The organism is Flavobacterium alkalisoli, from assembly GCF_008000935.1.
Taxonomy (GTDB): Bacteria; Bacteroidota; Bacteroidia; order Flavobacteriales; family Flavobacteriaceae; genus Flavobacterium; species Flavobacterium alkalisoli.
Genome location: NZ_CP042831.1, coordinates 1 through 57671, shown reverse-complemented (window position 1 = coordinate 57671; position 57671 = coordinate 1). Strand labels below are relative to the sequence as shown.

Here is a 57671-nt window from a genome sequence, read left to right as displayed (position 1 = left end):
CCTAAATGCTCAAGGTTTTCAATGTCCTCTTTGTTGTATGTTTCTTTTACTTCAACACCTTCGGCAGTAACAAAGTTATCTTCTTTACTGTTCGCTAATGGCTTGGTGCTGTTAGTGTTTAACTGTATATGTTGTATGTTTTTTCTCATGTTACCGTTATTCTGCACCTGCATTAGTCTTTTCTTCTTCCAGTCGCTGCTGCTCTGTTTTTTCGGCAAGGCGCTTTTCAATAATAGGGATGATAAGCGTTTTTCTCGGGTTAGATTTTACAAACGGATAAAGCTCCAGATCATGGTTCATTTTATCAAGTTTGTTAGGGTACTTATTAGTACCTAATAAAATCTCTTTACCATCATCAAAAAGCTCCTGCTCTTTGGTTGCACTCTCCTGTATTTTTCGTTGTATGGTCCCTTCCTTAAGTTGCGTAAGAAAACCACCATTAGCTTCTATATCCTTGAATAGCGCAAGCCCTTTTTCGGCCAGTTGCTGTGTAAGTTCTTCTATATAATAAGCACCGTCTGCAGGATTATTTACCTTATCAAAATAGCTTTCATGTTTTAGGACTAAAAGCTGGTTTCGCGATATCCTGTCGCCAAACTCGTTGTCTTTGTGGTAAATTGCATCATATGCCAGGTTAGATACGGCATCGGCACCTCCCAATATTGCACTCATACATTCGGTAGTTGTACGCAGCATGTTTACATTATAATCATACAGCGTTTTGTTACGTTTAGTAGGAGAAGCGATAATGTGGCATTCAAAATTATGATCGTACTCTTTTGCTAAAAGACCGAAAAGCAGTCTTAAAGCACGAAGTTTTGCAATTTCAAAAAAGTAGTTTGTACCTACCGATACGTGTAATACAACAGGTTTATTTATGGTAGCTATTCGATTGAAATATTCATTGGCATGAGCCAGAGTATAGGCAATTTGCTGAACAATATTAGCTCCTGCATTTTGGTAAAGGCTGCTGTCTATACTCAGGAAATGAATATTAGAGCAGGCAATAGCTATAGTATTTAAAGATTCAAAATCTTTGTCAAGGTTAGTGTGCCAGTTGCCGTCTTTTGTTAATTGGCCTATAGGGTCTAACTGAACAAAAAATACAGCATTTTTAGCCTTAGCTATGGCATCCAGTTTTTTTACGAAATCGATTGAAAGAAAATTCAAATTGAAATAAACCGGAGTGCTTTCCAAAGGAAGTGCATTCAGTAGTTTTTCAACATCTGTATCTTCGTTAGGAATGGTAAAACGAATCGCTTCGGCACCACGCTTTAATGTCTCGTTTGCACGAAATACAGATTTATCTATATCGTGTACAAAAATATTCTGGCAAATTTTAAATTGAGAAGTGTGGGTAGTTACCTGTAAAGGCTCTTTAAACTCATCAATATGGTAAAAAGGTTTTACCTTAATTCCTTCAGGACTTTCCCAAATAAGAGTTTCGTTATAATCGGCTCCCTTCAGTTCATACTGTATCTGTTGTTTCCATTGTTTGGAAGATACAGGTTCAAATTCATTAAATAAATTTTCGCTCATGCGTACCATTTTAAAGAGATTTTGTGTCCTCATCTGGAGGCACGCCATCTTCAAATTCTATGATATATATATCCTCGTTTTCACGCTTCATGTAATACTTTTCGCGTGCATATTTTTCGGTCTGATCCGGATTGTTAAGGTGCCTTATGCTAATGCTGTCCTTTTTTATTTCCTCTTTGTAATATTGCTTGTTTTCCTCCAGCTCTTTTATTTCCTTATCCAGTATCCTGTGCTCAAAAAATGAATAATTGTCAAGAAAGAACCACCATACAGTAGCTAAAATAGCAACAAGTACATACCTGTTTCCCAGTATTTTGAGAAAAGGATAGCGCTCTGTTAATTTGCTGAATGGTTTTTTCATTACAGGGGTATAATTTACTTTACAAAGTAATGGTTTTTTTCGGACTTATGCAGGCTTAAAATGTTTAAAGTATCCTTTGGTTAATAACAGCCCTTACCACATCTATCGCTACTGTATTATACCTGTCATGAGGTATAATAATATCGGCAAACGCTTTGGTAGGTTCAATAAACTGTTCATGCATGGGTTTTAGTGTGGTTTGATAGCGGTTAAGAACTTCGTCCATATCACGACCACGCTCTGCAATGTCACGTCTTAGCCTTCTTATAAGTCTCTCGTCAGAATCGGCATGAACAAATATTTTGATATCAAAAAGCTCCCTTAGCTCAGGGTTAGAAAGTATAAGTATACCTTCTACAATCATTACCTTTCTTGGGTGGGTTACTATAGTATCTCCGGTACGGTTATGGGTAACAAAAGAATAAACCGGCTGCTCTATGTTTTTTCCTTCCTTAAGCTCTTTTAAATGTTGGGTTAACAATTCAAAATCAATAGAGCGGGGATGGTCAAAGTTAATCTTTGTTCTTTCGTCATAACTCAGGTTTGAAGTTTCCTTATAATAAGAATCCTGAGATATAATGCCCACTTCGGTAAGCGGAAGTTCATTCATTAACTGATGTACCACGGTTGTTTTTCCGCTTCCGGTACCTCCTGCAATTCCAATTACTAGCATAAGAAATCCGTTATCCTGTGTTTTTGCAAAAATAACAAAATAAGGTCGTTGTTTTAGATTTGAAAATGTTTTTTAGATTAAAAGCAGGTTAAATAATGCTATATTTGAAACAAAACTTATGTTATGCTAAGAAAAGTATTTTTAATGTCCTGCCTGTTTTTTGCGGTAGGGGCCTCGGCACAAAAGGAAGTCATCTATCAGGTGTTTCAGCGCAGTTTTTTTGACAGTAATGGCGATGGAACAGGTGATTTTAAAGGAATCCAACAAAAAATGGATTACCTGCAAATGCTGGGTGTTAATGCTATAATGCTGTCTCCAGTCTATCAGTCGGATGTTAACAACAATCTTTATGCTACAGACTGGAGTAAAACCGATACTGCTTATGGGAGTTTAAACGAATACAGGTCCTTAGTGCAGGAAGCACACAGAAGAAAGATGAAAGTATATCAGGATTTAGACCTGAGGTATGTTAATGATAAACATGAATGGTATACCGATAAGACAAAGTATAAAGATTATCTTCTATTAAAGGATAATGCTAATAAAGAATATACTAATGCTAACAGAGAGCATTCTCAGGCTATTGCCGTTAACTTTAAGAAAGGAGAGGTTAGGGGAGAGATAGTGAAAATGCTTCAATACTGGATTAATCCCGATGGCAGTTCTTCTTATTACAGCGGTGTTGATGGTTTTAGATTCAGTAATGTGTCTGATGATTTTGGTGGTCAGAGCAACTTGCTGAGAGAATTTTGGGTGCCCGTTATTAAGGGATTAAGGGATACAAAGGTAGATTTGCTTATAATGGCTTCACCGGCTGATGATAAATATACTAATGACGATTTTTATAATGTAGGCTTTGATGCTGTGTTTGACAGAAAGCTTAGGGATGGAATAGTTTCTTTTGATAAGAAAAAGCTTGAGAATGCTATAGCGACAACGATACTTAATACTCCCGAAAATAAAGCTCAGATGGTTTTTGTAAGCGGTTACGATGTGGGTAGGTTTGCCAATGCAGAAAATTATAAATCGGATCAGCTTAAGGCCTTAGCGGCACTTAATGTGTTTTTAGGGGGTAAGCCTGTTATCTATTATGGCGAAGAGTTAGGTACTCCTCATATTGATGAGGTAAAAGGTATGGAACGAATTATTTGGCAGAGAGGGGATACTCTAATATCAAATACACAGTGGTATATGCCTTTTATGAAGGCTGACGGTGAATTATATGAAGCGAGGCCAGTTGCTGAACAAATAAATGATAAGCAGTCTTTATTTAGTTTTTACAAACAGTTATTGGGGTTAAAAAATCACCCTGCGCTTACCGAAGGGCAGTATGTTGCCATGAGAAACGAAAATGAGTATGCTGTTTCTTTTTTAAGGGTTTCTAAAGTAGAAAAATTATTATTTGTTATTAATCTTTCAGACGAAGAACAACGAATATATCTTAATCCCGATATTATTATAAAGTTTAATAACAGCAGAATGTTATTAGGCGATAAAGAATGGGATTTTGTGAGGGGAGGAAGAGCTATAACACTGCCTCCTTATGGTGTTGCGGTATGGCAACTTCTATAAAGTTTTTAAATAGCACTAAATAATAAAGCCTCCCTAGGGAGGCTTTTTAAGTAATTTTCTAGATGTTATGCAGTGTTATGGCTGTAATATATGAAACTCTTTTATTCCATTCTTCAGTTAAGCTATACTGGTTAGAAGGGATTCTCCATATTTTAGTTTCATAAATACATTTACCATAGTTTTCTAATTCTTTAGCTGTAGAATAATCTTTTAGTTTTTCCAGCCCCCGCATGGCAATAATGGCTAGATGAGGTTTAATGTTTAACCCCATTACAGAATCCAGGATGTGGGTTATTCTTTTTCGCTGCTCGGTAGGGCAGTTAGAAACCATCAGGATGTTTTTCTTTTTTACAGTAACTAAGTAGGTACCCTCATTAATGTTTGCAGAAGGAGGTAATGGCTCCATAAATGTTCTGCCGGTTTCGTGAAAGTACAATCTGCGGATAGATTCGGGCTTTAGTTTTTTGCAGATTGCATTAATTGTTTCAGCTTTTCCAGAGCTTCTGGACCCTTTGATAATAATGTACTTCATAGTGGAGATTGTTTTGGTGATTACATGATAAAGTACAGAGGCTGTTTTGGGTCAATACTGATGCAGCAGTATCTAAGAAAGGGAGTGTGATTTGGATAGCTCCGATTTCTTTAAAATGCGAAATGAAATTTTTAAAATACATTAGCATAGTAAAATGACTTTAATAAATGTTTATAAAAACACTTGCCTCCGGCTAATTCTCTTTTTGGGTCGTTTAATGAGAAAAAGTGTATTCGATTTTATTAATTGTTGTAATAATTCTACTTTTTTTTGTTAAAAAGTATGTTTTATGTTGTCTGATTCCCTCAAAGCTACTATATACGTAAATAATTGCCTTACGGTTTTCCATAACTATAGCAAATTGATTTTTTATATTTTAATTTATTATTAAATAATCCCCATATCCTTTGCTATAGAGATAAGATGTATGGTGTTTTTGGCCTTAAAAAATATTTTCAGCTTATTTATTCTTTTTTCTATACTACTTATACTCGAAGGGGTTTTTCCTTCTTTTTTTAATAAATAGCTTATTTCATCCTGTGTTAATCCTTTAGAGAGATTTTTTATTAAATCGATATCATACTGTTCTATTTCAAAGAACAGATCTTCTTTTAAAAGCTGATTTAATTTTGGCGAAATGTAAGTACTCTTTTTTTGGGACTTAGATATGGTATCTATGGCTTCTATAAGCTCTTGAGTACTTTCCCTTCCTTTAATTATATAGGCATCTATTTTATAGTCTTCAAACAGGGATTTTATTTTATAGGGCCTGTCTTCAATAGTGTATACAATTACACCAATGTCAGATTGTTCGGCTTTTATAGTTTTTATTAACTCTTCTCCCGATGCTATTTTAGATTCTCTATGGTCTTCAGTAAAAGATAAGTCAGTAATAATCAAATCATACGGCTCTTTTTCGTAGATGGCTTTTTTAATTTTTAAGAAAGCTTCATCACAGTATTTTGTACTGCTAACGGCCGCATTGTATTTTTCCTTCAGGGCAGTTGTAAGGCCCAGGTTAATACTGTCTATATCTTCTGTTATAAGGATTTTTTTAAACATATGAGGTTATGCGGGATAGGTTAGTGTGAGGTGGAGTCCTTTTCCCGGCTTAGGCTCAAAAATAACCTTACCATTTATAGAAACCATACGGTTTTCCACATTTAAGAGTCCGTTTTTTGAAGTAATCGGACTTATTTGCATCCCTATTCCGTTATCCGAATAACTAATGCATATTTTTCCTCTTTTTAGCTTAAAGTTGATGACCACTAAAGTTGCATTGCTGTGTTTTTTCATATTTACCATGATTTCCTGCAATGCCCTGTAAACAGCGATCTTTTTAGTCTCACTTATCTTATTCCAGTCTATCTTGTCTACATCTTTTATTATAATGTTTACATCGGCAGCCTGATACTCGCTAAGCATAAGTTTTAACTGACTTTTATATCCCCTTCCCGTATCTATGTTGTTTATTTCCCTGGAAATATTCCTACTCTTATTATAAACAGTTTCCAGGTTTATTAAAAGCCGTTCTTTATTATTAACCTCACCAAGATCGTTAGACGATGCATGGCACATTACGTTGTAAATCTCATTAGCAATTTCATCATGAACCCTTTTTGCTATGCGTATTTCGGTCTCGTAGTTAGTTAGTATTTTTTGTTTCTTCAGCTTCTTCTTTACAAGCATATGTGCTACAAATAATGTAGCTATAATTATAACGGTACAAATAATGAAAAGAGTAGCCTCAGGATGTTCGAAGACCGAGTCTTTAGCAGCAAACCCGGTTTGTTTTTCCGTTATAGAATTTTGAAAAAGGGCATAAGGGTACCATAGGGTAAAATTACCCTTTAAATGATTTGTGGTAAGGTGCAAGACAACCTCGCGGGTAGTCTCAAAAGAAAGCATAATCATCTATATGACTGAATTAAAAATTAACTAATGGCTTAAGGTCAGATGCCATTTTATTAATCTTTCCCGCTACGCGGGATTATTACAGTGATTTTAGCTAGTTGTAATAAATCAATCAAATTCAGATGTAAAGAACAGTTTAACTGTCGGATATTTTTGTTGTGTCATTTGAATAGAAAAATCAGAGTCGGCTAAAAATACCAGTTGCCCGTATTTGTCTTTTGCCAAAAACTTCTGCTTTATTCTTTTAAACTCAGCAAATTCTTCATTTTTAGAATCTTCCGGTTTAACCCAGCATGCTTTAAAAGCCGGGAAATTTTCGTAAGAACATTTAGCACCATATTCGTGTTCAAGCCTATACTGGATAACTTCGTACTGAAGTGCTCCTACAGTACCTATTACCTTACGGTTGTTCATTTCCAGGGTAAATAACTGGGCAACACCTTCGTCCATTAACTGGTCAATACCTTTTTCAAGCTGTTTGGCTTTCATTGGGTCGGCATTGTTAATGTACCTGAAGTGCTCGGGTGAAAAGCTTGGTATTCCTTTAAAGCTCATTGTTTCACCTTCTGTAAGTGTATCCCCAATTTTAAAATTACCTGTATCATGAAGGCCAACTATATCGCCTGGGTAAGAAATATCAACAATCTCTTTCTTTTCAGCGAAAAATGCATTTGGACTTGAGAACTTAAGGTTCTTATTTAATCTTACGTGAAGATACGGTTTATTTCTTTCAAATGTACCTGATACTATTTTTATAAAAGCAAGCCTGTCCCTATGCTTAGGGTCCATGTTGGCATGTATTTTAAATACAAATCCTGAGAATTTCTTTTCATCAGGGTTTACAGTTCTGGTATCAGAGTCTTTTGGTCTTGGAGATGGAGCTATTTGAATAAAACAGTCAAGAAGTTCCCTAACACCAAAATTATTTAATGCCGAACCGAAAAATACAGGCTGAAGTTTTCCTTCAAGATAAGCCTGTCTGTCAAATGTAGGGTAAACCTCATCAATAAGTTCAAGCTCTTCCCTTAGTCTTTCAGCAGGTTTTTCTCCTATTATTTTTTCAAGCTCAGGATTGTTTATGTCAGAAAAAGCAATGGTTTCTTCAATATTTTTTCTGCTGTCTCCGCTAAAAAGGTTTATGTTCTTTTCCCAGATATTGTAAATACCCTGAAAATCATACCCCATGCCAATAGGGAAACTAAGCGGAGTAACTGTTAATCCCAGTTTTTGCTCTACTTCATCCATTAGGTCAAAAGCATCTTTACCTTCACGGTCAAGCTTATTGATAAACACCAGCATCGGGATATTTCTCATTCGGCAAACCTCAACAAGTTTTTCGGTTTGTTCCTCAACACCTTTTGCTACATCTATAACAACAATAACGCTGTCTACAGCCGTAAGTGTTCTAAAGGTATCTTCGGCAAAATCCTTGTGACCCGGGGTATCAAGTATATTGATTTTTTTATCCTGATAATTAAAAGCAAGAACCGATGTAGCGACAGAGATACCTCTTTGTCTTTCAATCTCCATAAAGTCGCTGGTTGCACCTTTTTTAATCTTGTTACTTTTTACGGCACCGGCTTCCTGAATTGCCCCTCCAAAAAGAAGAAGTTTCTCTGTTAGTGTGGTTTTACCGGCATCCGGGTGTGATATAATACCGAATGTTCTTCTTCTCTCTATCTCTGTGTTAAAGCTCATTATCTTTTTACCTCTGTTACTTTATCTAAATTCTATCTGCAAAAATAACTTTTATAAGCAATAAAACACTGGAAATGGCCGTGCAGTTTGTCGATAAAATAACGTAGTTCGTCGATACTTTTGCGATATTGACAATACATCTTTACTGTTACTGAGAATGTGGGTAATTTAATGTCAGTTTTTAGAAAAATTGTTGAATTAATACTAATATTTTATGATATTGAAAATTACCCCAAACCGATTAAAAACCCTCATATTTTTTGCTGTTTTTGCGTTTTTACCGCTTTTACAAATGCAGGCGCAAACGAGGGTTTACGCTAATTCGGCTACAGTTTCCAATTCGGCCCATATAGATAATGCAACCAATGCTTATGATAGTAATCTTACAACGTTTGCCAATGTTAGGGCAAATTCAGGAGTTGCTCTAGGCTTAGGTGCGTATAACGGATATATTGAATTGCAGTTTCCTTCAACATTACCTGCAAATACCACTTCTTATGTAAAAATTGAAACGGAAGACGATTTATTAAACTCATTATTAGGAGGAAGTTTAGGAGAACTACTGGCAGATGTACTGGGTGTAGTTTTAACAGGGAGTCAGGAATTTACTGTACAGGCAAAAAATAATACCACAATTGTTTTGCAGGGTGACAGTCAGGATGCAGGAGAGTTTGCTACAGACAGGATGAGGATAGTAGTTGATAATGCCGGAGATTTTTATGTAATGATAACTCCGGATCAGGCTTATAACAGAATTAGAATAACTAACAGGACAGGTGGTTCATTATTAGGTCTGGGTACTGTAAAAGACTTGTCTGTTTATGACGCCTTTTATGTAACGACTCCTGCAAATTGTGGTCAGCCGGTGTTTACTTCATTCAGTGCATCAGGGTTAAACCTTGATCTTATAGATTTAGGGACAAATGGGGTACAAAATCCTGAGAATGCTATTGATACCGATCCGGATAATTTTTCAACACTTAGCTTTGGGGTTTTAGGCGTTGCAGGTGCTATAGAACAAACCGTATATTTTGAGGGATCTTCACTATCTACAGATGAGTTTACTCTGCGAATGAGGCTTACAGGAACTATTTTAGATTTAAATCTTGCTAATAATATAAATGTAAGGTCTTATAATGGTGCTACCCTTGTACAGGATGTAACACTATCTACACTTTTAAGCTTAAACCTTTTAAACCTAAACGGAGGTGAAATTATATCTATTCCTTTAACTCCGGGAGCACCTGTAGACAGGATAACTTTAGAGTTTGAATCGTTTGTGGGATTATCCGTATCACAAAATCTTGACTTTTTTGGTATAACCAGAACAGCTGCTCAACCGGAAATTACAGATGTAGATACTCAGGATGCCAGAGGCTGTGAGGGAGGTACAGTAGATCTTTATGCGGATACTGATCCCGCTAATGAACTTAGATGGTATGATGCAGCAGAAGACGGTAACCTTTTAGCAACGGTAGCTGCAGGTGATCCTTTTACAACACCTGTACTTACTGCAGATGTAACATATTATGTGGCTGCTGCAAGGATAGGCTGTACTGAAGAATCGTTAAGAGTTGCAGTAGATGTTACTGTAACCAGTGTAGCTACTCCTAGTGGTACAGCGACTCAGGAGTTTTGTTCTTACGGAGGGTTTACTGTGGGTGATATTGTTGTTAACGAGAGCAATGTTGTTTTTTATGATCAGGCAACAGGAGGTACACAGTTTTTAGATACCGATGCATTAACGGATGCAACAGTATATTATGCAGCTCAGGTAGATGCATTAACAGGTTGTGAAAGCGTAACAAGGTTTGCAATAACTGTAAACTTAAATGATTTGTGTGATGTTACCCTTAACGTTAAAGTGTTATTACAGGGTGCATTATACAACTCAACACCTGGTGTTATGAGAGACAATTTAAGGAGTCAGGGATTAATTCCGTTAAACCAACCATACAGCAGCGCGCTGAATTCAAGATTTACTCAGGTAAATGGCGGAGGTACAGAAACAACTACAAATACTGTGCTTAATGCTAACTCTGGTACAAATGATGCTATTGTAGACTGGATTTTTATCGAGATAAGAGATGCAGCAAATTCGCAAACAATATTCAAAACAGTATCGGCACTTTTACAGCGTGACGGAGATGTGGTTGCATCAGACGGAAGCTCTCTGCGAGTTACCGGATTACCTGAAACTTTCTACATAGCTGTAAAACACAGAAACCATTTTGGAGCTATGGGCAGCCAGTTGCTAACCGTACTAAATGGTGAAGTTACTTTAGATTTTACAACAATAGATAGTGCCGATTTGTTTAGCCTTAGCGGATTTACAGGAGCAAACTCTATGGTTACTGTTAGTGGTGTAAAAGCACTATACGCCGGTAATGCAAATTATGATAATAAAGTAAAATATGACGGTGCTGCAAACGACAGGCAGGTTCTTGCCAGCCAGGTACTTTCTCACCCTTCAAATACAAATCAGGTACTAAACTTTTCCAGTGCAACCGGATATTATTCGGGAGATGTAAATATGGACGGGAAAGTATTGTATGATGGTGCAAGCAATGAAAGGCTGATAATACAGAATATAGTAATAACATACCCATTAAATACCAGCGGACTCAACAATTATAATGGAATGGTAGAGCAAATACCACAATAAAAACTGACAATCGGCTTATGCCTTTCAAAGTCTTTTTTACCTAACCACTATAATAAAGCCTATGAAAAGTTTTATCCTAAAAATAACATTACTAATAACAATGCTATTAAGTACTACATATTTCTATGGACAGAGCGTTGAATTTACCATAAAATTCGACACGGCTAACTGTAGCTATGAAGTATATGCAACATCAGATACTACCGGTGATATTTTTGTAGCAGGAGGAAGCCAGATTTCAATAGTGCTTCCGGAAGCTGTAGACGATAGTAGCCTTTCAGTAACTTCTGCATCATCATTATCATGGGTAGATAATTCGCAGGTATATGCACCTTTAGCAGACACAACCAGCGATTTCCACTCAATAGCAACAAACGGAGGTTTACTAAGTTTTGTTGCTACAGAGGAACTGCTGATTTTTACTTTTGAATTACCGGGCAGTGCCTGTTGTGCTCCCGGAGTGAGGTTGTTTGAAAATGGAAGTGACCCCGATTCTACAGCATCAGGAATGTTGGGAGGGGACTTTAACAGCTATTTTGGAGATGCCTTCACTTTTGATGATTACTATAACGGAAACTACGATAATACAACCAGTGTAGATCCCCCTACAGGAAATGCTACTCAGGATTTTTGTGAAATAGAAAACCCTACAGTGGCAGATTTGGTTACCAACGAGGAAGATGTTGTATGGTATGATGCCGCCAGTGGCGGCACTGCCTACAACAGTACCGATGCTTTAACTGATGGCACTACTTATTATGGAGCGTTGGAACCGGGAATATGTGAAAGCTCTTCTAGATTTGCAGTAACAGTTACTATAAACGATGCTGCAACTCCAACCGGAGATGCTACTCAGGACTTTTGTTTGGTTGATAGTCCTAAAGTAAGCGATATAGTTGTTTCTGGAGGTACAATAACCTGGTATAGCGCGGCCACCGGAGGTAGTGTTGTAGCCGGTGCAACTGCTTTAATAGACGGCACTACTTATTATGCCTCTATTACAGATGGTGTAAACGGATGTGAAAGTTCAGTAAGGTTAGCAGTAACGGTAAATGTTGATGATGCTGCCACCCCTACAGGAAATGCATCACAGGAATTTTGTGCCATAAACAATCCTAAAGTGAGCAATTTGGTTGCAAACGGAGGTACAATAATCTGGTACGATGCTTCTACAGGAGGAAGTGTTGTCGCCGGTACCACTGATTTAGTAGATGGAACTACATATTATGCTTCCATTACTGACGGAGTATCAGGATGTGAAAGTTCAGTGAGATTAGCGGTAACAGTTACCATAAACGATGCTGATACCCCTACAGGAGATGCTACACAGGAGTTTTGTGCAATAGATAATCCAACAGTTTCAGATTTAAATGTAAACGAAAGCAATGTAACCTGGTATAATGCTGCCACAGGAGGTAGTATTGTAACGGCAGGTACGGCACTAACAACCGCAACAACATACTATGGGTCGTTAACAGATGGTGTTTCAGGTTGTTCAAGTGCCACGCGCTTTGCTGTAACGGTAAGCATAGGTGATGCACCTCCACCCACGGGGTTTGCTATTCAGGACTTTTGTGAAGTAGATAATCCAACAATAGCAAGTCTTGTTACAGATGAAACAGGAGTTACGTGGTATAATGCAGCTACAGGAGGCAGTGCCATTGCAACTAATACGCCTCTTGTAAATAATACTACATATTACGGCTCTATGATTGATGCAGATACAGGATGTGCAAGTGCAGTTCGTTTGGCGGTTACGGCTAATATAGACGATCCTGGTACGCCAACGGGAGATACTACCCAGGAGTTTTGTGCCATAAATAACCCTACAGTTGCAAATCTTACGGCTTCAGGAGGTACAATAACATGGTATACTACCGCTACCGGAGGTAGTGCCCTTGCAACAGGAACTGCTCTTACAGACGGTACCACATATTATGCTTCAATGACCGACGTAGATTGTGCCAGTGCAACCCGTTTAGCAGTAGCAGTAACCATAAACGATGCTGCAACCCCAACCGGAGATGCTTCTCAAAGTTTTTGTACTGCCGATAGTCCTACAGTAGCAGATCTTGTTACAAATGAAGCAGGGGTTACATGGTATACAGCAGCTACAGGAGGCAGTACAATTGCCGGAGGTACAGCTTTAACTGATGGTACTACTTACTATGGGTCATTAACAGACGGTGTTTCAGGTTGTGCAAGTTCAGTAAGATTTGCTGTAACAGTAGCTGTGGGTAATGCACCTACACCAACAACAAGCGACGCCACACAGGATTTTTGTGCAGTAGATAATCCAACTATAGCAGATTTAGCAACAAACGAATCGGATGTTATTTGGTATAATGCAGCTACAGGAGGTACTGCATACAGCGATACTGATTCCCTTACTGACGGGACCACTTACTATGGAGGTTTGATTGTAGGTAGCTGTATTAGTGCAACCCGTTTAGAGGTAACAGTTAATATAGATGATGCTGCCACACCGGGAGGTGCAACAACTCAAAACTTTTGTGCTATAAATAACCCTACGGTAGCCAATTTATCTGCTACAGGAGGCACAATAACATGGTACAATGCTGCAACTGGTGGTAGTGTAGTATCATCAGGTACTGCATTAGTGGATGGCACTATATACTATGCCTCAATTACTGATGGCGTTTCAGGATGTGAAAGTTCTGTAAGGCTTGCCGTAACTGCTAATATAGATGACGCCGCTACACCGGGCGGGGATACAGAACAGACTTTTTGTGCTATAGATAGTCCTAAAGTTAGCGATTTGGTTGCTACAGGAGGTACTGTTACCTGGTATACAGCGGCTACAGGAGGCAGTTCAATAGCTGGTGGTACAGCTTTAGTGGATGGTACTACTTATTACGGATCTTTAACCGATGGTGGTTCAGGTTGTGCCAGTTCAGTTAGGTTAGCGGTAACGGTAACCGTAAACGATGCTTCAACTCCTACAGGAGATACTGCTCAGAGTTTTTGTGCCATAGATAGCCCTACAGTTGCTGATTTGGCAGCAGCCGGAGGTACTGTTACCTGGTATACAGCAGCTACAGGAGGTAGCGTAGTTACCGGAGGTACAGCCTTAGTTGATGGTACTACGTATTATGGTTCATTAACGCAAAATAGTTGTGAAAGCTCAGTAAGACTGGCAGTAACAGTAACCATAAACAATGCTTCGGCACCTACAACTGCTGATGATACTCAGGAGTTTTGTGGGTATGACGATCCTACACTTGCAGATATTCAGATAAATGAAAGCAATATAACATGGTATGCTTCTTCTTCAGGCGGTTCGTCACTATCGGCAGGTACAGCTTTGGTAAACAATACAACCTATTATGCTACTTATACAGATGGAGTAACAGGTTGTGAGAGTACCTCAAGACTTCCTGTAACGGTGACACTTACCACATCATGCGATATAGCACTTAATATAAAAGTAATGCTGCAGGGCGCCTTATCGGGAACATCAGACGGTTTGATGCGTGATGATTTAAGGACAGCAGGATTAATACCTACAAGTCAGCCATACAGCAATACATTAAATGCAAGATTCACTCATGTGAATAATGCAGGAGATGAAACAACAAACAGTACAGTTTTAGATGCCAACGATGGTACAGGTGATGCAATTGTAGACTGGATATTTGTTGAAATAAGAGATGCTGCAGATGAGACAACCATACTTGAAACACATTCGGTATTATTACAGCGTGACGGAGATATAGTAGACCCTGCTACGGGAGGTGCTTTCAGGTTAACATCAATGCCGGAAACATTCTATGTATCGGTAAAACACAGAAACCACTTTGGAGCAATGACATCTGGTCCGGTAACGGCTTCAATGGGATCGGTTACTGTAGATTTTACCACCATTACAGATGCACAACTATATCATTTGCCTGCAAGCCCGGATAATGTGGCTATGAATAATATAAACATAACAGGCTATGTGGGCAGGGCACTTTATGCAGGTAACGCCAACTACGATACAAAAATAAAATATGACGGTGTAAATAACGACAGGCAAACAATGGGAAGCCAGGTGCTTTCTCATGTAAATAACACAGGCCAGGTATTAAACTATGAAGCTGTAGGCTACCTGTCGGGAGATATAAATATGGATGGAAAAATAAAATATGATGGTATAAATAATGAAAGGCAGGTAATGCAAAATTCAGTATTAACATACCCTTTAAACACGAGTCTTTTAAACAACTACAACAATATGATAGAGCAGATCCCCCAATAAAATGGAGTACTGGGAGTAGCACACCATTTTAACAAAATTATTTTTAATTATATACTGATAGCGTATGAGAAGTTTTCTACTTAAAATATTATTGCTCGTAACATTGTTGTTTTCCGCACAACAAATGTATTCGCAGCAAATAGACCTTACCCTGAAATATGTTTCGGTAACGAACACGTATGAAGTGTATGCAAGGCCTGATTTTACCCAGAATAATTTCTTTCTGGCAGGCGGTAGTCAGATAACAGTTGTCCTTCCGGCTTCTGTTACTGATGGTGCACTTGCAATAACAACTGTTGCCGGGGGGCCATGGTCTGATAACTCACAGGTGTATGCACCGGGAGCAGCTTCGGAAAAAGATTTTCATGGTATCGCCACAAACGGTTCTAATATAAATCTTGTTGACGGAGATGAGCTGTTGCTCTTCCGTTTTACCTTAGCCGCAGGCTGTGTAAACGATTTGCGTATCTATAATAATTCATTAGACCCTGGACCTTCCGATACGGGAATGAACGGAGCTGATTTTGGCAATTACATGGGTAATGTTTTTGACCTGCAGGATTATTATGGTGTAAACTACAACAATTCAGGTACATCATGCGGAGTGGTGGACAATGATGGAGACGGTGTTGCAGAGGGTACAGATCCTGATGATAATGACCCGTGTGTGCCTAATGCTAATTTTGCTACCTGTGATCAGGATGGTGACGGATTAAATAATTCGGAAGAAGCATTGATAGGAACTGATCCTACAAATCCTGATACGGATAACGATGGTATTAATGACGGCGATGAGGTTATAGGAGGAAGTAATCCCTTAGATCCGTGTAGTCCTGTACCAACAGGAGGCTGTCCTACAGATGCTGACGGAGATGGTTCTCCGGCAGGAACCGATCCTGATGATAATAACCCATGTGTGCCGGATAATACGGCAGGTGTGTGTGATCAGGACGGTGACGGACTTAACAATACTCAGGAGGCTATATATGGTACAGATCCAACTAACCCAGACACAGATGGAGACGGCATTAATGACGGTAGTGAGATAACAAACGGTACCGATCCGCTTAGTGCCTGTAGCCCTAATTTAAATAATCCTCTTTGTGATAGAGATAACGATGGTTTAACCAACGCAGAGGAAGCCTTGATTGGAACAAATCCTACGTTAGCAGATACAGACGGAGACGGAGTGTTAGATGGTGATGAGGTTACAAATACAACTGATCCTCTAAATCCTTGTGATCCTAATTTGGGGGCAGGACCTTGTGATCAGGACGGGGATGGTCTTACTAATAGTGAAGAGAGCGCTTTAGGAACTAACCCTACAAACCCGGATAGTGATGGTGACGGAATTAATGATGGTGATGAGGTTACCGGTGGAAGCAACCCGCTAAACCCTTGTGACCCTAACCCTACAAGCCCTGCCTGTACGGTAGATCCTATGATAGACTTTACTGTAAGGTTTGATCCTGCCACATGTACTTATGAAGTGTATGCTCTACCTAACTTCTCGGCAAGTGACTTCTTTATATCGGCAGGTAGCCAGATTTCGGTTGTATTACCAGCATCGGTAGATAATCAGGCTTTGGCAGTAACTTCGGTTAACGGAGGTGTATGGCTGGATGCTTCGCAGGTATATGCTCCTGCTTCCGATACGGCAAATGATTATCACGCTATAGCAACCGATGGTTCTGCGTTTGATTTTGTAACAGGTAACGAACTGCTGTTGTTTACATTCGTGTTACCTAATGCTACCTGTTGTGCTGACGGAGTAAGATTATTTAATAATGATACCGATCCGCAGTCTACAGATTCCGGTATGTTAGGAGGAGACTTCAACAACTATGTTGCCGATGTATTCGTTATGGACGACTACTATAACGACAACTACGATAATACAGGTTTAATTTGTGATCCGTGTTTAATTAACCCGGTAGCAACACCTACTACAACAAATGCTACACAACTGTTTTGTGTAGTAGATATGCCTACATTGGCCGATATTCAGATTAATGAAACCAATATCAGATGGTATGATGCCGCAACAGGAGGAAACCTTCTCCCGGACACTACATTACTGGTAGATGGTACAATATATTATGCATCCCAGTTTGAAACGGTAAATAACTGTGAAAGTGAAAACAGACTGGCAATTACAGTAACTGTAGGTGATGCCGCAACACCAACCACTACAAATGCTACTCAGGATTTCTGTGTGGTTGACGGTCCTACTGTAGCCGATATTCAGGTAAATGAAGCCGGAGTGATATGGTATGATGCCGCAACAGGAGGAAATGTTGTTGCAACTACTACAGCACTTGTAGACGGTTCGGTTTACTATGCGGTATTAACTGATCCTGTTACAGGATGTGAAAGTTCGGTAAGATTGGCTGTTACAGTAAATGTAAGCGATGCTCCAACACCAACTACTACAGATACTACTCAGGACTTCTGTTTAGTGGACGGACCAACAGTAGCCGATATTCAGGTTAACGAAACCGGAGTAACCTGGTATGATGCCGCAGCGGCAGGAAGCGTGGTAGCTAACGGAGCTTCATTAGTAGACGGAATGGTTTACTATGCAAGCTTAACCAACGCTGTTACAGGCTGTGAAAGTTCGGTAAGATTAGCCGTAACTGTTAACGTAAATGATGCCGCTACACCAACAACAAATGATGTCACTCAGGACTTCTGTTTAGTTGATAGCCCAACAGTAGCTGACATTCAGGTTAATGAAACCGGAGTGATTTGGTATACCTCTGCTACGGGAGGAACAGCTTTATCGGCATCAACAGCTCTTGCAAACGGAATTTATTATGGAAGCCAAGTTGATGCAGTTAACGGCTGTGAAAGCTCAGTAAGATTAGCTGTAACAGTAACAGTAAACGATGCTGCTACACCAACTACTTCAGATACCACTCAGGACTTCTGTGCGGTTGATATGCCGACAGTTGCCGATATTCAGGTTAACGAAACCGGAGTGTTATGGTATACTTCAGCTACAGGAGGGACAGCTTTATCGGTATCAACAGCCCTTACAAATGGAATATATTATGGAAGTTTAACCGACGCGATTAGTGGATGTGAGAGTTCTGTAAGATTGGCGGTTACAGTAACAGTAAACGATGCTGCTACGCCAACCACAACAGACACTACTCAGGACTTCTGTTTGGTTGATATGCCAACAGTTGCCGATATTCAGGTAAACGAGACAGGAGTTGTATGGTATGATGCGGCTACAAACGGTAACATGATTGCCAATACAGCAGCCTTAGTAAACGGAATATACTATGCAAGTCTGACTGATGCGGTTAACGGTTGTGAAAGTTCAGTAAGATTAGCTGTAACAGTAACAGTAAACGATGCTGCGACACCAACAACTACCGATACGACTCAGGACTTCTGTCAGGTTGATATGCCAACAGTAGCCGATATTCAGGTAAATGAAACCGGAGTAACATGGTATGATGCGGCTACAAACGGTAACATGATTGCCAATACAGCAGCCTTAGCAAACGGAATATACTATGCAAGTTTGACTGATGCAGTTAACGGATGTGAGAGCTCAGTAAGATTGGCGGTTACAGTAACAGTAAACGATGCTGCTACGCCAACTACTACAGATACTACTCAGGACTTCTGTCAGGTTGATATGCCAACAGTAGCCGATATTCAGGTTGATGAAACCGGAGTTATTTGGTATGATGCCGCTACAAATGGTAACATGATTGCCAATACAGCAGCCTTGGCAAACGGAATATACTATGCAAGTCTGACGGATGCGGTTAACGGCTGTGAGAGCTCAGTAAGACTGGCTGTAACAGTAACAGTAAATGATGCTGCGACACCAACTACTACAGATACTACTCAGGACTTCTGTCAGGTTGATATGCCAACAGTAGCCGATATTCAGGTTAATGAAACCGGAGTTATTTGGTATGATGCCGCTACAAATGGTAACATGATTGCCAATACAGCAGCCTTAGCAAACGGAATATACTATGCAAGTCTGACGGATGCGGTTAACGGATGTGAGAGCTCAGTAAGATTAGCGGTTACAGTAACAGTAAATGATGCTGCCACACCAACTACTACAGATACTACTCAGGATTTCTGTGTGGTTGATAGCCCAACAGTAGCCGATATTCAGGTTAATGAAACAGGAGTTGTTTGGTATGATGCCGCTACAAACGGTAACATAGTTGCCAATACAGCAGCCCTTGCAAATGGAATATACTATGCAAGTTTAACCGACGCAGTTAACGGCTGTGAGAGTTCAGTAAGATTGGCGGTTACAGTGACAGTAAACGATGCTGCTACGCCAACTACAACAGATACGACTCAGGACTTCTGTGCGGTTGATATGCCAACAGTAGCCGATATTCAGGTTAACGAAACCGGAGTGGCATGGTATGATGCTGCAACAGGTGGAAACCTTATAGCTAATACGGCTGCTCTTACTAACGGAATGGTTTATTATGCAAGTCTCACTGACGCGGTTAACGGATGTGAAAGCTCTGTAAGGTTAGCTGTAACGATAACAGTAAACGATGCTGCTACACCAACTACAACAGATACCACTCAGGATTTCTGTGTGGTTGATATGCCAACAGTTGCCGATATTCAGGTTAATGAAGCAGGAGTTGTTTGGTATGATGCTGCAACAGGTGGAAACATGGTAACCAATACTACCGCACTGGCAGACGGAATTTATTATGCAAGCCTAACCGATGCGGTTAGCGGATGTGAGAGTTCGGTAAGACTGGCAGTAACAGTAAATGTAGATGATGCTGCCACACCAACTACAAATGATACAACGCAAAACTTCTGTGTGGTGGATGCACCAACAGTTAATGATATTCAGGTTAATGAAACCGGAGTTGTTTGGTACGATGCTCCAACCGGAGGGACAGTGGTCGCAAACACAACTGCTTTAGTAGACGGCATAACCTACTATGGTAGCCTGACCGACCCTGTTTCTGGTTGTGAGAGTTCAGTAAGACTGGCAGTAACAGTTACTGTTGAAGATGCTGCTACACCAACAACTACAGATACCACTCAGGATTTCTGTGCGGTTGAGATGCCAACAGTTGCCGATATTCAGGTAAATGAAACCGGAGTAACATGGTATGATGCTGCAACAGGTGGTACAGCTATAGCAGATACAACGCTGTTAACAGATGGTACTATCTATTATGCAAGCCTTACAAATCCTAACGGATGTGAAAGCTCTGTACGATTAGCGGTAACAGTAACTGTTAATGCGGGAATGACACCTACAACTACAGATACTACGCAAACATTCTGTGCAGCGGATAACCCTACAGTAGATGATATTCAGGTTAACCAAACCGGAATTACATTCTACAATGCAGCAGTGGGAGGTGTAGCTATCGCAGCAGGCACACCACTTGTAGATAGTATGATATACTACGCTTCATACACAGATCCTCTTACAGGATGTGAAAGCTTAGTAAGACTGGCCATTACGGTTACATTAAGTAATGGTACTACACCAACAACGACTAATACTAATCAGACATTCTGTTCGGTTGACATGCCAACAGTTGCTGATATTCAGGTAAATGAAACCGGAGTTATTTGGTATACTGCGGCAACGGGAGGTACACAGGTGCTGGATACTGCTGCCCTTGTTAACGGAATGATATATTACGCAAGTATAACAGACGCTGACGGATGTGAAAGCTCTGTAAGGTTAGCGGTAACAGTAACGGTTGATAGTGGTACTACACCAACAACTAATGATACCACTCAAACGTTCTGTGCGATTGATATGCCAACGGTAGCCGATATTCAGGTTAACGAACCTAACGTTACCTGGTATGATGCAGCAACAGGCGGAAACGTAGTTGCTCCTGGAACAGCCCTTGTATCCGGAAGTACTTATTACGCTTCTGTACAGTCAATAGCAGGATGTGAGAGCAGTATTCGCCTGGCAGTAACAGTAACGGTAGATAATGGTGTGATACCAACTACTACAGATGCTACTCAGGATTTCTGTGCGGTTGACATGCCTACAATAGCAGACATACAGGTGTCACCTGCGGGAACTATCTTCTATGCGGTGCCAACTGGAGGTACGCCGCTGGATCCTTCTACTGCCTTAGCAAACGGTATGACCTATTATGCTGCTTTTGTTAATGCAAATGGTTGTGAGAATATAGACAGGTTGGCAATAACAGTTAATGTGAATAATGGTATTACTCCAACAACTAACGATACGACTCAGGATTTCTGTGCGGTTGATATGCCAACGGTTGCAGATCTTCAGGCAAATCAGACTGGAGTTATATGGTATTCTTCTCCAACAGGAGGAGCGCCACTACCTACAGATACTCCGTTAACGGATGGAGGTGTTTATTACGCTTCGATTACAAACGGAGGATGTGAAAGTCTTGTAAGGTTAGCGGTAACGGTTAATATATTTGGTACTGCAGAAGCAACTATAACCAACCCTTTCCCTAGGACATGTTATGGTACAGAGACGGTTTACACTACCGAAGCAGGAAATACAGATTATGTTTGGACAGTAACAGGAGGTGTAATTGTAGAAGGAGGTACAGCTACAGATAATACAGCTACAGTTATATGGACATCAATAGGTGAAGGTAACATATCGGTTTCTTACACAGACCCTAACGGATGTGCCGGAACGGTAGAAGGTTCACTGGATGTTAATGTGGTTAGTTGTTCTGATTTATCAATCACAAAATCTGTTAACAATTTTAATCCGCTTATAGGTGAAAATGTTATTTTTACGATTACAGTAACTAATGATGGAGAAAGCACATTTACTGATCTTGAGGTTAGTGAACAGCTGCCGGACGGTTATGAATTTGTAGATTATACTGTAACAGAAGGTACTTATGATGCGGTTTCGGGCATTTGGATAATACCACAGCTTGCTCCGGGAGAATCGGCAGTATTACAGATTGTAACTCAGGTATTGTTTGGTGGAGATTATCTAAATGTGGCCTTTATTGTAGGATCAAATCCGATAGACAGTATTCCAGAGAATAATGAAGCGTCGGCATTTGTTGAACCTTCCTGCTTAACAGTTTACAATGAGTTTACACCAAACGGTGACGGGCTTAACGATACCTTCAGGATTGATTGTATTGAGTTCTACCCTGATAATAAACTGGAAGTGTTTAACAGATTCGGATCATCTGTATACAAAACGTCAGGTTATCAAAACGATTGGGACGGAACTGCAAATGTTGACGGAACTGTTAGAAGAGGAGAGAAACTTCCTGTGGGTACTTACTACTACGTACTGGAAGTAGACGGCAAGGTTAAAACAGGCTGGTTGTATATAATGAGATAAATAATGGTTTAGATAAGAGTGGCAGCATAACTGCCACTCTAAACTATCAAATAACAAAATATATTTAAGTATGAAAATCACACCAAAATTTATAAAAAGATATATCCTGACAGGGCTGCTTTTTACTGCATTTGCAGTAACAGCACAACAGGATCCTCAATACACCCAGTATATGTATAACACGCTTACAGTTAATCCGGCTTATACGGGTACGGTAGGTCACCTTGAAGGAATACTGCAACATCGTTCGCAATGGGTAGGTCTTGACGGGGCACCAACTACGCAGGCGTTTAGTATACATTCTCCAATAGCTAACGAAAGAATGGGACTGGGGTTAAGTGTAGTTAATGATAAACTAGGGCCTTCTCAGGAATTTTTTGCCAATGCTAATTTTGCATACATAATTCCGGTAGGATATGATGCTAACCTTTCATTTGGTTTAAAGGCCGGTGTAAGGGTTATGGATATAGACTGGTCTAAAGGTATTTATTATCAGGATGGCGATCCTTTACTTAACACTAACATTAATAATAAACTTACTCCCACAATAGGGGCGGGTATTTATTACTATACAGACAAGATGTATGCAGGTATTTCTGTACCAAGCTTTATCCGTTCTGATTATTATGATGATGTTCAGGAGTCTACAGTTTCAGACAGGCTGCACTATTATATTATGGGAGGCTATGTGTTTGACTTATCTGATAATTTGAAATTTAAACCTGCTGTTTTAGGTAAAGTAGTATCGGGTGCACCGGTAACTGTAGACCTTTCGGCTAACTTTTTAGTGTACGAAAGGTTAACTTTAGGTGCTTCATACCGATGGGACGATTCGGTTAGTGCCTTAGCAGGGTTCCAGATAACGAGAGGTGTTTTTGCAGGATATTCTTATGACTATACTGTAACAAATCTTAATAAGTACAATAACGGTACCCATGAAGTTATTTTACGATTTGAGCTTCTGCCTCCTAATCAACGTGTTAAATCTCCAAGATTCTTCTAAAAAATATAATTATGATGAGAAAATTATTTTTATTCAGCTTATTATTTTGCATAGCATCAGGTTTTGCCCAAAACAGGCAGCTTAAAAAAGCAGATCGCCTTTTTGAAGACCTTGCCTATGTAGAAGCGGCAAAAGCCTATGAGGAATATCTTGAGAAAGAACCAGCCCCCTCTACGCAAACAGTAATGCATGTTGCCGATGCTTATTATTTTACAGGTAATAACAGCAGTGCGTTAAGATGGTATACTAAACTGAATACCATTTTAGCCGATAATATGGATGATACCTATTTTAACAGGTATATACAAACTTTGAGAGCTGCCGAAGATTATAAAAAAGCAGATGAACTTTTAAAGAAACGCCTTGATAATAAAGGAGATCAGGTTTTGATTAAAAGATTTATAGATCAGCGAAAATATCTTGATAGTATTAATGCCGAGCCTTCTAATTATACGGTTATGAATTTGGCATCAAATAGTGATAAAGCCGACTTTGGAACGGCATTTTATGGTAACCAGATTGTTTTTTCTTCAAGCAGGGATACCACAAAACTAGGAGGTAAGATATATTCATGGAACGACCAGCCTTATCTGGAGCTGTATGTAGCTGACAGAAATGCTGAGGACGGCTCGTTGTTTAGCGCTAAAAAGTTTTTGCCTAAAGAACAGTCGCAGTATCATAATGCTACTATAGCCTTTATGCCCGACCTGAAAACGGTGTATTATTCTGCCAATGTTGTAAAGCCTAACGACAAACTTATTACTGATAAGAGTGGTACAGGAAACTTTGAAATTATAAAAGGCGTTATTGAGGGTGAGAAATTTTCTAAAACTGAAAAACTACCTTTTGACAGTAAAGACTATTCGGTTGGGCATCCGGCTATAAGTGCTGATGGCAAATGGCTCTATTTTGTGTCTGATATGCCGGGAGGCTATGGAGATACAGATATTTATGTAGCCCAGATTTTTGACGATGGTAAATTAGGAGACCCTAAAAACCTTGGTGATAAGATAAATACTTCGGGCAGGGAAATGTTTCCTTTTATAAACGACAGTATACTTTATTTTTCCTCTGACGGGCATTACGGATTAGGGGGGCTTGACGTTTTTGAAAGCAAACTTATAGGCAGATTGGAGTTTGGTGAACCTAAAAACTTAGGAAAACCTGTAAATAGTAATGTAGACGATTTTTCTTACATCATTGATAAAGAGAAAAAGTATGGTTATTTCTCGTCAAGCCGTAAAGGGGGTAAGGGAGACGATGATATATATTATTTTACAAGACAGGAACCACCTTGCAAACAACTGGTGTCGGGTAAGGTAACCAATGCTAAATTTAATGTTGCCATAAACCAGGCAGACATAAAAGTGTATGATGAGTTTGGCGATGTAATAAACTCAGTAAAAACAAAAGAAGACGGAACTTATATTGTTGAGGTTCCGTGTAATTCTAAAATTAAGATTGAAGCTTCTAAACCAAACCATACGAAAGCAGAGAAAGAACTGCAAACCGATAAAAAACATGATTTAGAGACCAAAGACGTGAACTTTGAACTTAATAATTATGATGATTTGGTTAAAAAAGAAGATAATGTAGAAAAGGTAGATATCAACCCTATTTACTTTGATTACGATAAATGGGATATTACTCCGCAGGCTGCAGAAGAGCTTGATAAAGTAGTATACATTATGAAAAATTTCCCTGCAATTGTAATCAAGATTGAATCGCATACCGACTCAAGAGGTAAGGATGCTTATAATATGACGCTTTCTGAAAACAGGGCGCAGTCTACTTATAAGTATATCCTGGAGCATGGTATAGATGCATCAAGAATAGAAAGTGTTAAAGGTTACGGAGAATCGCAGTTGAAAAACAAATGTAGTAATGGCGTACCGTGTACCGAAGAAGAACACGCATTAAACAGAAGGTCAGATTTTATTATAGTGAAGAAGTGATTTTAGCTTAAGTTGTTTAAGTTGATTTTGATGGCAGGGCACCCCACAAGGGTGCCCTTGCTGTATTTAATAGGTATAATGTTTGCTATTAACACAAATAATGTTGTTTAATCTTTGCGAATTGTTATTTTTGTTGGTTGCAAAAAAGCAGGTAATATAATTTTTTATAATACCCTGCGTTTACTTAACCGTATTATAGCGTTACAAATAGTTTGATAATGAAATTAAAAAAGGTTCTATTAGGAGTTGCTCTTTGTGCATCTTCACTTTCTTTTTCTCAAAAAACACAAAAAGAAGTATTATTTACAGTTAACGACAATCCATATTATACAGACGAATTTATCAGGGTATACAAGAAAAACCTTGATTTGGTAAAAGACGATTCTCAAAAGGATCTAGATAACTATCTTGATCTTTTTATAGGATATAAGTTAAAAGTAAACAAGGCTTACGAGTTAGGGCTTCAGGATAATAAAAAATATCAGATGGAGCTTAAAAATTACCGCAGTCAGCTTTCTAAAAATTACTTAATAGACAGGGAAGTTACTGATGAGTTGGTAAAAGAGGCTTATGATCGTATGCAGAAAGAAATAAAAGCTTCCCATATTTTATTTCAGATAGATGAGAATGCTTTACCTGCAGATACATTAAAGCTATACCAAAAAGTAATGGATGTAAGGAAAAAGGCACTGGCTGGAGAAGATTTCGCTAAGTTAGCCTTAAAGTATTCAGAAGATTCTTCGGTTACAGAAAATAAAGGTGAATTAGGGTACTTTTCTGCTTTAAGAATGGTTTATCCTTTTGAAACCGGAGCATATAATACTCCTAAAGGGCAAATTTCTATGCCAATAAGAACCCGTTTTGGTTATCACCTTATTAAAGTAGATGATGTTAGGCCATACAGAGGAGAAGTTACCGTAGCGCATATTATGATAGCCAAGCCAAAAGATACTCTTAATACGGTTGAGATGGCTAAAGTAAAAACCCGTGTTGAGGAGATTTATCAGAAATTAAAGCAGGGTGAAGATTTTGCAGAACTGGCAAAACAATTTTCTCAGGATGCCTACACTAATGGCAAAGGAGGGGTTTTAGATAAATTCAGTTCAGGTACTTTAGCTTCTGTAAAGTTTGAGGACGAAGCTTTTTCATTAAAGAAAGCGGGAGATTATACTAAGCCTTTTGAAACAAAGTTTGGATGGCATATAGTAAAACTTATTGAAAAGTATCCGTTAAAGAGCTTTGATGAGATGAAAAGCGATATTGAAGCAAGGGTTGCAAAAGACGACCGCTCTACTGTAATAGCTGCTGCTATGACAGAAAAGCTTAAAAAACAATATCCTTTAGTAACAGATAAAGCAATGTATGCTAAAGCTAAAGCAGCGGTAAACGATGATTTTTATATCGTTAAATGGATGCTTCCTCAAAGCGCAGATTCATACAATGCGACCCTGCTTACAATTAACAACGATAAAAAGTATACTGCCTGGGATTTTCTTGAATATGTAAATTCTCAGCAAAAAAGCGGTATCACTGCAAAACCGGTTTCAAGACTGGTAGAGATACTATATGATAAATTCAGTTCAGACAAACTGAAAGCCTATTATGATGCTCACTTAGAAGAAGAGTTCCCTGATTTTGCTGCCGTTATGCAGGAGTATAGAGATGGCTTACTTCTTTTTGACCTGATGGAGAAAGAAATTTGGGAAAAAGCTAAAAATGATAGTATCGGGCTTCAAAATTATTATCAGGCACACATAAAAGATTATCAATGGGGTGACAGGGTAGATGCAGAAATATACTCTTCTACCGATAAAAGTGTTGTGGAGCAGGCAAGAAAGTATCTTAAAAAGAATAAAGATGCCGCTTACATTAAAAGTGAATTAAACACTAAGGATAAAGTTAGTGTGATAGAGAAATCGGGTGTTTTCCCTCAGGACAGCAAAGCGCTTCCTCAAATGGATAAATGGAAAACAGGAGTGAGCGATATCGTTAATGAAGGTAATTACTATTATGTATTAAAAGTAAATAAAGTATTACCTGTAACAGCTAAAACTCTTGACGAGTGCAAAGGACGTGTTGTTAACGATTACCAGCAGTACTTAGAGAGTACGTGGATTGATAATCTTGAAAAAGAGTTTACTGTCAAGGTAAATCAGGATGTTTTTGCTAAAGTTAAAAAACAGCTTAACCAGTAATGATTAAAAAAACGGTACTGTTTTTATTTACTGCACTGGCATTTGCTTCATGCGATTATTTTAAAAAAGAAGCCAAGCCTCATGCAGTAGCAAGGGTTAACGACTCCTATTTGTATGAAGAGGAGATAAGAAACCTTGTGCCTGAAGGTACTTCTAAAGAAGACAGTATAGCTATAGTTAAAAGTTATATTGACAGGTGGGCTACACAAAAACTGCTTTATGATGCTGCCGAGCTAAATCTTAGCGGAGATAAACAGGAGGCTTATAACGAGCTGGTAAGACAATATAAAATTGACCTGTATACAAAAGGCTATGTAGAAGAAATAGTTAAGCAAAGTGTGGATACGGCAGTATCTGAAGAGGAAATAAAGGCTTATTATGAGGCTAATAAGGTAAACTTCAGAACTACGGGTACTTTGGTTAAACTTAAATATATACACCTTCAAAAAGATCACCCTAAATTTGCCTCGGTAAGAGATAGGTTTGTAAGTGGTAAAAAGGCAGATATTAAAGCACTTAGTGATATTGCTATCCAGTTTAAGAGTTTTGCCTTTAATGATACTACCTGGGTAGATATGAACCAAGTCTACAGGAAACTGCCTTTTATTACGCCTGATAACAGAGATAAATATATAAGTACAGGTATTTCTTATCAGTACCCTGACTCTACAGATGTTTATCTGGTAAAGGTGTCTAAGGTTTTAGACAGAAATGAAATATCACCTTTTGAATATATTAAGCCAACTTTAGAACAGCTTATAATAAACGGAAGGAAGTTTGAGTTAATTAAAAAGATCGAAAAAGATATAACGGATGATGCGATTAAAAATAGAGACTATGAAATTTATAAATAACAGGTTTGCTTTATTACTGGCTTTAAACTGTATGTTATTTGGGAGTGTTAATGCTCAGGAAATAATTAAAGAAGAAGTTGTTCAGGATACAGTTAAACCTGCGCCTAAAAAAGGCAGGTTAAAGGTAGATGGTGTTGTGGCTGTTGTAGGAGATTTTGTGGTTTTGGATTCTGATATCGATTTGATGTATAAAGAGCTTGAGGCTGAAAAGGTAAATACTAAAGATATTACACGTTGTGAACTCTTAGGGAAGCTTATGGAAGACAAACTTTATGCACACCAGGCAATACAGGATAGTATTATTGTAAGTGATGCAGAGGTTAATGAAAGAATGCAGCAGCAGATAGATTTTTTTGTTGAGCGATTAGGTTCTGAAGATAAAATGGTAGAATATTTCAAGAAGAAAGACATGTCCTCATTTAAGGATGAGCTTTTTGAAATGATAAAAAATCAGAAGCTTACCGAACAGATGCAGAAAAAAGTAATTGATGAGGTGGAAATTACCCCGGAAGAGGTAAGGATATTCTTCTCTAAATTTGGTGAGGAAGACAGGCCTTTCTTTGGGGCTGAAATGGAGATTGCACAAATTGTTGTAAAACCCGTGATTTCTGATGAAGAGAAACAAAAGGTAATAGACAGGCTTAACGAGATTAAGAAGGATGTGGAAAACGGAGACAGCTTTTATAGTAAAGCCGTATTATATTCAGAAGACCCTGGGTCGAGCTCTTCGGGAGGTTTTTATAAAATGACCAGAAAAACTCCGTTTGTAAAAGAATTTAAGGATGTAGCCTTTAGTTTGGAAGAAGGGGAAATATCTGATCCGGTTGAAACTGAATTTGGCTACCACCTTATTTATGTGGAGAAAATAAGAGGGCAGGAGCTTGATGTAAGGCATATATTAATGAAGCCTAAAGTTTCTAAGCAGGCAGAAGCAGACGCTAAAAAGAAAATAGAACACATACGCCAGCGTATCCTTTCTGGAGAGATATCATTTGCCGATGCAGCTAGATCTGAGTCGGATGAAAAGGAAACAAGGAACAGTGGAGGTCTTTTAATGAATCCAAGAACTCTTGAAACACGCTTTGAGCTGACTAATCTTCCATCTGAAATCTACACGAAAGTATATGAGCTTAAAGACGGGGAGATAACAGAGCCTTTTAGGGAGAACGACCCAAGAGCAGGTATTTCATATAAAATTATGTCGGTTGCTAACCGTTATCCGGAGCATAAAGCAAGCTATTCTGATGATTACCTTAAAATTAAGGATCTTGCCCTGAAAGAAAAGCAGATTCTTGAAATTAAAAAATGGTCGGAAGAAAAGATAAAAGAAACCTATGTTAAAATTGCAGAGGAGTATCAAAGCTGCCAGTTTACTAATAACTGGATGAAAAAATAATCATAAGGTATTTCTTGTAATTTTAGGTTAGCACTAAAAATATTTTTAAGTTTGGAGTTACGGATTGTCCCTAATTAAAACTTTAATCCATTAACCATTTATGTCAGACGTAACAGCGATACAGGATTTAGTGCAGAAACAAGCGGCACTGAAAAAAGAAATTGCAAAAATAATTGTAGGTCAAGAAGAAGTAGTTAACCAAATTGTACTTAGCATTTTTGCCGGAGGACATGCGCTTCTTGTAGGAGTACCAGGGCTGGCTAAAACATTAATGGTTAATACAATTTCTCAGGCATTAGGCCTTGATTTTAAACGTATACAGTTTACACCCGATTTGATGCCTTCTGATATATTAGGTAGTGAGATACTCGATGAAAACAGACAGTTTAAGTTTATAAAGGGACCTGTCTTCTCTAATATTATTTTAGCGGATGAGATAAACCGTACACCACCTAAAACACAGGCAGCGCTACTGGAAGCAATGCAGGAAAAGGCAGTTACTATTGCCAGGCACCATCATAAACTTTCGCTTCCTTATTTTGTACTTGCTACACAAAACCCTATTGAGCAGGAGGGTACTTATCCTCTTCCTGAAGCGCAGTTGGACCGTTTTATGTTTGCAATTAAGCTTGACTATCCTACTTTTGAAGAGGAGGTTCAGGTGGTGAAAAGTACAACTGCAGATACTACACAAACAATAAACCCTTTATTTACGGCTAGCGAGATATTAGAGTTTCAGCATCTGATAAGAAGAATTCCTGTTGCTGATAATGTAATTGAATATGCAGTGAAACTGGTAAGTAAAACAAGGCCGGATAATGTATATGCAGACGATTATGTTAAGAACTATCTGGATTGGGGTGCAGGGCCTAGGGCTTCTCAAAACCTTATTTTGGCAGCAAAAACACATTCTGCACTAAACGGTAAATATTCGCCGGATATTGAAGATGTTCAGGCGGTTGCCACAGGGATATTAAGACATAGGATTATAAAGAATTATAAGGCTGATGCCGAGGGTGTTACCGAAGAAATGATAATTAAAAAGCTGTTTTAAACAGCTTTTTTTATTTTAGTTTTGTTTTTGTGAGAAATTCTTTAAAATCCCCTTGTTGTTATTAAATTGTTAATAAAAAGTGAATACTTTTTAATAATACGCAGGTAAAAGTTTCGTTTAATATTATATATTTACACTGCATCTGTATAAATATGAAAAAATTACTTGAAACAATCCCTGAGTTCTATTATATAGGACTGGGAGCATTTACGATTATTAATGATTATTATACAAACGGGTATAATAATTATTTGGCTCTCTTAATTACCTGGTTAATTTTCCTACAGGTTTTTTATAAACATAAATTGTTAGGACTTTTGTATGGTAATGTGCTGACTTTATTTTCGGTTTACATGCTGTTGAATGCGTTTTCTGATTATAGGGAAACCGGTTCTTCAGGGCAGCTCTTTTTTAATGCTGTTGTATTTGGAGCAGGCTTTTTAATGGCTGTTGCGATGGTTTATAAATTTGCTGTTGCAGAATCCAGATATAATGAGAACGAACTTACCATAACTTATTAATTAGGTTTAATTTAAATGATATAAAGGCTATTCCTTACTGTTAGGAATAGCTTTTTTTTATTTTCTAAGGCGGTTTTTTTTCAAATTGTCAATATAGAGTGAAAAAATTAAGAATTCCTAAATATTTGGGTTAACTTCTTAATTTTATTGTGATATCTGTATTATAATAGAATGTTTATAAATAATAATTCTCAGAAATTAAAGAATCAATAAAAATTTTTTAATTGATAGAAGAATCAGTAAATTTACACACTTTTTACAAACGAACATTAATATACTTATTATGGCTTTTGATATTGAAATGATCAAAAAGGTGTATGAGAACATGGCAGAGCGTGTTGATAAAGCGCGTGAGCTTGTAGGTCGTCCTCTTACACTTTCTGAAAAGATTTTATATTCCCACCTGTGGGAAGGTGTGCCTTCACAGGCTTTTACAAGAGGTAAAGACTATGTGGATTTTGCTCCGGACAGAGTAGCTTGTCAGGATGCTACAGCTCAAATGGCTTTATTACAGTTTATGCATGCAGGGAAAACTAAAGTTGCTGTTCCTACTACTGTACACTGTGATCACCTTATCCAGGCAAAAATTGATGCAAAAACCGACTTGAAACGTGCTAAAGAACAAAGTAATGAGGTTTTTGATTTCCTTTCTTCTATCTCAAACAAATATGGTATTGGTTTCTGGAAACCGGGTGCAGGTATTATTCACCAGGTAGTTTTAGAAAACTATGCTTTCCCTGGAGGTATGATGATTGGTACTGACTCTCACACAGTAAATGCAGGTGGTTTAGGTATGCTTGCTATTGGTGTGGGTGGTGCTGATGCTGTGGACGTAATGTCGGGTATGGCATGGGAGCTTAAATTCCCTAAATTAATTGGTGTTAAGTTAACCGGTAAATTATCAGGATGGACTGCACCTAAAGACGTAATCCTTAAAGTTGCCGGAATCCTTACTGTAAAAGGTGGTACCGGTGCTGTAATAGAATATTTTGGTGAAGGTGCAAAAGCAATGTCTTGTACTGGTAAGGGTACTATATGTAACATGGGTGCAGAGGTAGGTGCTACTACTTCTACATTTGGTTATGATGAGTCTATGGACCGTTACCTAAGAGCTACAAACAGAGCTGATGTTGCAGATGCAGCTAAATCTGTAGCTAAATACCTTACTGCTGATGATGAGGTTTATGCTAACCCTGAGCAGTACTTTGATCAGGTAATTGAAATTAACCTTTCTGAGCTTGAGCCACACTTAAATGGTCCTTTCACTCCGGATTTAGCTACTCCTATCTCTAAAATGAGAGAAGAGGCTATTAAGAATGACTGGCCTCTACAAGTACAGGTAGGACTTATAGGTTCTTGTACGAACTCTTCTTACGAAGATATTTCACGTTCTGCTTCTCTTGCTAAACAGGTTGCTGACAAGAAGCTTAAAACTAAAGCTAAATTTACAATCACTCCTGGTTCAGAAGTTGTACGTTATACTATAGAGCGTGATGGCTTTATCGATACTTTTGATAAGATTGGTGCTACTGTATTTGCTAATGCTTGTGGTCCATGTATTGGTATGTGGGATCGTGAAGGTGCTGAAAAAGAAGAAAGAAACACTATCGTTCACTCGTTTAACAGAAACTTCTCTAAACGTGCCGATGGTAACCCTAATACATTAGCTTTCGTTGGATCTCCTGAGCTTGTAACAGCTCTTGCTATTGCAGGTGATTTAGGCTTTAACCCACTTACTGATAAACTTATCAATGAGGATGGTGAAGAAGTAATGCTTGATGAGCCAACAGGAAACGAACTTCCTCCAAAAGGATTTGATGCTGAGGATCCTGGATATCAGGCTCCGGCAGAAGATGGTTCTGGTGTTCAGGTTGTTGTAAGCCCTGAGTCTGAGCGTCTTCAGCTTTTAGCTCCTTTCACTCCTTGGGATGGTGAGAATATAACAGGTGCAAAACTGCTTATTAAAGCATTTGGAAAATGTACTACAGACCACATCTCTATGGCTGGTCCTTGGTTACGTTTCCGTGGTCACCTTGATAATATTTCTAACAACATGTTAATTGGTGCTGTAAATGCTTTCAATATGAAAACAAACTCAGTGAAAAACGAATTAACCGGTGAGTATGATGCAGTTCCTGCTGTACAACGTGATTACAAAGCTGCGGGTGTTCCTTCAGTTGTTGTGGGTGACCATAACTACGGTGAAGGTTCTTCTCGTGAGCATGCTGCAATGGAGCCAAGACACCTTGGTGTAAGAGCAGTACTTGTGAAATCGTTTGCACGTATCCACGAAACTAACCTTAAGAAACAAGGTATGCTTGCGTTAACTTTTGCTAACGAGGCAGATTATGATAAAATCCAGGAAGGTGATACTTTCAACTTTACAGATCTTAAAGAGTTTGCTCCTAACAAGCAGCTTACTTTAGAGATTGTACATAAAGACGGATCTAAAGATGTAATTATGGCTAACCACTCATACAACGAAGGTCAAATTGGCTGGTTTGTAGCTGGTTCTGCTCTAAATCTTATCGCTGCGGCTAACGCATAATTAAGGTAAAATAGTAATAATAGAAACTCCCGGCCTGTCCGGGAGTTTTTTTATGCTTTCTTGTTTTGTAATAACTATTAATTTATAAAAAAGGGCATAAAAAAAAACCGACCTTTTGGGCCGGCTTTTCCAGTTGCGTTTCCGCAGCTGTCCGCATCTATTAATAATAAGTGTACCTCCTTACTTTGGCAATGTATTTAGCCAGGCGTATTACCTGGTGGCTGTAACCGTATTCGTTATCATACCATACATATAATACAATGTTCTTACCGTCTGCAGAAACGATTGTTGCGTTGCTGTCGTAAATTGAAGGAGCTGATGTTCCAACAATGTCAGACGATACAAGTTCATTGTTTAAAGAATATTTAATTTGCTCTACAAGTTCACCTTCAAGAGCGTAATGTTTCATTATGTTGTTTATTTCCTCAACAGAAGTTTCTTTATTAACTTCAAGGTTAAGCACTACTAGTGATCCGTTTGGAACCGGTACACGAATAGCATTTGAAGTAAGTTTTCCTGCTAACGAAGGAAGTGCTTTTGCAACCGCACTACCTGCGCCGGTTTCTGTAATAACCATGTTAAGGGCAGCAGCTCTACCACGACGGTATTTCTTGTGCATGTTGTCAACAAGATTTTGGTCGTTAGTGTAAGCGTGAATAGTTTCTAAGTGACCTTTTACTACTCCTAAAGTGTCTTCTACAGCTTTAAGGATAGGGGTAATGGCGTTAGTTGTACAAGAAGCCGCAGAATAAATATCTACTTCTTCAGGATTATATTCGTTATGGTTTACACCGTAAACAATGTTTGGAACACCTTTACCCGGAGCAGTTAATAAAACTTTCTCAACACCGTTAGATGATAAGTGACGTCTTAAAGCTTCCTCTGTAGTAAATGCACCTGTATTGTCTATTAAAAGGGCGTTTTCAATACCATATTCAGTATAATCAATATCTTCAGGAGCGTTTGCAGTTATCATGTGAACTGTAGTTCCGTTAATGATAAGTGCGTTGTTTTCTGCATCAGCTGTAACAGATCCCTGGAAATCTCCGTGGATAGAGTCGCATCTTAAAAGAGATGCTCTTTTCTCTAAAAGAACAGCGTCATTTTTATCGCGGGTAACAATAGCTCTTAAACGTAGCTGGTTACCTTTACCTATTTTAGACATCATTTCGCGGGCAAGTAAACGTCCGATACGTCCAAAACCATAAAGAACAACATCTTTAGGTTGTATGTTTTTACTTTGCCTGGCGTCTTTTAACTTGTCTACAACAAAAGCTGTAGCATCGTTGTATTTATCATCTTCAAGGTGGTACTCATAAGTAAGCTTACCTATGTCAATACGCGATGGTGGTAAATCCAATGACTGGATTGCACGTGCTATCTCTACTGAATCAAAAACATTTATAGGTTTCTGTACAAACTCACCGGCATATTCATGCAGGTTAATGATGTCGCTAACGTTTCTGTCGATTAGTTGATTTCTGAATAAAACCAGCTCAATTGACTTGTCGTACCACAGGTCGCTAACGATTTTAATGAATTCTACACCTGCCCTGCGTCTGTCTGCCTGGAAGGATAGTTCCTTTTCATATAAAACATTATTGTTCATGAAGATAGAAAATATTTAGTGTGTTATTTGTTTGCAAAAATATATATTTCAAACGTTTTCGTAAAAATTTTTTTCAATGTTTTTTATTTATTTTTAAAATATCACTAATGAAGTTAAAACAATGATGATAATTAAATATTAGGTTTGGGAAGATAAAGTTTTATTATTAAATTAGTGCTTTAAGTGTTGTTGTGTTAAGCGTAGGTTGATTTTAAGAGTAATCGTGCTTTATAATACATAAAGAAGTTTGAAAATCTACATTTTCTGCATTAATTATCCTGCTTAAGTATTAATTTAATTTAGTAAAGTAATAGAAAGATAAAAAGCTTTAAAAACTATAAAATTGCTAAAAAGTAAAAAGAAAATTAATTATTGTTAAGGGAAAAAAGGGACGCATAAGCGTCCCTTTTTGTTTTATAATCCTTCTTTATTATTACTGTTTAATAAACTTAAAGGACTTGTCTTTTACATCACTGTTTATCTTTATGATATAAATGCCTTGGCTTAATCCAGATGTATTTATACCTGTATTGTTGTTTAGGCTAGTATTTCCGTTAGCTACAATCTGTCCAAGATTATTATAAATGGTATAAGATGCATTACCCGTAAGCTTCGAACTTATGTATAAAGCATCATTAACGGGATTAGGATAGACAGATAGTCCCTGTAGAGTGTAATCATTAATACCCATTTCAACAGGCTTGTTAAAGCTTACTTTATCGCCAAAGCCATAATCGCCGTTGGTAACAAGAGTTGTATTGTCATCTGTAATAAGACTGTAATAACCATTACCCGAGAAGCAACAGATGCCGTCACCAAATTCATCTTTTATAGTGAAAGTGTAACATTCATTGCTTTCAACTTCAAAAACTTCTGTAATTAATGGAGGCATTGTCTCTTCTTCATCTTCATAAGGCCCACCCGAGTATAAAATCTCACCGGAACTGTTTTTAAAGACCCAGGTAACTTCGCTTCCCCATGCATCATTTTGCAGGTTAAGCGTTATAGTTTCAGTATCATAAACAAAACCTTCGGCATAAGCAAAACTTCTTTGTTTAGCGTCATTAAATCCGTAGTTATCTGTAATACTGTTTACACTTATTATATCAGCATAAAAAATGTGGTCACCGGCAGAAGCCGACAGTTCATTTATAGTAATTGTTTCAAAAGCATTGGTTTCAAGGTTTCCGCTCCAGTTATATGTTTGTGTGTCACCATTATCAATCCTGTAGTTAATTACAGCCTGAGTTATGGTCTCGCTACCAATGTTAGTAAGTCTTAATTGAGTATTGAAATTTTGAGAACAACCGGTGTCGATATCTTCAATAAATAATGAGCCGTCATATTCTACATTTTCAGGAGCAACACATCCGTTTGAGTTAGCAAGAGACATCCTTCTTGGTGAGTTTTCAAGTACAGTCATTACTCTTTCTTTCTGGTCGTTAGTAAAAATGTTTTTACATTCGTCCAGGGTATAGTCCATATGATTTTCTATCATATCAACTTTATTGTCTTCAGTACAGGTATCTGCTTCACTGCAGGCAAAGTGAAGACCAACAACCGGAGGAGTGTCATCACAATAGTCAGTTGCAGAACAGCTGTTGTCATCACCCCAAATATGACGAAGTCCAAAGAAATGACCAAATTCATGTGAGGCACTTCGGCCTTTGTCGCGACCAAATGAATAGGTTCCTTCAGGATAGATATCTTCCGATCCTATACCATAGTAAGCAAGTACCACACCGTCAATTTCTGCAGTTCCTTCCGATCCTGCCAAACCAGGTAAACCCGATGTCTGAGGAAAATAGGCATAACCGCCTACGCCTTCCATTTCTCCGCCCATTTTGCATACCCAAATGTTAAGGTATCTTTCAGGATCCCATTGGGTTTCCGCTTTAAGTGTTCCGTCAATTGCTTCAAAAGAGTTCCAACTGGCCTGGCCTAAATTAATATGCTCTATACCTGTTGTAGGGCTACCTCCGGGATCTCTTTGTGCAAGGCAAAATTCTATCTCAAGGTCTGCTCCGTCAGGATGGTCATTAAAGCCGGGAGTGCCTGCCAGTTTTCTAAAGTCTTCATTTAATACCTGTATCTGAGAAATGGCCTGCTCATCGGTAATGTTTTCATCAACACCAACCGGGTCGCCATTATGAATAATGTGTATCACTACAGGTATGGTAATTACTTCGTTAGTGGTTTTTAACTGAAACCTGTTTTTTCTTTCTTCGATTTTAGCAGCCATCCAGTTTTCAAATTCCTGTATGGTTTGCCTTTCCGGATATTTTGCATCCAGATAGCTGTCATATTCTGTATTAACACAAGGAGTATAGCCATTCCTGTCTACAGGAAGGGCTTTCCCGAAATAGGCAGTTTGTTTTTCTTTTTTAGAATGCTGTGCCGTAGCTTGTGTAAAGCAAAACATTGCCGTTAGAAAGGATAACAAAGTAATTGTATGTTTCATATAATAGTCTGTATAGTAGTTGTACAGACAAAAATAGCAGAACTATACTTTACTTTTTGATAATCATTGCTTTTTTATGTTAAAATAGGTTGATAATTAAAAATGCTGACGGTTGATTTTTTTTGATTTTTTAGAAGAAATAAAGCCAACTGCGGCATATAGTAAAGAAGCTATGAAAAAAGCATAGGGTACAGTATGAACCCCTTCAAGATGAATAATGTATGAAATTAACAGTAGGGCAGGAGTTTCGATATAATAGCAGGCGGTGCGGGCTTCTTTTGGTTTTACTTTAAGTTTTCTCCAAAACAGATTAAGAAGCATTACTAATAGCCCTAAAGAAATTAATATGACTGCCGGAAAATATATTGTTTTGGTAAACTGGTCAAAACCTTTTAGCAATAGTATTACCGAAGTAAGTATGTGAAGTAGTATTTCCAGTCTCCTGATAACTTTTTTCTTCATGAGTATAGTTTGCGCCAAAAATACCTCAGGAACTATTTATTTTAGGTTATGAGAGTGTTGTGTTTAGATGAATAAAAAAAGCCTCTGCATTTTTGCAGAGGCCCAACAACGTTATAAATAAGGGATCAATTTAAATTAGGAATCGTACAATTTCCCCGTTTTGGGTAACCATTTCAACACGAAGCCTTTGATTTGGCTTTCTGTTGCTAAGTAGTTTTGAAACTGTATCCACATCTTTAGCCTTAACATTACCTATGCTAAGTATAATACCATCTTTTAATTCGTCATAATATGGCATCAGGCTTTCATCATTAATTTCGGTAACCTTAACACCAAAATTGATATTGAATTTCTTTTTGTCGCTACTGGTTACGTCTTGTAGTTCGAGACCATTATATTTAAATGTGTTTATCTCGTTTTTAGATAATTTAACCGGTAAATTAACCAGTTCTCCGTCACGATGTACACCTACTTTAACCACATCATTAGGTCTTTTGGTTGCAATTGCGTTATTTAAGTCCGCGAAGCTATTAATGGTCCTGCCATCGATATCAACAATAATATCTCCTTTTTTAAGGCCTGCTTTTTCGGCTCCCGATCCTTTTACAATATCGTTAATATAAAAGCCCTGTGTTTCGCTTACGCCTAATTCTTTTGAGGCATAGCTGTTTAGTTCGCCACCTTTTACACCAAGTACACCACGTTGCACGTTACCATACTCCATAATGTCTTCAATAATTTTTCTTGTAATGTTAGAAGGTACGGCAAACGAATATCCTACATAAGAACCGGTCATAGAAGTAATCATGGTGTTAATACCAATTAGTTCACCTCTCGTGTTTACCAATGCTCCGCCACTATTACCCGGGTTTACAGCTGCATCTGTCTGAATAAATGACTGGATGCCATCGTTACTCAGGTTACGTGCCTTAGCCGATACAATACCTGCAGTAACGGTAGAGTTTAGGTTATAAGGGTTACCTACTGCAAGTACCCATTCGCCTACTTTAATATCATCTGAATTACCAAATGTAGCATACGGCAGTTTCTCGTCTGTTTCTATCTTAAGTAAGGCGATATCCATGTTAGAGTCGGTACCTACTAACTTGGCTTTGTATGACTTGTTATTGTTTAAGGTGACTTCCAGCTCGCTGGCGTTTTGTACAACGTGATTATTGGTTACTATATATCCGTCTTCGGTAATAATTACACCCGATCCCGTCCCTACCTGAGGTTGCGGTTCGCTCTGGCCATAGCCAAAGAAAAAGTTATTAGGGACAGATCTGTATGAAACATTAGTTACGTGAACAACCGCATGTACAGCCTTATCGGCAGCGGCTGTAAAATCTCCCGTTTCGGGAAGGTAGCTTACATTTTTAGCGTAAACAGCTTGTGAAGGAGCTACAGATAATGACGATGCGTTTGCATTGTCATCAAAAACCAGTTTATAAGCTCCTAAGGTAGTGGCACCACTTAAAAGAGCCACAAGGAATAAACCTGAAATTCTTTTCATAATCCTTAACAGTTTTTAAAATTTTAATGGTAAAAAGTTATAAAATAATATAAGCGATAACGTTCATTTCCTGTTGTCGTTAATATTCGTACTTTTGCCTAAATACCTGTATAAAATGCAATACACCTTTTACAAATACCAGGGTACGGGAAACGATTTTGTAATGATCGATAACCGCAAGAATATATTTCCCAAAAATGATACCAAACTCGTTGCGCAGCTATGTGACAGAAAATTTGGCATTGGTGCTGATGGGTTAATACTTTTAGAGAACGATAATAATGCCGATTTTCGTATGGTGTATTATAATTCTGACGGGAATGAAAGTTCAATGTGCGGTAACGGAGGCAGATGTTTAGTGGCTTTTGCTAAAATGCTTGGTGTAATTGACGATGAAACGACCTTTATAGCGACCGATGGTCCGCATTATGCTACGGTGAATGATGAAGGTATAGTTTCATTACAAATGAAAGATGTAAACAGCGTATCGGTATATGAGCATTATGTTTTTCTTGATACAGGTTCTCCTCACCATGTTGAGATAGTGGAAGAACTTGATAAATTTAATGTAAAAAGTATAGGTGCTTCTATACGTTACAGTGACCTGTATGGAGAAAAAGGTTCCAATATCAATTTTGTGAGCCCTGAAGAGGATGATACTTTTGCTGTACGTACTTATGAGCGTGGTGTAGAAGATGAAACTCTTTCCTGTGGCACGGGAGTTACTGCTGTAGCCATAGCCATGAAGGTTTTAGGTAAAACCGATGCAGATGAAGTGAAGCTAAATACTCAGGGAGGTGAACTTAAGGTTTCGTTTAAGCAAAACGATAAACGATTTACAGATGTATTCTTAACCGGTCCGGCAACGTTTGTGTTTAAAGGCGAGGTAGAATGGTAACACTACAGGGAAATACTATATTTTTAAGAGCCCTTGAACCGGAGGACCTTGAGTTTATATATAGTATTGAAAACAATGAGGAGATTTGGGAGGTAAGCAATACCCAGACACCTTACAGTCGTTTTCTTATCCGTCAGTATCTTGAAAATGCACATCAGGATATTTATGAGGCAAAACAACTAAGGCTTGCTATTTGTGAAAAAGATGGTTTTACAGCCTTAGGATTAATTGATCTTTTTGACCTTGACCCTGTAAATCAAAGAGCGGGGATAGGCATAATAATCCGTAATGAGGAACATCGAAACAAAGGTGTTGGGAAGGAAGCTTTAGGACTTTTAATTGACTATGCATTCCATAGATTGCAGCTTCATCAGCTTTATGCAAATATTGATACGGGCAACGTAGCAAGTATCACACTTTTTACTAATTTTGGCTTCGAGCAAATAGGGGTTAAAAAAGACTGGAACAGAGTTGATAACCAGTATAAAGATGAAGCCCTGTATCAGTTAATACACAAACAAAAATAAGCAAATTGAAACTTAGAAAAATTATAGGGATATTTTCTCTAGTGGTTATTACTGCAGCCAGTGTATATGGCTATAAGATCTATAAAGATATCTTTTCTCCTAATACAGCTTTTTCCGATAGTAAAGTAGCTATTTACATACCTACCGGTTCTCTGTATGCCGATGTAGAGCAAATTGTAAAGCCCTATGTTGAAAACATGGATCGTTTTAGGATGGTAGCTGAAAAGAAATCGTATGTAAGGAATGTAAAGGCGGGTAAATTTGTGTTTAAAAACGGCATGAACAGCAACGATATTATTAACTCCCTTAGACAGCCTGTTACCGTAAACATTTCGTTTAATAATCAGGAAACATTTGCTAAGACTGTTGGTAGGATAGCAGAGCAGATTGAGCCGGATAGCCTTGCGTTATATACCGCTTTTACAGATAAGCAGTTTATGGAAGAGAACGGATTTAATGAGGATAATATACTTAGCATATTTATACCTAACACTTATGAGTTCTTTTGGGATGTTAGCCCTAACAAGTTCCGTGAGAGAATGGCTAAAGAGTACAGAAAGTTTTGGAATGAGGAAAGAGTTGCAAAAGCAGAGGCTCTGGGCTTAACCCCATTACAGGTAATAGCACTGGCTTCTATCGTTCATAAGGAAACCGTTAAGGCAGACGAAAGGCCAAGAGTGGCAGGAGTTTATCTTAACAGGATTAAGAAAGGCATGAAGCTGGAGGCCGATCCAACGGTTATTTATGCTGTTAAAAAGCAATCGGGCGATTTTGATCAGGTAATTAAAAGGGTATATTTTAAGCACCTTGAAGTAGATTCTCCTTATAATACTTACATGTATACAGGAATACCTCCTGGGCCGATAGCTATGCCCGATATTTCTGCTATAGATGCGGTATTAAATCCGGAACAGCACAATTACATTTACTTTTGTGCCAGTGTAACAAACTTTGGTTATCATGAGTTTGCAGTTACTGCTGCACAGCACGCCGTAAACAGGCAAAAGTATGTTGCATGGGTAAACAAAATGGGAATAAAATAAGCTAAAGATTTAACCTTTTAAAATATAAAACCCCGAAAATGGTAAAACGTTTTCGGGGTTAATTTTTAGTTAAAATGCAGATATGAACATCTGATGTTGACAAAATTTTTGGTTTTGCGAAGAGCCCTTTGTTTACAGTGTTTACAGAAAATTCTTTGCTTTTTTGGATGAGTAAATTAGTGTTAAAAATATATTTAAAAGTTAATTTATTGTAAATCAATCAAATAATTTTAGTTATCTTTGCCATCGAGAAATTTCACATGGGTGACAGACGGTGAGAAATCAGTGTTTATGATAAAAAAATGGAGTTATTTTTTAGGGTTATCCCTTTTCATTGCAATTGTAAGTTCAGGATTTAAAACTAACGATGCAAAACAGTTTGGCAGGATAGAAGGTTTTCACCTTTCAGAAGATGAGATTACAAACTATACTGTGCCAACGATTGACGAAACTGCTAAAACCAGTTATAATTTTCCTTTTACCGGGAAATCTTACATTGGTTTTAAACAGGCGATAGCCATAAAAGAATCTCAGGGGCTTTATAAACTGGTAAATCCTTATGGTTACATGGGTAAATACCAGTTTGGGAAGAGTACTTTAAGAGCTATAGGTATTAAGGATACTAAAGAGTTTTTAAACAATCCTAAGTTGCAGGAAAGAGCTTTTAAAGCGTTACTTTCTAAAAACAAATGGGAACTAAGAAAAGAAATTAAGCGTTACGAAGGTAAAACAATTAATGGTATTAAAATTACCGAATCAGGATTACTGGCTGCAGCCCACCTAGGTGGAGCAGGATCAGTTAAAAAATTCCTTAGAAGTAACGGTACAGAAGGGTTTAAAGATGGTTTTGGAACTTCGTTAAGAAGCTACATAAAAAGGTTTGGAGGTTATGATACCTCAAACATTGTTGCAAACCCTAATGCTAAAGTAAAACTGGATTAAATATTTATTTAACCTGCACAAAGCTCTGAATTATCAGAGCTTTTTTTTTGCAACTGATTAATCAGTTCTCTCGTTTTAATAAGCTTGTTGCTCTGCTCGTTAAGCATAGAGTTTATCCTGTTAATAACTCTTCTGTTATTACATCTTCTGATTTTTAATAACAGGTTTTTAGAAAGATTTTTAGAAAATTCCTTTTTCATTTCATGCAAATACTCACCACAACTAACACCAGGCATAATAGGCTGGTCTATGGCGTCATGGCTAAGTATGTAGTCACTAAGCATATCCTGAACTTTAAGAAATGTATTCTGAGTCTTGCGATACTTAGTAAGCAGTTCTAATCTTTCCTCTCTATACATAGGTATTTTATTTATTATGTATATGAGAAAAATCATAAGGAGCAGTGCTCCTGCTACTATTTCAAGTGGGGTATTCATATAACTTACTGGTTAGCAAAGGCTAATATAGTGAAAAGTAGAAGGTTAAAAAAAATATAACATTTAAAATTTAAATATTTTTTTAATTATTAAAGTTTATTTAATTATTATCAGTATTTTATGCTTGTTGTTTACAATGTGATAATGGGGAGGAAAGATTAAATTTATCTATCTTCGGCCATTAAAAACTGACCTTATTATAAATTTGAATGAAATATTTTGATGTTGTTATTGTAGGTAGTGGTCCGGCAGGGGCTGCTGCTGCTTTTAAGCTGGCTGAAAAAGGAATTTCGGTTGCTGTGTTAGAAAAAGAAACTCTTCCCCGTTATAAGACTTGTGGCGGTGGTTTTGTATATAGGGGAGTTAAAATGCTGCCATTTGATATTGCCGAAGTTGCAGAAAGAGAGTTTTATAAAGTAGATTTAGTAGGTGATAATTTCCATTTTGTTACCGAGCGTGATCAGCCTGTTATTACAATGGTGATGCGAGATACCTTTGATAATTTTTTAGTTAAAAAGGTTACTGAAAAAGGTGGAGTTGTTATTGATGATTGTAAATTGACAGGACTTGATTTGAATGGGGAATTTGCATTTCTATCTACAAGTAAAGAGGAAATTAAAACCCGTTTTGTTATAGCTGCAGATGGTGCTTTAAGTCCAACAGCAAAAATGGCAGGATGGGATAAGGAGACAAGGCTTTTAATTCCGGCATTAGAGTATGAGGTAAAAGTTTCTGATGCAGATTTTGAAAGGCTTTCTCAATCGGTTCGATTTGATGTAGATGCCATTCCGGGAGGATATGCATGGAGTTTTCCTAAAAAAAATCATTTATCTATAGGTGTTGCTTCAGGTAAAAGAACAAAAATTAACCTTAAGCATTATTACCAGGAATATTTGACAAAAACACTAAAAATTGATAACATAATTAGCGAAGAGCAGCACGGTTTTCAGATTCCTGTTAGTCCAAGGACTGACGGTTTTGTGAAAAACAGTGTGTTTCTAGTGGGAGATGCTGCCGGATTTGCTGATTCTGTTACTGCTGAGGGTATTTCGAATTCTATTTATAGCGGTATGCTTGTGGCTGATGCTATTGCTGAAAGTAATCTTGATGTAAAGAAAGCTGAGGAGATTTATATGAGTAAACTGGAAGAAAGACTGCTTCCAGAAATTAAGGTAGGTGTATTGATGGCTAAATTCTTTTATGATCAGCCTAAAATAAGAAATCTCTTTATGAAAAAATACGGGCAGGGTGCTTTTGAAGCAATGACAGATGTTTTTATGGGGAAAAGATCTTACCCTACAGATATAATGAAGACATTAAAACGAAGGGTTAAAGGAATGCTTTTTTCTTAAACAGTCCTTTTATATCCTATAAAAGTAATAAATTGCAGTAACCATTATTTATAGATACTATAAGTAATGGTTATTTTACTTTTTACAACAATCAATTTTATTAGATGAGAAGAATAGCGGCTATTTTAAACCTTCATGAAGGAGAGGATAACAGGGAAAAAATCCTCGAAAATGTAAAAAAGAACATTGAGTTTAAAGGAGCAAACTTATGGGTACTTGCCTGTGCTATAATTATAGCTTCTGTTGGGCTTAACGTTAACTCGACAGCAGTGGTAATTGGTGCAATGTTAATTTCACCTTTAATGGGTCCCATTGTGGGTGCGGGTTTTGCTTTAGGAGTGTATGATTTTAATCTTTTAAAAAGGTCACTTAAAAATCTTCTTAACGCAACAGCAGTAGGGCTCATATTCTCCACCATCTATTTTTTGATAACCCCTTTTAAAGATGTCCAGTCAGAATTATTAGCGAGAACAGCACCTACTATATATGATATAATTATTGCATTTTCGGGTGGTCTTGTAGGGGTTATTGCGGTAACCAGGGTAGAGAAGGGTAACCCTATACCCGGTGTGGCTATTGCAACGGCCTTAATGCCTCCGCTTTGTACGGCAGGATATGGTATTGCCACTTTTCAATGGTCTTACTTTTTAGGGGCATTTTATCTATACTGTATTAATTGTGTTTTTATTGGTATAGCCACTTTTGCAATTATAAAATACCTTAAATATGCGCCTAAAAAACAGGTTGATGAGAGGCAGCAGAAACGTGTTAAGTTGATAATATCGATGCTTACGTTTGCAATGCTTTTACCGGCGTCCTATTTGGCATATTCATTATACAGGGAACAACAGTTTAAAAAAACAGTTGGTAATTTTATTGATAATGAATTTACAGACAGAGGGTATACAGTAGTGTATCAAAAAACCAGTTTTAATACTGCTCCTAAAAAACTGGAGCTTGCTTTTCTTACAAAACGTTTTGAAAAGAATGAAATTTCCCAGCTGCAGGAAAGAATGGACAATAACGAATACCTTAAAGGAACACGGCTTATAATAAGACAGGATAGTACAGACAGATTTAATGCGCTTAAAGGTGATATCCTAAAGCAAATAAAAAGCACAGAGAACGAGGTAAGCCAAAAGGATTTAAGGATAGTACAGCTTGAAAAGCAGATTGCAGCTAACACTTTTGATAACAAGAAGTTTTTAAAAGAAGCCAAATCACTGTTTCCAAAGATAAAGTCATTCTCGGTATCACATCATGATCTTGCAACCGGTAAAGACAGTATAGTAGGCGTTACGGCTGTACTGTATGAAACGCCGACTCCTGAAGATCTTTCTGACGAGGAAAAGAAAAGACTTAAGAGCTGGCTGAATGAACGGTTATCAGTAAGTAATGTTGAGATATTCAGGAAGAAGTAATAAATAAAAAAGAGAGGCTTAAACCTCTCTTTTTTATTATGCTTCAGCTAACGCTTCTTTTTTCTTCTTTTTCTTTTTGTTGTATAGGCTTAACCATGCAAAGCCGCATACACCCGATAGTACTGATGCTACCAGAACGGCAAACTTAGCTTCGGTTTGTAAATCTACACTTGTTTTAAACGATAACAGTGCTATGAAAATTGACATTGTAAAACCAATACCCCCTAACATGCCTAATCCTACTACGTGAGTCCAGGTCGTATTTTTAGGCAGTTCTGCTATTTTAAGCTTAACCGAAATGAACGACATGACAAATATACCAATTGGTTTGCCTAAGAATAAGCCTAATACAATACCTAAACCTAAGTTGCTAGCCAATCCTTCAACCATACCATCAACAAAAGTAATGTTAGTATTTGCTATCGCAAATATAGGCATGATGATAAAGTTTACCGGTTTAGTTAATGCATGCTCCAGTTTTTCAAGTGGAGACTCGCTATCATCCGGAGTTGTTGGTAATGTTAATGCTGTAAGTACACCTGCAATAGTAGCGTGAATACCTGAATGGTGAATTAAATACCATATTATAGCACCCGGTATTAAATAGAATAACAGGTTTTTAAGTCGTAGTCTGTTAAATATAATTAATATAACCATTATACCACCTGCATACATAAGATACTCTAAATTCAGGTTTGAGGTATAGAATATGGCAATAACAAGAATTGCCATTAAATCGTCTACAATAGCAAGTGCTGCAAGGAATATTTTAAGTCCTGTAGGAACTTTGTCTCCAAGTAGCGAGACAATACCTAAAGCAAAGGCAATATCGGTAGCCATAGGAATACCCCAACCGTGTACGGTAGGTGTTCCGGCATTAAATAACGAATAAATTGTGGCAGGAACCAAAACTCCGCCTATAGCAGCCAGGACCGGAAGGGATGCATGGCGAAGTGATGAAAGTTCACCTTCTACAATTTCCCTTTTTATTTCAAGTCCTACTAATAGGAAAAACACAGCCATAAGGCCGTCGTTAATCCAGTTGATAACTGAAAATTCCAAGTGTACTGCCTCGTTGTGGAATCCTACTTTTTGCTCGAGGAAATGTTCAAACCCCCATGCCATTTCGGTATTAGCGATAATAAGTGAGATTGCCACACAAATTAGGAGGACTACGCCTCCTCCTGATGAAGAATTAAAAAATTCTTTAAATGTCTTTAGGTTAATGAGTTTTGCCATATTGCAAAAATACAAAATCATTAAAATTTGTAATGTGATTTTAATGGCTTTAAAACCAATATTAACATATTTTAACAGGAATAGTTTTTAATTGGTTTTTTAAAGGGTTATCTTGCGTTTTTACTAATTATAAATAGAAAAGAATGATAAAAATTCAAAAATATCATCCAAATGAACCTTTGGCTAATGAAATGCAAAAAGAAGTTGTTAACTTTTTATATAAAAGTTTAGAACAATATGGCGATCCTGAGGATGATATTAATAAAGCTGTTAATTATGCTTTGAATAAAAACGAAGAGGAAAATAAAACAACAGGCGGGCTGGTACTTACTGCAAGGCTGGAAGATAATAATCAGGTTGTTGGTGCTGTGGTAATAAACGAAACCGGAATGGGAGGTTATATTCCTGAAAATATACTGGTTTATATAGCTACCGACCCGAACCAGAGAGGAAAAGGTATTGGTAAAAAACTAATGCAGGAAGCCCTGGAATCTGCCAAAGGAGATGTGGCCCTGCACGTAGAGCCGGATAATCCTGCAAAAGGACTTTATGAACATCTTGGATTTACAAATAAATACCTTGAAATGAGGTATAAAAAAACAATCTAATGGCTTTTATAACACTAGATACAAAAAAACTTAAAATAAACTTTAATTACTTAAACTCCTTTTTTAAAGAGCATAATATTTACTGGTCTGTAGTTACCAAAATTCTGTGTGGTAATAAAGAGTACCTTACAGAGCTTTTAAAAATGGGAATCAGTCAGTATTCGGATTCCAGAATCAGTAACCTTAAAACGATCAAGGCTATTGATAAAAATGTAGAGACTATCTATATAAAACCACCGGCTAAAGGAGCAATTAATGATGTAATTAAATATGCCGACATCAGTATGAATACTGATTTCAGGACTATTGAAATGCTTTCTAAAGAAGCCCAAAAACAAGGAGTAACCCATAAGATTATTATTATGATTGATTTGGGTGAACTTCGCGAGGGAGTAATGCGGGAAGACTTTGTTGATTTCTATTCGCGTGTTTTCCAGATGAAGAATATAGAAATCATAGGTTTGGGTACTAATCTTTCCTGTCTTTATGGTGTGCTTCCTAATAATGATAAGCTAATCCAGCTTAGTTTATATAAGCAGTTGGTTGAGGCTAAATTCAATGTGAAAATACCATTTATATCAGGGGGTTCATCTGTAACAATACCTTTGGTTAAGCAGGGGCTTATACCTGTGGGGATAAATCATTTCAGGGTAGGCGAAACCCTTTTCATGGGTACCGATGTGTACAATAACGAAAAGTTTGAGCATATGGAAAATGATATCTTCAAACTATATGCAGAAATTATTGAGCTTTATGAAAAGCCTATAGTGCCAACTGGTGAAATGGGTACAAATCTTGAAGGTACAAGTTTTGATTTTGATGAAAGCGACCACGGTAAAACCACCATTAGGGCTATTATTGATATTGGCCTGCTGGATATAGATATGAAGCACCTTGATGCTACCGATGCCGAAATTAAATATGCAGGAGCAACATCGGATATGGTTGTTTTGGATTTAGGTGAAAACCCTAAAGAATATAAGGTGGGCGATTTGATAGAGTTCACTATGGACTATATGGGTATAGTTCGCATAATGAACTCCAAGTATATTGAAAAGCGTACTGTTTAATTGTGAATATTGGTTACTACTTTGTAAGTAGGATCTTCCATGATGTTCACATCAATAACCGCTTCGGCATTTTTAAGTAACCTTATACAGTCGTCGCTAAGGTGTCTCAGGTGAACCGTTTTACCTGCCTCATGGTATTTTTTGGTAATTGAGTTTACTGCTTCAATAGCCGACATATCTGCTATGCGACTTTCTTTAAAGTCTATTATAACCTCATTAGGATCTGTATCTATATTAAATTTCTCTGCAAATACAGTAGTTGACCCAAAGAATAGCGGACCATAAATTTCATAATGCTTAACACTGTTATCATCTATATAGTGCCTTGCGCGTATGCGCTTGGCACTTTCCCATGCAAATACCAATGCCGATATTATAACGCCAATCAATACCGCAAGTGCCAGGTTGTGCATAAAAATGGTAATAAGGGCAACCAGTATACCGGTTATAATATCTGATTTAGGCATTTTGTTTATAATCCTGAAACTTGCCCATTCAAAAGTCCCTATTGCAACCATAATCATTACTCCGGTTAAAGCTGCCATTGGCAGTTTACCAATTACAGGTGCTCCCACTAATATTATTAACAGGATAGTTAGCGAAGCTATTATACCGGATAGTCTGGCCCTTGATCCTGCCGAAAGGTTAACAAGTGTTTGTGCTATCATTGGGCAGCCACCCATTCCAAAAAAGAATCCGTTAGCAATGTTGGCACCCCCCTGTGCTAAACATTCCCTGTTGCTGTTTCCTCTTGTTTTGGTTATCTCGTCTACAAGGTTTAAGGTTAGTAGTCCTTCTGTAAGTCCTACTGCTGCCATGATTAGTGAATAAGGAAATATTATTTTAAGGGTTTCAAGTGTGAAAGGTATTTCCGGAATATGGAAAGGAGGGAAGCCTCCCTCTACAGAAGCAATATCTTCTACTGTTTTAGTGTTTATGTTAAATAGTAAAACTACCCCAAATACTACCATGATGGCAACTAGTGAAGCAGGAACAGCTTTGGTTATTTTAGGGAAAATCATTACTATTCCTATGGTTAAGGCTACCAGTCCACCCATAATATAAAGCGGTGTTCCGTTAAGCCAGCTCTCACCATTTTTAAACTGCTCCAGCTGAGACATAAAAATAATAACAGCCAGTCCGTTTACAAAACCATACATTACAGGTTGTGGTACCAGCCTGATGAACTTACCAAGTTTGAATAGCCCTACCAAAATCTGGAAGACCCCGGCTAATGCCACTGCGCCAAAAACATATTCTATACCGTGCGACTGCATTAGGGCGATAAGTACAACTACAGTAGCGCCTGCACCTCCTGAAACCAACCCTGGTCTTCCTCCAAAAACGGCTGTTATCAGTCCCATAATAAAGGCGGCATATAACCCGACAAGAGGAGGGAATCCTGCTAGTATAGCAAATGATAAAGATTCCGGTATCATGGTCATGGCTACAGTCAGGCCTGCCAGGATTTCATTTTTATAATTTACTTTTTGTGAAAAATCAAACAGATTAAAGATTTTGCTCATTATAAAAGTATTGTATTTTAATAGATTAGGGTAGGAGGCTTTTTTAGAAGGCGCAAAAATAGGGCTTTTTTTATAAACGGGTTTTAAAGGGTACTTTCGGTTTAATTCTTAATGTTAAATTAATGTTAGAATTTTTTTTGAATTACTATTTATCGTAATATTGCAATATATAAATAGAGTTATGGGAGCAACAAAATCAGATCAGTTTACAGAAGAGCAAAATAAACTTGCCCTTTTGGCAAAAGCGTTAGGGCATCCGGCAAGGATTGCAATAATAGAATATCTGCTTAAAGTAGATTCCTGTATATGTGGTGATATAGTAGGGGTGTTGCCTCTGGCTCAGCCTACAGTATCACAGCACCTGAAAGAACTTAAAAATGCCGGACTCATAAAAGGTAATATAGAGGGTACTGCTATATGCTACTGTATTGATGAGGCGGGATTCGAGAAAATTAAATCATTTTTTGAGCATGTTTCTCTTTCGTTGGCGAAAAAGAAATATAACTGTTGTTAATTAAAAATTTAAAAAATTATGAGATTATCAGAAATAAAAAATATCCTGGAAACAGTTGAAGGTGTTACTTTCAGATTGCCAAAAGGTACTTATGTTCTGGAACATTTTCATGTAACGGAAGTAGGTGTAGTTACCAGAAACTTTATAGACTGTGGCGGAACAGTTAGGAAAGAAACAGTTGCTAATTTTCAGCTATGGGATGCAAATGATTATGAGCACAGACTTAAACCTAAGAAACTGCGCAACATCATAGCGTTATCGGAAAAAGTACTTGGTATGGAAGATAGCGAGATTGAAGTGGAATATCAGGATACGACCATAGGTAAGTACGGGCTTGATTTTGACGGAAAAGATTTTGTACTTACAGTAAAGAATACTGCCTGCTTAGCATCAGATTCTTGTGGGGTGCTGGAGAAAAGAGAAGTAGTTGAAGACCAATCATGTTGTACTCCGGGAGGAGGATGTTGTTAATTTTTATTATATGAATAAGATTTTAGTATTATGCACGGGTAATAGTTGCAGGAGCCAGATGGCTCACGGTTACCTTAATTATTTTGCAAACGGCAGGGCAGAAGTTTATAGTGCAGGAGTTGAAACGCATGGCGTAAATCCAAAAGCCATAGCTTTTATGAAGGAAGATGGTATTGATATATCAGGCCACACATCTAATAATGTGGAGGAGTATAGTTCCATTGACTTTGATTTTATTATCACGGTTTGTGATAATGCTAAGGAAAACTGTCCGTTTTTCCCTTCTAAAGCAGAACGTTTTCATTATAATTTTCCGGATCCTTCCAAATATGAGGGTAGTGAGGAAGAAATTGCTGCTGAATTTAGGAGGGTTAGGGGAATGATAAAAGAGTATTGTAAAAATTTTATTGATATGATGGCTGTATAGCCACGGTAATATTTTCTGTCTTTTGTCTGTCGGTTTTTAGTGTCGTTTCTTACCGGTATTCATTGGCAGAAAATATTGCCGAAAATTTATTCTTATGAGTGTAACTAATTGTGCTCCGGCTGCTGAGAGAAAAAAACTGGGTTTTTTAGACCGTTACCTAACCTTGTGGATTTTTACTGCAATGGCTATTGGGGTAATGATAGGGTATTTTTCTCCTGATGCCGATAGTTTTATCAATTCGTTTTCCAGTGGTACCACAAACATACCTTTGGCAATAGGGCTAATAGTGATGATGTATCCGCCATTGGCAAAAGTGAAATATGAAACCATTGGCAAAGTTTTCAGGAATACAAAAGTATTAGGTGCTTCGCTGTTGCTTAACTGGGTAATAGGTCCTGTGATTATGTTCTTTTTAGCTATTTTATTTTTAAAAGGATATCCTGAGTACATGTCGGGACTAATATTAATAGGTATAGCACGATGCATTGCAATGGTAATAGTATGGAATGAGCTTGCAGAGGGTAATCGTGAATATGCTGCCGGGCTGGTTGCCTTAAATAGTGTTTTCCAGGTGCTGTTGTACAGTGTTTATGCTTATGTTTTTATAACAATACTCCCGCCGTACTTTGGTATAGAGGGAATGGAAGTTTCTATAACCATGGGCGAAATTGCCCAAAGTGTATTGCTTTACCTAGGTGTTCCTTTTGCTGCAGGCATACTTTCAAGAATTGTACTCATAAAACTTAAAGGGGAAGAATGGTTTACTAAAAAGTATCTTCCTTTTATTTCTCCTTTTACGCTTATAGCCTTGCTGTTTACAATAGTATTAATGTTTAGTCTTAAGGGTAAACTCATAGTGGAAATACCAATGGATGTACTTCGTATTGCTGTTCCGTTGGCGGTTTATTTTGTAATCATGTTTTTGGCAAGTTTTTTTATAGCAAAAAAAACAGGAGCAGATTATAGTCAGTCGGCGGCGATATCCTTTACTGCTGCGGGTAATAATTTTGAATTGGCAATTGCTGTGTCAATTGGGGTGTTTGGTATAAACAGTGGTCAGGCTTTTGCGGGAGTTATAGGTCCGCTGGTAGAAGTTCCTGCGCTTATAGCATTGGTTAACCTTGCTTTTTGGATAAAGAAAAAATATTTTTAGGTTTTTGCGTTTAAATAAATAGGTTATTTTTATAAGTAAACTATCTAAACCAAATGAAGCCTGTTTTTCCTTTAATTGATATTTACGATTCTTATCATGTGGATCTGATTCCGGCAGAAGAGAATCTTTCTAAAGCTCCGGCTACAGAATTACTGATAAAAGACAATCATTCATTACTTTATGACAGTCAGGGTAATATCTGGAAATATTACCTGAAGTCTGACTTGTTTGAAGATACTGTTGTAAACAGAGTGGTGGCTCATACTTTATACAATCCTGAGTTTGAAGTGGAGCCGGTTTGGGAACATGCAGGTGAATATCATATTGAAGGCCTAAAGGAAGAAATACAGTATTGTATTGATTATGATGAGGGCATTATAACCCAATATGAGGATGCCGATATTATCAAAAAAGAGATAGCAATCTGTTTTTCGTTTGCTGATGTGGTAGATGTTTTAAACAAATATGTTTTTGATGTTGATGTAAAAGGTATCCTTGAAGAGCAGGAGAAAAGAGAGAAAAAATAATGTTGAAGCAATTTATTTCTTATAATGGTTTGCCTATCAGTTCTGGTGGTGCTCATTCTATTAACAATAAACGCATAGAAGATGTGTATAGTCAAACTGAAATTGTGCTCAATAAGTATGGTCAGCTTATAGATAAAGAATGTATACTTACTTTTTATAATTCTCCTTCAGGATTGTATAAAACATGGGGAAATCTTTGGGTTTTAATGAGAAAATTTGGTTTTTTTTCAAAATTTGGTTCTTTTAGTTATCCGGAAGGAAGGCAATATTTCTGGAGTTGGAAAATTAATAAACATGAGGTGAGAGAAACTTTTAAGCTTCTGGAATCGTTTAATGCTCTTGATAAAGATAGATTCGATCCTTTAGTTTTTTCGGTTTTATATCATTTTTATTTTAAAAATGATGTTGGAGATGTTTTTCCATGTCAGGATGAGATACCAACTTTTGATGAAAGATTTTTTAATTCTCAAGTCTATATAAGATTAGGTCAAAAAGCCTCAGCTTCTGTTTGGTTTACAGTTCCATTGGGGAAGTCTGGCGCGGATTCAAATTATATTAAAAGGCTAATTCAAGATTTGCCTTTCAAGGTTTCTGAAAAACATTGGAAGATATGGGGCAAAAGCAGTAAAGGCAAGTGGATGGGTAAGAAAATAAGACTTACTGACTTTATTGATGGTTAAAACTTATGTATTATAAAAATTGCAGGTCTGTTATGCAGGTCCAGCTTTTCTTTTTTCCACTGTGCTACGGTTTTTGTCTTAATATATTCGGTAGAAAGTGTAATGTCACAGGCAATGCATAAATGGGTAGAAGGTTGTAGGGTTTGTAAAATATCTTCAACCAGTTTGTTGTTGCGATAAGGGGTTTCTATAAAAAGTTGAGACTGACTCTTTTCGTGCGACAGTTTTTCAAAATTTTTAAGCGCATTTTTCTTCTCACCTTTATCTATAGGTAAGTAACCGTTAAAAGCAAAACTTTGTCCGTTCATTCCTGATGCCATAATAGCCAAAAGGATAGAAGATGGTCCTACAAGCGGTACAACCTGAATGCCTTTTTCGTGAGCTATCTTAACTATAGCAGCACCGGGATCGGCTACACCGGGGCAACCCGCTTCACTCATTAATCCCACATTTTTACCTTCAAGGCATGGTTTTATAAAATCATGATGTTCAGAAGGTTCTGTGTGCTTGTTAAGTACAGATATTTTTAGCTCGGGCTGTTTTTTGGTAGGTAATATTGCCTTGATGAAACGGCGAGCCGTTTTTTCATTCTCTACAATATAGTGGTCAATAAACTCAATAGATTTCTCTACCGTTTCCGGAAGAACCTCTTTTGGGTTGGCATCGGGGCCAAGAGGTACTGGTAACAGATATAGTTTTCCTATCGTATTCATCAGGCGTGTTCTTTTATAAGTTTGGCAGCTACAATTTCGCAGGCTTCGTCCAGCATGTCGTAAACATTGTCAAAACCTTCAGGTCCTCCGTAGTAAGGATCGGGCACATTAACTCCCTGTCCCGGATGCAGTGCATCCATCATCAGGCTTACTTTAGTTCTTGCCTTGTCGTTAGGTGCAAGCCTTAAAACATCTTTAAGATTAGAGCCATCCATAACAAATATATGGTCAAACTCAGTAAAGTCGGATGTTTTAAATTGTCTTGCCTTTTGACAGCTGATATCCAGTCCACGGTTTTTGGCTGTGGTTATTGAGCGCTTATCGGGCTGTTCGCCTACGTGCCAACCACCTGTTCCGGCAGAATCCACAACAAATTTTCCTGTAGGGAGTTTAGATTGTAAAATACCTTCTGCCAGGGGAGAACGGCAAATGTTTCCCAGGCATACCATTAAAATCTTAACGGGCATTATATCGATAGTTTTTTGTTGATATCGTCAACAAATTTACGGAATTGCTTATCGGTTGAAACTAAGTTGTCTACAGTTTTACATGCGTGCAGTACGGTAGCGTGGTCACGGTCGCCAATTTGAGAACCGATGTTTGCCAATGATGCTTTAGTGAACTTTTTAGCAAAGAACATAGCCAGCTGGCGAGCCTGTACAACATGACGTTTTCTTGTTTTAGACTGTAGCGTGTCAACATCAAGCTGGAAATAATCTGAAACTACCTTTTGTATGTAATCTATAGATATTTCACGCTTCACATTTTTCACGAACTTTTCCACTACCTGCTTAGCAAGGTCTATGGTAACCTCACGTTTGTTGAAAGAAGACTGTGCTATTAAAGAGATAATGGCGCCTTCAAGCTCACGAACGTTAGATTTGATGTTTTTAGCCACATATTCCACAATCTCATCAGGCATCTCAACACCGTCACGGAATAATATGTTGTTAAGGATAGATATCCTTGTTTCATAATCCGGTTGGTGAAGCTCGGCAGATAATCCCCATTTAAAACGGGATAATAGCCTTTGCTCGATATCCTGCATGTCTACAGGGGCCTTATCAGAAGTAAGGATAACCTGTTTTCCGTTTTGGTGCAGATGGTTGAATATATGGAAGAAAACATCCTGTGTACCTGTTTTACCCGATAGGAACTGTACGTCATCTATAATAAGTACGTCTATCAGTTGGTAAAAATGGATAAAGTCGTTTCTTGTATTTCTTTTTACTGAGTCAATATATTGCTGTGTGAAAATCTCTGCAGAAATATAAAGTACTGTCTTCTCCGGGAACTTCTCTTTAATTTCAACACCAATGGCATGTGCAAGGTGGGTTTTACCCAAACCTACGCCACCAAATATTAATAAAGGGTTGAAAGAGGTACCTCCCGGTTTATTGGCAACAGCCATACCTGCCGAACGTGCCAGCCTGTTAGAGTCTCCTTCAAGGAAATTGTCAAAGCTGTAGTTAGCATTAAGCTGTGATTCGATTTTTACATTTCTTATTCCCGGTATGATAAAAGGGTTCTTAAGCTCCGGGTTTTTGTTTTGCAATGGTACATCAACCTCCTGTGGTTTAACAGGTGTACGATGGGCACTTGGTAACTGTTCGGTAAACGGTTGTTTGTTACCGTAAACGTTCTCCATTTTAATTTTATAGAGTAACTTTGCACCGTTTCCAAGTTCTTTGGTTAGTGCAACCTTTAGTAGTTTTACATAGTGTTCTTCCAGCCATTCATAAAAGAATTTACTGGGTACCTGAATATAAAGAGCATTGTCAGTTAACTCTACCGCTCTAATCGGTTCGAACCAGGTTTTGTATGCCTGATCCTGAATATTGTCTTTTATGAACACCAGACAGTTTTCCCATACCGATTGCGCAGTTTTAGTCATATATCTGAAAATTAAATGTTTATTATTGGTTGTTTTGCAAAAGAAAATGAACAGGATTTTACCCCTGTACGAGAGAACAAATATGTAAACAATTT

General features: G+C 37.8%; 44 protein-coding genes (1 of these 44 running past the window's edge). 26 read left to right on the top strand and 18 right to left on the bottom strand.

The features are described from left to right. The 4 genes from scpA to udk all read right to left on the bottom strand — a co-directional run. Positions 1-149, bottom strand: partial view of a methylmalonyl-CoA mutase gene (scpA, locus tag FUA48_RS00220; RefSeq protein WP_147584927.1) — the beginning only. It extends 1984 nt beyond the left edge of the window; 149 of the gene's 2133 nt are visible here — the first part of the coding sequence; it begins with the start codon at positions 147-149; the stop codon falls past the left edge of the window. Between the two features lie 7 nt (positions 150-156). Beyond that, positions 157-1539, bottom strand: a complete 1383-nt coding sequence (locus tag FUA48_RS00215) for a methylmalonyl-CoA mutase subunit beta (protein ID WP_147581570.1) — start codon at positions 1537-1539, stop codon at positions 157-159. Positions 1540-1549: 10 nt separating this feature from the next. Then, positions 1550-1900 (bottom strand): FtsB family cell division protein, encoded by a 351-nt coding sequence (locus FUA48_RS00210; protein WP_147581569.1) that lies wholly within the window; start codon positions 1898-1900, stop codon positions 1550-1552. 64 nt (positions 1901-1964) lie between these two features. Beyond that, entirely contained in the window at positions 1965-2573 is a 609-nt protein-coding gene (gene udk / locus FUA48_RS00205) for a uridine kinase (RefSeq protein ID WP_147581568.1), read from the bottom strand. A gap of 123 nt (positions 2574-2696) precedes the next feature. Here udk and FUA48_RS00200 point away from each other — a divergent pair, with 123 nt between their 5' ends. Continuing rightward, a complete protein-coding gene (locus tag FUA48_RS00200) occupies positions 2697-4145 on the top strand; it encodes an alpha-amylase family glycosyl hydrolase (RefSeq protein ID WP_147581567.1) in 1449 nt (482 codons plus the stop codon). Between the two features lie 58 nt (positions 4146-4203). Here the strand turns inward: FUA48_RS00200 and FUA48_RS00195 are convergent, their stop codons facing one another. From FUA48_RS00195 to FUA48_RS00180, 4 genes are all read right to left on the bottom strand, one after another. Further along, positions 4204-4677, bottom strand: coding sequence for a hypothetical protein (locus FUA48_RS00195; RefSeq protein ID WP_147581566.1), 474 nt, complete (start codon positions 4675-4677; stop codon positions 4204-4206). A 387-nt stretch (positions 4678-5064) separates the two neighbouring features. Continuing rightward, complete coding sequence (locus FUA48_RS00190) at positions 5065-5739, bottom strand: response regulator (protein ID WP_147581565.1); 675 nt, start codon at positions 5737-5739, stop codon at positions 5065-5067. A gap of 6 nt (positions 5740-5745) precedes the next feature. Next, entirely contained in the window at positions 5746-6585 is an 840-nt protein-coding gene (locus tag FUA48_RS00185; protein ID WP_168196913.1) for a sensor histidine kinase, read from the bottom strand. A 114-nt stretch (positions 6586-6699) separates the two neighbouring features. Beyond that, entirely contained in the window at positions 6700-8289 is a 1590-nt protein-coding gene (locus FUA48_RS00180) for a peptide chain release factor 3 (RefSeq protein ID WP_147581563.1), read from the bottom strand. Positions 8290-8581: 292 nt separating this feature from the next. Between FUA48_RS00180 and FUA48_RS00175 the strand changes: the two genes are divergently transcribed. From FUA48_RS00175 to FUA48_RS00125, 11 genes are all read left to right on the top strand, one after another. Further along, the gene (locus FUA48_RS00175; protein ID WP_147581562.1) at positions 8582-10954 is read left to right on the top strand and encodes an immunoglobulin domain-containing protein; all 2373 of its coding nucleotides are present in this window, start codon (positions 8582-8584) and stop codon (positions 10952-10954) included. A 61-nt stretch (positions 10955-11015) separates the two neighbouring features. Next, a complete protein-coding gene (locus FUA48_RS00170) occupies positions 11016-15215 on the top strand; it encodes an Ig-like domain-containing protein (protein ID WP_147581561.1) in 4200 nt (1399 codons plus the stop codon). Positions 15216-15279: 64 nt separating this feature from the next. Beyond that, positions 15280-22563, top strand: coding sequence for an Ig-like domain-containing protein (locus FUA48_RS00165; RefSeq protein ID WP_147581560.1), 7284 nt, complete (start codon positions 15280-15282; stop codon positions 22561-22563). A gap of 70 nt (positions 22564-22633) precedes the next feature. After that, the gene (locus FUA48_RS00160) at positions 22634-23566 is read left to right on the top strand and encodes a PorP/SprF family type IX secretion system membrane protein (RefSeq protein ID WP_147581559.1); all 933 of its coding nucleotides are present in this window, start codon (positions 22634-22636) and stop codon (positions 23564-23566) included. Between the two features lie 11 nt (positions 23567-23577). Beyond that, on the top strand, positions 23578-25521 hold the full coding sequence (locus FUA48_RS00155; protein ID WP_240732513.1) for an OmpA family protein: 1944 nt from the start codon (positions 23578-23580) through the stop codon (positions 25519-25521). 218 nt (positions 25522-25739) lie between these two features. Further along, positions 25740-27716, top strand: a complete 1977-nt coding sequence (locus tag FUA48_RS00150; RefSeq protein WP_147581558.1) for a peptidylprolyl isomerase — start codon at positions 25740-25742, stop codon at positions 27714-27716. After that, complete coding sequence (locus FUA48_RS00145) at positions 27716-28570, top strand: hypothetical protein (protein ID WP_147581557.1); 855 nt, start codon at positions 27716-27718, stop codon at positions 28568-28570. Before FUA48_RS00150 ends, FUA48_RS00145 begins: the two co-directional genes overlap by 1 nt. Further along, positions 28554-29966: a peptidylprolyl isomerase gene (locus FUA48_RS00140; protein WP_147581556.1), complete on the top strand. Its 1413-nt coding sequence runs from the start codon at positions 28554-28556 to the stop codon at positions 29964-29966. Before FUA48_RS00145 ends, FUA48_RS00140 begins: the two co-directional genes overlap by 17 nt. Positions 29967-30066: 100 nt before the next feature. Continuing rightward, on the top strand, positions 30067-31020 hold the full coding sequence (locus FUA48_RS00135; protein WP_147581555.1) for an AAA family ATPase: 954 nt from the start codon (positions 30067-30069) through the stop codon (positions 31018-31020). Between the two features lie 152 nt (positions 31021-31172). After that, positions 31173-31541, top strand: coding sequence for a hypothetical protein (locus FUA48_RS00130; protein ID WP_147581554.1), 369 nt, complete (start codon positions 31173-31175; stop codon positions 31539-31541). A gap of 283 nt (positions 31542-31824) precedes the next feature. Next, positions 31825-34089, top strand: coding sequence for an aconitate hydratase (locus FUA48_RS00125; protein ID WP_147581553.1), 2265 nt, complete (start codon positions 31825-31827; stop codon positions 34087-34089). A 160-nt stretch (positions 34090-34249) separates the two neighbouring features. Here FUA48_RS00125 and FUA48_RS00120 read toward each other — a convergent pair whose 3' ends face one another. The 4 genes from FUA48_RS00120 to FUA48_RS00105 form a co-directional block, all read right to left on the bottom strand. Beyond that, entirely contained in the window at positions 34250-35698 is a 1449-nt protein-coding gene (locus FUA48_RS00120; RefSeq protein ID WP_147581552.1) for a glyceraldehyde-3-phosphate dehydrogenase, read from the bottom strand. A 433-nt stretch (positions 35699-36131) separates the two neighbouring features. Then, positions 36132-38159: a M43 family zinc metalloprotease gene (locus FUA48_RS00115; protein ID WP_147581551.1), complete on the bottom strand. Its 2028-nt coding sequence runs from the start codon at positions 38157-38159 to the stop codon at positions 36132-36134. Positions 38160-38255: 96 nt separating this feature from the next. Continuing rightward, the gene (locus FUA48_RS00110; protein WP_147581550.1) at positions 38256-38621 is read right to left on the bottom strand and encodes a hypothetical protein; all 366 of its coding nucleotides are present in this window, start codon (positions 38619-38621) and stop codon (positions 38256-38258) included. A 130-nt stretch (positions 38622-38751) separates the two neighbouring features. Continuing rightward, on the bottom strand, positions 38752-40134 hold the full coding sequence (locus FUA48_RS00105; protein WP_147581549.1) for a trypsin-like peptidase domain-containing protein: 1383 nt from the start codon (positions 40132-40134) through the stop codon (positions 38752-38754). Positions 40135-40249: 115 nt separating this feature from the next. Between FUA48_RS00105 and dapF the strand changes: the two genes are divergently transcribed. The 4 genes from dapF (at position 40250) to FUA48_RS00085 (ending at position 43544) form a co-directional block, all read left to right on the top strand. Further along, the gene (gene dapF / locus FUA48_RS00100; RefSeq protein ID WP_147581548.1) at positions 40250-41032 is read left to right on the top strand and encodes a diaminopimelate epimerase; all 783 of its coding nucleotides are present in this window, start codon (positions 40250-40252) and stop codon (positions 41030-41032) included. Then, positions 41026-41559 (top strand): GNAT family N-acetyltransferase, encoded by a 534-nt coding sequence (locus FUA48_RS00095; RefSeq protein WP_147581547.1) that lies wholly within the window; start codon positions 41026-41028, stop codon positions 41557-41559. Before dapF ends, FUA48_RS00095 begins: the two co-directional genes overlap by 7 nt. A 5-nt stretch (positions 41560-41564) precedes the next feature. After that, complete coding sequence (gene mltG, locus FUA48_RS00090; RefSeq protein ID WP_147581546.1) at positions 41565-42602, top strand: endolytic transglycosylase MltG; 1038 nt, start codon at positions 41565-41567, stop codon at positions 42600-42602. 291 nt (positions 42603-42893) lie between these two features. Beyond that, entirely contained in the window at positions 42894-43544 is a 651-nt protein-coding gene (locus FUA48_RS00085) for a peptidoglycan-binding protein LysM (protein WP_147581545.1), read from the top strand. Between the two features lie 8 nt (positions 43545-43552). Here FUA48_RS00085 and FUA48_RS00080 read toward each other — a convergent pair whose 3' ends face one another. After that, on the bottom strand, positions 43553-43981 hold the full coding sequence (locus FUA48_RS00080; RefSeq protein ID WP_147581544.1) for a hypothetical protein: 429 nt from the start codon (positions 43979-43981) through the stop codon (positions 43553-43555). A gap of 209 nt (positions 43982-44190) precedes the next feature. Here FUA48_RS00080 and FUA48_RS00075 point away from each other — a divergent pair, with 209 nt between their 5' ends. Continuing rightward, positions 44191-45333, top strand: a complete 1143-nt coding sequence (locus tag FUA48_RS00075; RefSeq protein WP_147581543.1) for an NAD(P)/FAD-dependent oxidoreductase — start codon at positions 44191-44193, stop codon at positions 45331-45333. Between the two features lie 104 nt (positions 45334-45437). Next, positions 45438-46754: a TIGR00341 family protein gene (locus FUA48_RS00070; protein WP_147581542.1), complete on the top strand. Its 1317-nt coding sequence runs from the start codon at positions 45438-45440 to the stop codon at positions 46752-46754. A gap of 36 nt (positions 46755-46790) precedes the next feature. On the opposite strand, the gene nhaA is transcribed toward FUA48_RS00070, so the two are convergent. Next, on the bottom strand, positions 46791-47993 hold the full coding sequence (gene nhaA / locus FUA48_RS00065) for a Na+/H+ antiporter NhaA (RefSeq protein ID WP_147581541.1): 1203 nt from the start codon (positions 47991-47993) through the stop codon (positions 46791-46793). A gap of 143 nt (positions 47994-48136) precedes the next feature. On the opposite strand from nhaA, the gene FUA48_RS00060 reads away from it, so the two are divergent. Together FUA48_RS00060 and FUA48_RS00055 are read left to right on the top strand one after the other, a co-directional pair. Beyond that, positions 48137-48601: a GNAT family N-acetyltransferase gene (locus FUA48_RS00060; protein ID WP_147581540.1), complete on the top strand. Its 465-nt coding sequence runs from the start codon at positions 48137-48139 to the stop codon at positions 48599-48601. Next, positions 48601-49671: an alanine racemase gene (locus tag FUA48_RS00055; protein ID WP_147581539.1), complete on the top strand. Its 1071-nt coding sequence runs from the start codon at positions 48601-48603 to the stop codon at positions 49669-49671. Before FUA48_RS00060 ends, FUA48_RS00055 begins: the two co-directional genes overlap by 1 nt. Here the strand turns inward: FUA48_RS00055 and FUA48_RS00050 are convergent. Further along, complete coding sequence (locus FUA48_RS00050) at positions 49668-51197, bottom strand: SulP family inorganic anion transporter (RefSeq protein WP_147581538.1); 1530 nt, start codon at positions 51195-51197, stop codon at positions 49668-49670. The two genes, FUA48_RS00055 and FUA48_RS00050, sit on opposite strands and share 4 nt — an antisense overlap. Positions 51198-51378: 181 nt before the next feature. Here FUA48_RS00050 and FUA48_RS00045 point away from each other — a divergent pair, with 181 nt between their 5' ends. The 6 genes from FUA48_RS00045 (at position 51379) to FUA48_RS00020 (ending at position 54969) form a co-directional block, all read left to right on the top strand. Beyond that, positions 51379-51711, top strand: a complete 333-nt coding sequence (locus FUA48_RS00045) for an ArsR/SmtB family transcription factor (protein WP_129751719.1) — start codon at positions 51379-51381, stop codon at positions 51709-51711. Between the two features lie 18 nt (positions 51712-51729). Then, entirely contained in the window at positions 51730-52182 is a 453-nt protein-coding gene (locus tag FUA48_RS00040; protein ID WP_147581537.1) for a DUF6428 family protein, read from the top strand. Positions 52183-52192: 10 nt separating this feature from the next. Beyond that, positions 52193-52609: an arsenate reductase ArsC gene (locus FUA48_RS00035; RefSeq protein ID WP_147581536.1), complete on the top strand. Its 417-nt coding sequence runs from the start codon at positions 52193-52195 to the stop codon at positions 52607-52609. 94 nt (positions 52610-52703) lie between these two features. Continuing rightward, positions 52704-53762, top strand: coding sequence for an ACR3 family arsenite efflux transporter (gene arsB, locus FUA48_RS00030; protein WP_147581535.1), 1059 nt, complete (start codon positions 52704-52706; stop codon positions 53760-53762). Between the two features lie 53 nt (positions 53763-53815). After that, positions 53816-54289, top strand: coding sequence for a hypothetical protein (locus FUA48_RS00025; RefSeq protein WP_147581534.1), 474 nt, complete (start codon positions 53816-53818; stop codon positions 54287-54289). After that, positions 54289-54969 (top strand): hypothetical protein, encoded by a 681-nt coding sequence (locus tag FUA48_RS00020; RefSeq protein WP_147581533.1) that lies wholly within the window; start codon positions 54289-54291, stop codon positions 54967-54969. Before FUA48_RS00025 ends, FUA48_RS00020 begins: the two co-directional genes overlap by 1 nt. On the opposite strand, the gene FUA48_RS00015 is transcribed toward FUA48_RS00020, so the two are convergent. From FUA48_RS00015 to dnaA, 3 genes are read right to left on the bottom strand one after another with little or no spacing between them, the layout of a single operon-like run. After that, a complete protein-coding gene (locus FUA48_RS00015) occupies positions 54966-55682 on the bottom strand; it encodes an SAM-dependent methyltransferase (protein WP_147581532.1) in 717 nt (238 codons plus the stop codon). The genes FUA48_RS00020 and FUA48_RS00015 overlap by 4 nt on opposite strands. Next, positions 55682-56149 (bottom strand): low molecular weight protein-tyrosine-phosphatase, encoded by a 468-nt coding sequence (locus FUA48_RS00010; RefSeq protein WP_147581531.1) that lies wholly within the window; start codon positions 56147-56149, stop codon positions 55682-55684. Before FUA48_RS00010 ends, FUA48_RS00015 begins: the two co-directional genes overlap by 1 nt. Beyond that, a complete protein-coding gene (dnaA, locus tag FUA48_RS00005; RefSeq protein WP_147581530.1) occupies positions 56149-57576 on the bottom strand; it encodes a chromosomal replication initiator protein DnaA in 1428 nt (475 codons plus the stop codon). Before dnaA ends, FUA48_RS00010 begins: the two co-directional genes overlap by 1 nt. Positions 57577-57671 lie beyond the last annotated feature (95 nt).

Bases quoted from the DNA above. Each gene is read 5' to 3' on its own strand.
- FUA48_RS00215 (WP_147581570.1), bottom strand. From the start codon at position 1,539: ATGAGCGAAAATTTATTTAATGAATTTGAACCTGTATCTTCCAAACAA.
- FUA48_RS00210 (WP_147581569.1), bottom strand. From the start codon at position 1,900: ATGAAAAAACCATTCAGCAAATTAACAGAGCGCTATCCTTTTCTCAAA.
- udk (WP_147581568.1), bottom strand. From the start codon at position 2,573: ATGCTAGTAATTGGAATTGCAGGAGGTACCGGAAGCGGAAAAACAACC.
- FUA48_RS00200 (WP_147581567.1), top strand. From the start codon at position 2,697: ATGCTAAGAAAAGTATTTTTAATGTCCTGCCTGTTTTTTGCGGTAGGG.
- FUA48_RS00195 (WP_147581566.1), bottom strand. From the start codon at position 4,677: ATGAAGTACATTATTATCAAAGGGTCCAGAAGCTCTGGAAAAGCTGAA.
- FUA48_RS00190 (WP_147581565.1), bottom strand. From the start codon at position 5,739: ATGTTTAAAAAAATCCTTATAACAGAAGATATAGACAGTATTAACCTG.
- FUA48_RS00185 (WP_168196913.1), bottom strand. From the start codon at position 6,585: ATGCTTTCTTTTGAGACTACCCGCGAGGTTGTCTTGCACCTTACCACA.
- FUA48_RS00180 (WP_147581563.1), bottom strand. From the start codon at position 8,289: ATGAGCTTTAACACAGAGATAGAGAGAAGAAGAACATTCGGTATTATA.
- FUA48_RS00175 (WP_147581562.1), top strand. From the start codon at position 8,582: ATGCAGGCGCAAACGAGGGTTTACGCTAATTCGGCTACAGTTTCCAAT.
- FUA48_RS00170 (WP_147581561.1), top strand. From the start codon at position 11,016: ATGAAAAGTTTTATCCTAAAAATAACATTACTAATAACAATGCTATTA.
- FUA48_RS00165 (WP_147581560.1), top strand. From the start codon at position 15,280: ATGAGAAGTTTTCTACTTAAAATATTATTGCTCGTAACATTGTTGTTT.
- FUA48_RS00160 (WP_147581559.1), top strand. From the start codon at position 22,634: ATGAAAATCACACCAAAATTTATAAAAAGATATATCCTGACAGGGCTG.
- FUA48_RS00155 (WP_240732513.1), top strand. From the start codon at position 23,578: ATGATGAGAAAATTATTTTTATTCAGCTTATTATTTTGCATAGCATCA.
- FUA48_RS00150 (WP_147581558.1), top strand. From the start codon at position 25,740: ATGAAATTAAAAAAGGTTCTATTAGGAGTTGCTCTTTGTGCATCTTCA.
- FUA48_RS00145 (WP_147581557.1), top strand. From the start codon at position 27,716: ATGATTAAAAAAACGGTACTGTTTTTATTTACTGCACTGGCATTTGCT.
- FUA48_RS00140 (WP_147581556.1), top strand. From the start codon at position 28,554: ATGAAATTTATAAATAACAGGTTTGCTTTATTACTGGCTTTAAACTGT.
- FUA48_RS00135 (WP_147581555.1), top strand. From the start codon at position 30,067: ATGTCAGACGTAACAGCGATACAGGATTTAGTGCAGAAACAAGCGGCA.
- FUA48_RS00130 (WP_147581554.1), top strand. From the start codon at position 31,173: ATGAAAAAATTACTTGAAACAATCCCTGAGTTCTATTATATAGGACTG.
- FUA48_RS00125 (WP_147581553.1), top strand. From the start codon at position 31,825: ATGGCTTTTGATATTGAAATGATCAAAAAGGTGTATGAGAACATGGCA.
- FUA48_RS00120 (WP_147581552.1), bottom strand. From the start codon at position 35,698: ATGAACAATAATGTTTTATATGAAAAGGAACTATCCTTCCAGGCAGAC.
- FUA48_RS00115 (WP_147581551.1), bottom strand. From the start codon at position 38,159: ATGAAACATACAATTACTTTGTTATCCTTTCTAACGGCAATGTTTTGC.
- FUA48_RS00110 (WP_147581550.1), bottom strand. From the start codon at position 38,621: ATGAAGAAAAAAGTTATCAGGAGACTGGAAATACTACTTCACATACTT.
- FUA48_RS00105 (WP_147581549.1), bottom strand. From the start codon at position 40,134: ATGAAAAGAATTTCAGGTTTATTCCTTGTGGCTCTTTTAAGTGGTGCC.
- dapF (WP_147581548.1), top strand. From the start codon at position 40,250: ATGCAATACACCTTTTACAAATACCAGGGTACGGGAAACGATTTTGTA.
- FUA48_RS00095 (WP_147581547.1), top strand. From the start codon at position 41,026: ATGGTAACACTACAGGGAAATACTATATTTTTAAGAGCCCTTGAACCG.
- FUA48_RS00085 (WP_147581545.1), top strand. From the start codon at position 42,894: ATGATAAAAAAATGGAGTTATTTTTTAGGGTTATCCCTTTTCATTGCA.
- FUA48_RS00080 (WP_147581544.1), bottom strand. From the start codon at position 43,981: ATGAATACCCCACTTGAAATAGTAGCAGGAGCACTGCTCCTTATGATT.
- FUA48_RS00075 (WP_147581543.1), top strand. From the start codon at position 44,191: ATGAAATATTTTGATGTTGTTATTGTAGGTAGTGGTCCGGCAGGGGCT.
- FUA48_RS00070 (WP_147581542.1), top strand. From the start codon at position 45,438: ATGAGAAGAATAGCGGCTATTTTAAACCTTCATGAAGGAGAGGATAAC.
- nhaA (WP_147581541.1), bottom strand. From the start codon at position 47,993: ATGGCAAAACTCATTAACCTAAAGACATTTAAAGAATTTTTTAATTCT.
- FUA48_RS00060 (WP_147581540.1), top strand. From the start codon at position 48,137: ATGATAAAAATTCAAAAATATCATCCAAATGAACCTTTGGCTAATGAA.
- FUA48_RS00055 (WP_147581539.1), top strand. From the start codon at position 48,601: ATGGCTTTTATAACACTAGATACAAAAAAACTTAAAATAAACTTTAAT.
- FUA48_RS00050 (WP_147581538.1), bottom strand. From the start codon at position 51,197: ATGAGCAAAATCTTTAATCTGTTTGATTTTTCACAAAAAGTAAATTAT.
- FUA48_RS00045 (WP_129751719.1), top strand. From the start codon at position 51,379: ATGGGAGCAACAAAATCAGATCAGTTTACAGAAGAGCAAAATAAACTT.
- FUA48_RS00040 (WP_147581537.1), top strand. From the start codon at position 51,730: ATGAGATTATCAGAAATAAAAAATATCCTGGAAACAGTTGAAGGTGTT.
- FUA48_RS00035 (WP_147581536.1), top strand. From the start codon at position 52,193: ATGAATAAGATTTTAGTATTATGCACGGGTAATAGTTGCAGGAGCCAG.
- arsB (WP_147581535.1), top strand. From the start codon at position 52,704: ATGAGTGTAACTAATTGTGCTCCGGCTGCTGAGAGAAAAAAACTGGGT.
- FUA48_RS00025 (WP_147581534.1), top strand. From the start codon at position 53,816: ATGAAGCCTGTTTTTCCTTTAATTGATATTTACGATTCTTATCATGTG.
- FUA48_RS00020 (WP_147581533.1), top strand. From the start codon at position 54,289: ATGTTGAAGCAATTTATTTCTTATAATGGTTTGCCTATCAGTTCTGGT.
- FUA48_RS00015 (WP_147581532.1), bottom strand. From the start codon at position 55,682: ATGAATACGATAGGAAAACTATATCTGTTACCAGTACCTCTTGGCCCC.
- FUA48_RS00010 (WP_147581531.1), bottom strand. From the start codon at position 56,149: ATGCCCGTTAAGATTTTAATGGTATGCCTGGGAAACATTTGCCGTTCT.
- dnaA (WP_147581530.1), bottom strand. From the start codon at position 57,576: ATGACTAAAACTGCGCAATCGGTATGGGAAAACTGTCTGGTGTTCATA.